Genomic DNA, 56,209 nt, shown 5'->3' with positions numbered 1-56,209 from the left:
CATCAAAAGAAATACCATCAGCTTTATATAATAAAATTCTTGCACGGTCGACAACCTGAGCTTGAATAGTTCTTGTTTTTGATAATGATTTAAGATATGTTTTGTCTTCATCAGACAAAGGTAAAAAGGTCTGCTTCATATTCACCAATCCTTTAAATTTGATGAATATATTATAACACATATCAAAACATTATTATATATGGTACTTATTTAATTTATGATATACTAGGATAAGAAGCGGATCAAGGACGGCATTAACCGCAGTGGAGAGAATGATAAAAATGAGGGGAATTGTCGTATCACCAATGCCTCGAAGAACGGATGAAATCAGTGAAGACAAATACAGGCCTGCAAAATTAAGCATCGTTAATCTCAAATAGCCTGTGGCAAGGGGCAAAATATCATTGGGGGTGCCAAGAAGCCGGAGAAGGTTTTTTGAAAAAACTATTCCGCCAACTGTGACCACAGCGATGATAAGTATACCGATTGACCAAGAGTGGTTTACAATTTTTTGAATGCGCCCATTATCTTTTGCACCATAAGCTTTTGAGATCATAATGGAAGTGGCAAGGGTAGCACCGGAACAGAGGGCAACCAGTGCCAGATAAATGGGAAAGCTGACTGCCACGGCACCAACTGCTTCTTTTCCCAACAGGTTCCCTACCCACATGGTATTAATAATGCCATAGCCAGTGGTCAGGAGATTGCCAATAAGTATAGGAAGTGCAAATTGTATTAAATGTTTTGGAATGCTTCCTGTTGTTAAATCTTTTCCATACTGCTGATTCAAAATAATACCTCTTTTCTCTTTTGAAGTCATTTACTCTGAGTTAATTCTTCCAGGACCTCAGTAATATACTGTCTGATGTCACTATCTTCAAAAGATATCTTAAGGGCTTGAAGACTGTAAATGCAGAGGGCATACCCGGAATCAGTCAGTTTAATGGCTTGATCTGATTCCAGCCAATCGCTGATTAGGTAATAAAAGGAGCCCTCATATATGAGCGCTGCGGTCTTTTCATCAGGAATATTGACAGCATGGTTCGTTTTAAAGCGCTTAAACCAATTTTCCACTGTACTGCTGGACTCTTTTATACTATCAAATCTCATTTTTTGAAATGTTGGGTTTACGCCAGCAGCCTCAATCAACATGATTTTAGCAAGCTCCTTATGCTGCTCATACATCCAGAGATTACCGATAATCACCCGTGTGAAATTCTTTGACAGGGAAAAGTGATCGACGTCCAGTACCTTATCTGTAACTTTCTGAAATTTTTTCGTGATATTTACAAATAGCTCTGTAAACAGCTCCTCTTTGCTCTTGAAATAGAAATAGAAGCTGCCTATCGAAATATTGGCTTCTTCCACGATATCTTTGACAGAGGTATAATGATAGCCTTTTTGAGAAAAGACCTTTGCAGCCGTATCCAATATAAATTGTCGTTTTACATCCTTTCGTTCCTGCGTTTCTTTTGAAGTTTTATACATGAATAGCTCTCCTTTCCAAGCATAGAATGAATATTCATTCTATGCTTGATTATACTTTCATAACTATTCTTTGTCAACAAAAAACGTCAAAGAACTACAAGGATTCTTAATCACAATTCATTAGACAATGGCGTTTTTTTATTCTTTAACAACTGAATGCTGATTATAATGATTATTGGGAAAATAATTGCCATGAATAATCCAAACTTAAGTGCAGATTGCGTAATGTCCTCTCCTGTAAAAAATCTTTGGATATTAACACTATTTGAAGTTATAATAATATTTGAAGTTAGCCCTACCAGGCTTGGTCCCACTGTACATCCTATATCTCCACCTAAAGCTAACAGGCCGAACATTGTATTCCCTCCATTAGGATACGTCTTTGCTGACAGACTTATAGTGGCCGGCCATAAGATTCCGATAGACAAACCTGTCATTGCGCAGCCAATCAGAGACATAAAAGGAATCGGCGACAAAGATACCATAAGATAACTAATAATACATAAGAAGCCGGAAAGAATAATCAAATTTCTTATATCATATTTTTTACCCCACTTACTGTATACTAATCGTGTTAGCCCCATTAAGAATGCAAATGTGCAGGGTCCTAATAAATCGCCGACAGTTTTAGATGCTCCCAGACCAATTTCAGCAAACAAAGAGGACCACTTAGACATGGCTTGTTCCGCAGCTCCTGCACATATCATTAATACAAATAGAATCCAGAAGGTTTTTAATGACAGTATCTTCTTAGTAGAAATCTGATCTTCTTTTTCTACAAGCGTATTTATAGGTACTTTTGTAAATAAGAGCATATTGAAGAAAGGTACAACACTCCATATTAATGGAAGAAGCCGCCAATGGTCTGTTCCGATTGTTGCAAAAAAAAGCGTTGAAAGCAGAACCACTCCCATATAGCCCCAACAATAAAAAGAGTGTAAAATTCCCATGTTACTGGCCTTTTCTTCTCCCGGAAGAGCTTCTACAATAGGGCTCACAACAACCTCAATGAATCCGCCGCCTATGGAATTTAAGCTTATTCCAATTAATAGTCCTAAAAAGGGACTGATGTGAAAAGGAAGATAACTTATGCTGATTAACCCTGCGGTACAGCAAAGATTTGCTACTATAACGGATACCCGGTAACCAAAGATATCCACAACTCTCGCGGCCAAAATATCTACTATAATTTGAATACAAAAACCTATTGTTATAAGAAGTGTTATACTTTCCAATGATATAGCAAATTGATTTTGAAAGATAACAAATAAAAGTGCAGGCAAATTACTGACAACAGCCTGGCAGATGTATCCAGTAAAGCAAGCGTACATGGTATGTTTGTAACTTAATTTCATTTTTTCACCCTCGACCTTTGTATTGAATTTTTTTAAGAAATATATATAATTATATCATCGAAATGATATTATAAATTAACATATTATTTTCAAATATTATAATTATATTTTCAAAAAGGAGTTTTATTATGCAATTAACAAGTATAACTGTTGATGAAAACCAAAGGGAAACCACAAGTCATGGCTCCATAAAATTTCCGATGATGGTATACCTGGATAATATGGAGAAATATGATGTGGGCTATATAAGCTGGCACTGGCATAATGAAATTGAGTTTGCAAAGGTTATACAAGGAGAGGTAGAGCTTAGTGCAAATGGACAAACAGTTATTTTACATGAAGGAGAAGGTGCTTTTATTAACTCGGGTGTACTCCATATGGAAAAACCATGGAAAGCTCAGAATGCCATTATGTTTACTGTTGTCATCAACACAATTCTACTGTCTGATGGCGAACAGAGTATTATATATGAAAAATATATTTATCCTTTATTAAATTCCCCAGAAATTCCTTTCATTACGTTTAATATGAAAACCGGCTGGGAAGCTGAATGCCTGACTTTATTAGAAAAGATATATCATACCTTTCAGGAAAAAAAGTTTGCTTTTGAATTTTGTATAAGAAACTATATTTGTGAGATTTGTTTTCTTATCATATATAACAATCAGAATATAATCAGCATGCAAAGTAACAGTCATCCTTCTAATAATCAACAACGTATAAAAAAAATGATAACCTATATTCATAATAATTATCAAGATTCTATCCAATTAAAGGACATTGCATCTGCAGCGCACATCAGTAATAGTGAATGTTACCGGTGTTTTCTGAAATCAATTGGTATGAAGCCCTTTGATTACCTTATCAAGTTTCGCATGGAGAATGCAGCACAACTTCTTTTAGAATCTAAAATGACAATTTCAGAAATTGCATCTGCCACTGGCTTTAACAGTCTTAGTTATTTTGGAAAAATGTTCAAACAATATCTTAGTGTAACACCATCGGAATACAGGTATATGCATTCCGGTAATCCATTTCAGCAATAATAAAGGAAAGTACCTGTATTGGTGAATTCAGCAGGTAATGGATACTCCAAGCATTATAATAACCATGGTTTCCGGAACAGTGGTTTGCAGCAGCAAAAACAAGGCAATGAAAATCAGGGGCCTTATCTAATAAAATATAATGTATCTTCCGGATTCCGTTACTGCTAAGATTCCGGCTGCTGGTTACTAAAAATGGCGTGATTTTGAAAACAAACAGAAAATTCCGACAGATAAATTAGAAAAATAAGTGAGAAAAAAATGAGTGAGAAAAATGAGAAACTCTGTAATAACCGGGTTTAATGAAAGGTAAAAGTCCTATTGTACTCAACAGGGACTGCATCATTTCAATTAAAATTCTTAAATCTATTATAAGCTTAGGGCTGCCGACCAGCTTCACAGGCATATCTTTACATATGCCTGGCTATATAATAGAACCAGTACTCCAAGGCTTAAGATACCGATAATTTATTCTTCAAGGGGTTCAATTGATATTATGTTCCTTAATGCTCCAAGCTGACTAGTCAAATATGAAAACCAGGTTTCCTTAAATATCTTCAGGATGTACTCTTTTCCTTCTATCAATTCTACATTGTCTAAGCTGGCTTTATCTATTAAAATTCTCTCTTTATTAGCTCCAATAAATTTACTTATTTTGTTTGGGCTGGTACGCTTATATGTAACTTTAATGGTATGTACATTGGACATAAGGTATATACCTCCTGTTCTTGGGCCGAAGTCGATAAACATCAAATATCAATTAATACCTGTCTTAACTGAAGCTTATATATATTATTTTATCCTTGATGGATGAATTTTTCAATAGAATAATGTAATAAAAGGCATTAATATGAAATAAAGCCCCCAACAATAAATCGGCCAGCAGATTATCTGCTGGCCTCTTCTCTGTAATTAAAGTTTCATTTTATAAAGACAGTGTAATATGACTAAATATCCCGTTCTTCATATTCAAAAGGTTCTTCACAGGAGTAAATTTCATGGAAAAATCCCATATACGGAATATCATCTTCCATACATTTTATGCTATACGACAGTTCCTCACCACACACCAGCTCTTCTTCATTGTTCCGCATCACCTCGAATTCATCAACAATATTTTCCATGAGGACTACTTGGATAAATAAGGGTAATTTGTCCAACATCGATTTTTCAATTCTTGTTTCAGAGCTGTATCCAGCGAGGACGGTTTTAAAATAATCCTCCATAAACTTTCTGCGTTTATCAACGTCCTGTTCAAAATGTATCCAGCCCACTCCGTGTGTCCAGAGATTTGCAAGGTCATACATATACCAGCAGAAACATGAATTATCAAAATCAAATACCGTTATTTCCCCGTTATCAAAATCTATCATATAATTTCCATCGCTGTAATCAAAATGGACCATACCGAAAGCCTCCCTGTTCTGGTCCAGTCCTTCTAAGGTTCTAAGGAGCTCTGCCAGCTTCTCTTTTAGCAAAGATAAGGAGTCGGGTATCAGTTGATTGATATATTCGGCATTGTATTTATCAAAAAAGCTATACCTGCGATGGACAGGGGTATATCCTTTCGACAATTGGTGCATTTTTCCCAAGACTTTACCACTGTTATAATAATATTCAGTAATAGGAACTCCTTCCCGATACCGATAATTATTTTCCACAAGCATTTTTCCCCTGGCCTTTTCAAACAGACAGATAAAAAAGGTATGCTTATCATGAGTTATCTCTTCCAGTAGATGTCCCTTCCGGGAGGTGATTACATTTGAGACACTACCGCCATGCTCGAATAAATACCTGATATATTCAACTTCCCCCAGCAAATCTTCTCGGCTCCTGTCGCTTAAAAAGGCGATTCTGATTATCTTTGCGCCGGCACCCTCTTTTATACAGCTATAAACAGCATTCCGTCCTCCGGCATGTGGCTTGATCAGACTGATTTCATAGCCCTCCAACCCGTACAATTCTGATACAAGTGGAAGTAAGCATGTATCTGCAATTTTTATAACCTCGTTATATGTCATATCATATCCTCCTATTTCCTATTTAAAATTCCTTCATCAATTCTGCGTGTAACACTGTTGGTATATGGTTCAAAATACTTGTTCCAAAACCCATATGCTGTTGGATTGAAGCTTTCAAAATCTACTCCAAGCCACTGATAACCTTCTGCTTTTAATTCATCTATCATAACATTTAGTAAATTTTGAACAATCTCTTCGCCACGATTCTTCGGCAAACAAAATGCACCACAAATGCTCATCATATCATGAAGCTCTGTGACAAAGTTTTCTCCGCCATGTATGGCTTCAATAAAAGCAATGGCTTTTTCACCCTCAAATGCTGCATATATCTTAGAATTTCGCTGTTCAGCCCTTGAAAGCCAGCTTTGATACCCCTGCTCTGTTGAATACATAAAGCAGGGACTTTCACTTAAGTGCGCGGATAGCTGTTCTCGTAAAGGTCTGATCAGGGGAATTTCAGCTTGCTCTAACCGCCTTATTTGTAAATTGGCCTTTTGCTTTACTTTTAATTTGTCCATAGACTTGACAGCATCTACGCATCTCAAACCAAAGCCATAGGTAAACAGAGCTTTTTTCGCCTGCTCATCATGAGCGAATAAAGCAACACTGTGATAAGTGATGTCTTGCTCAACCCATTTTTGTGCGGCCTTTTGGTAGAGCTCACGGTAAATCAGCTCTCTATTTTCGCTGATTGCTCCATGAGCATGAAGGGGTGAAAAGGTTCCCTTTGCATTTGTTCCAAAGGCATTATCCCATGGCTCATAACAGCAGAGGAATCCTAGTAAGCGCTCTCCCTCCATAACGGCTACACCAAGTTTATTGTCTGCAAAAGGCGTTAAATCAGGAATGCTGGTATCTTCTGGCAGGTTGGAAACACTTTGCTTTTCTTCATCGTAATTCTGCTTTATCAAGCTCTGCGCTTGTTCGAGATGCTTATGTGTAAAATCAGTGCTAATCATTAATAACACACTCCCCCTTTTTCTTCACTGTTGGATAATTTTGCGGCAAAAAGCCGTAGTCTGTTAGATTCATGATTCCTCCAATAATATTTTTTATTTTGTAATAATGTTTTAGGAATTAAATCAATCTCAAATCTCTCCTTTCTGCTTAAAAAGGGCGCAAAAATACCGCAGCAAGCAGCCGTCCATTGCTGTTCACTACGGTTTAACATATAATTGCATAAAAATAACACACCCTAAAGTGTGCTGATTGTTTTGCAATTATTGCAATACCTGGATTCAGTTTTCACGAAAGGTTACTTTTTTGGCACACCAATAAAAAGGGTATAGTCCCCCATACTATCAGTGTTGCGCCCATATTCAGTTTTAAATGATGGTTACCTCATAAAATACTGTCATCTAAAAAACTCCTTTCGTTTCTGCGTGATGCAGAATTATTATACTTTATATTATCATATTCAAAATAGGAAAACAATAGTTAATGCATTTTTTATAATCATACATTTGAATCTTCTTTTTTCATTAGCATCTTTTTTAAATAAGATACCAGAATATCATGTTCCATTTTCACTACGCTCTTTTTATTCACTATCATCTCCTGTTTTCACTTCAGCTTCAATGGTGCAGTATGCAGCCAGTTTTTGGAATTCCCGCGTTATTGGGTCAGGAAATGCTAAGAGCTGTCAACCTTTAGAATGACAGCTCTTGATCTGGCTTTTTGATGATATCACATAGACAAACCGCTGCCAATTTTAGAATAGGAATAGTATTGTTTATCATCCTGGATTGCTTAAAGCTGTAAAGAATATAAAGTATATTCTGTCTAACAGGTTGCTGTTACACTTTTATTTCCTTAACTTAGCTTATAGCTCCAGTTCGGTAACTTCTTTTATATACTCACGGACCTTTTCATGCTTATCATGAAGGGGATTCCAAACCTGCGCGAAAAAAGGATCAACCTTTGCTCTGGCCGCATAATTCCAGCTCTTCCGTTCACATTCCGGGCACCAGTGCCCCCCTTCCAAAATAAGACGGGGACTTGCTTCAAATTTATGTCCAAAGGCACACTTGAATTTAAGCTTTCCTTTCCAATCACCTTTTTTCATTGTATCAGAATTGCATTCGCCTCCCCGGAATTTAGCGGCACCCTTTACGTCCTCTATATCAAGTTCTTCTTCCGGCTTTGATTCATTGTAACCGTGATCAATATGCACTACCTTATCCCAGTTTATAAAGTGTTTAAAGTCATTGATGTTCTCCGGAATTTCTTCCCAGGCTTTTTGGCTTCCCCAGTAGGCATCAATGTGCTCTCCCATATTCTGCTCAATGAAGCGTACTGTCCCATGCTCCGTCCTGGCTTCCTTTAAGAACATTTTCTTCATGATGCTTCCCATGTGTTTTTGCCCTCCGGGTAATTTGCACATAATCCTTGCCACAGTTGCGGTAGCTCCTAAGGTCTCCAGATAGGCATCGTAAAAATATTTCATGGAATCATGCCTGAAATGCAGGTGTTTCTCCAGCTTGTCCGAATCCAGATAATATTGTCCATGGAAATTTCTTGTTGCATACCACTTTGGATCGATGACATATTTTAAATCCTTAAATCCAATGGCACCATACAGCTCCTTATACATGGTAAAAGTATCTACCCTGCAGCTTTCTCCTCCGCCGATATTATAAATATGCCCCCAGAAGTCCTCCGATAACTCACCTTTGTAATGAAAACGTGCAAGATTACCCAAGAGTATTCCTGAGTCCCTGTCAGATACATATTCCAAAACATTATCCAGGCAGTTATGGAACATAATAGCATCTTTTATCTTGCTCATAGCCGGCCCCATAATTCCGGTCTGCCTTAAACTGACCCAATATTTTAAGCCCGATTCGATTAAGAGACGTTCAGCGGCAATTTTAGATACGGCATAGTAATCGTAAACACTGGGCTTTAAAGGATCCCCGACTCTCCCCCAATGAATGGGCGGCATCCGGTCCCCGGTTTCTGCTATCGTACCGATGGATACTACCTTTACTTCTTCCATTCTTCCTTGCTCCCTTATAGCCTCTATAATATTTTTCATGGACCCGTAGTTTACCTTCATAGAAAGTTTGGGTTTATAATCCGCCACAGGTGATACCAGAGCCGCCACATGGAAAACGATATCCGCATTTTTAATGCACGCATATACATCCTTATAATTGGTAAGATCACCCCAATAGATGGTAAGACCTTTTCTGTTTTCGAATTCCTTCATCTTCTGCCTGTCAGCTTCTGTGTTCAGAACCAGTACAGTAATTTCCTGCTTATCCGTATCTTTTAATAATTCCTTTAATCCAAGAGATCCCATACCACCTGAAGCTCCGGTCAATAACACTCTTTGTTTTTTCATTTCTTATTCTCCCTTCATATCCAGTGCATTTACTTTTTTATCCATAATCTTAAGACATAAGTGAATGGAATCTCCGATTGCCTTATCAATATCATCCGGTTTTACACCAAGAGGTATACATCCTAAAGACTTATCTATAAATTGCTTAGAACACTGAAGTTCTGTGAATTTAACCATGTGAAGTCCACCCTCCAGATTCTTCTTGTGCTGCTCCTTCATAAGTTTTCTGCCGCCTGCAGCATACATCCAATTAGGTATGGTAACAATCTTTTTTCCAGGACATCCCAGGTGTTTATGGATGATGGATAACATTTCCTTCCATTCCATATTATAATAGCCGATGGGATAGCAATTACCGCCCTTATTCCTTTCAATTGCTCCTGCTATAGCCTGTGCTACCTGAGGTACTGTAACCATTGTAGTTCCACCTTTGGGATAAAAGGTAACCCCCTTCATGTTTCTTATGCTTTCCACCAGGAACATCCATACCGGCTTACGTCCCGGCTGGGTTCCAAAGATATAGGGGAGTTCCAGAACCGCTACATTAAAATCCATATCTGCCAAGGACATGGCTGCTTCTTCCTGGTCCCTTCTGCTTCGAATATAAGGATGCCACTTGGCAAGCTCCTTTTCCGGCCAGATTTTATTAAAATAAGCAAAATAGGAGCCGCATATAACCGAATGCTTCACTCCGCATTCCCTGGCCAGGCGAAGAAGACGTTTAACAGGATCTATATTGTATTTCCTGAACAAATCATAAATTGGGGCGGGACCTTCCACCCTTTCATCCACTCCGGCAGCAAATACAAAGCCCTCGCATTCACTAAAATATTTTTTCAGTTCAACATCAGACATCTCAAGGTAATTTCCAAACTCAATTTTCATCTGGGCTGGCAATACCGCACCGGTTGGCAGAGGCGGCAATGCAATAGATACTACCTCATGCCCTCTGTTTATTAATTCCTTTGCTGCTTCGCTGCCCAGTAATCCTGTACCGCCTATCATAAATACTTTCATATGCCACCATCCTTTAAGACCCTTTTACTTGACTAGCTATTTATATAGCTATATAATAACTGACATGGTGTCTATTTTACAACCACCAGTTATTTTTTCATTGCCGTTAGATAGACACATTCAATAAAATTGTTATTAAATCGTCATTATTCAATAAATTAGATATCATTAGCCTGACTACGAAAGGAATCATTTCATGAAAAGAAAAGAAAACCAAAGGATAAAGCTTACGAAGACCCTGCTTAAAAAAAGTTTAATTGAACTGATGCATACAAAATCCATCAATAAAATTACCGTTAAAGAGCTATGTGAAAATGCAGATATCAACCGCTCAACTTTCTACCTTTACTATACCGACCAGTTTGCCCTGTTAAAGGAGATAGAAGAAGAGCTTTTGCTTAATGCCAGGGAACATCTTAAAAACATAGATTCTGATTTAAACAATCTTCATTATTTAAAGGAATTGCTGTATTATATGAAAACAAATTCCGATATTTTTTATACTCTGCTATGCCGTCAGGAAAACTTGTCCTTCCAGACAGCTTTTATTAATACCTCCATCCTGAATTTAAAAATTAACGTGAACCTGCAATGCGAAGAAAAAATCTCCGACTATATATACCGTTATTTGACCATGGGCTGTTTCAGCTTAATAACAAAGTGGTTTGAAGCCGGCTTTGATATGAGTCCCGAGGAATTGGCTGAAATGATCTTTCGATTGTCTGATAATGCAATTTCCGTTTATGATGTCAGTAGAGGATAGTAAACGTTCCCTTCAGAAAAGTAATTTATTCTTACTTTTCAATAAGTTGCTGCCACCCCATATACTGACTATTCCTACAACTATGCTTAACACACCGAATACAATATTGGTATTGCCAATGTTCTTCATTTTCATATAAGTTTTTTCTATCATAAGTATCCTTTCTTTTATTGAGGCCTGTATTTGATTGTTCCTGAATACAAAATTACAACGTTTGTTCTAATTTTCATATTTTTAAGAAAGCTAACATATTTCCCACTAATGTGTAATTTCTATATCACAATTATAGCAATCGAATTTAAACTTTTTGTTAACTTTCCCATGCTGGATACTCCTGGCTATTCCGGTATTTTATATAAAATTACTGCTATATAAGGTATACTATGTCTATACTGTTAACAATTTGTTTACATCAGACTGATAGAATAGATTCAAATAATTTTTAAATAAGGAGGATTTATGCTTAATATACTTGTAGTTGAAGACGACTCAAAATTACAGCATTTATTTTGCACAGTTCTAAAGAAAAATAATTTTAATCCACTTCCTGCCGGGGATGGTGAAATAGCCCTTGAAATTATGGAACATGAACATGTTGACCTGGTGATAACGGATATTATGATGCCGAATTTGGATGGCTTTGCATTGACAAAGCTCCTTCGTGAATATAACCCCGCCATTCCGGTACTGATGATAACGGCTAAGGATACCTTTGAAGACAAAAAACGCGGTTTCCTTGTTGGCACTGACGATTACATGGTGAAGCCCGTTGATGTAAATGAAATGATTCTTCGAATACACGCATTGATTAGAAGAGCGAAAATCGTATCGGAGCGCAAGATCCTCTGGGGTAACACCACCCTTATCTATGACAGCTTGGCCATAATTTATGATGGAACAGAGGTTCAATTGCCTCAAAAAGAGTTTTATGTCCTGTATAAACTGATGTCCTACCCTGGAAAAACCTTTACCCGGCAGAAATTAATGGAGGAAATATGGGGGATGGATACGGATTCCGAAGAGCGTACGGTAGATGTTCATATTAATCGTATACGTGAGAGGCTTAAGGACAATAAGGATATTAAAATCATTACGGTACATGGCCTGGGCTATAAAATGGTAAAACTAGAAACTCAAACGAATGAGTAAGAGGTTTACAGGTATCAGCGCACCGGAAAGGAAAGCTAATGCATAAGCACAAAAGGAAAAGACAAGCAAGCCTTTGGCAGTATTTTGTATTGATTGTTTTCGGAATATTAGTTATGACCTCGGTCATTATGTATGTTATTATTATCTTCGCCATTAATACTGATTTGTTGGTCCGGCTGGAATTCAGCCTCCCCTTTGCTACCAGTGCCGTCCTTGCAATCAGTATACTAATCGGTACTATCATAACATCCCTTGTAGGTAAACGGATACTGGCCCCCATAACCAAGTTAAATTATGCTTCCAGGGAAATAGCCGGAGGAAATTTTGATGTCCGGCTGGACACTATCAGTCAGATTAAAGAAATAACGGAGACCTTTACGAATTTCAATCAAATGGCCCATGAGCTTTCCAGTATAGAAATGATGCGGAATGACTTTATAGCCAACATATCCCATGAATTTAAAACCCCCATTGCCGCAATTGAGGGATATGCAACATTGCTCCAGGACAGTGAGCTGACGGAGGAGGAGCGGGTACAGTATACCCAGATGATACTTGAGAGCACTAAACAGTTCAGTGCCCTTTCTTCCAATATTCTTAAGCTGTCAAAGCTGGAGAATCAGGAGAAAATCTTAGAGCCGATTACTTACCGCCTGGATGAACAGCTGCGGCAGTCCATACTGTTTCTGGAAAACTCTTGGACAGAAAAGGAACTGGAATTGGAGCTGGATTTACCAAAGACATTTCTGTACGGCAACGAGGATTTAATGATGCAGGTCTGGACGAATTTACTTTCAAATGCCATTAAATTCACCCCAAAAGGCGGACAAATCCGTATAACACTTGAAAGCAGTCCTAAGTTGGTCAGTGTCTCCGTGAAAGATACAGGTATTGGAATATCCATCCAGGAAAAAAAGCATATTTTTGAAAAATTCTACCAAGTAGATAAATCCAGAACTCACGAGGGCAATGGACTGGGATTGTCACTGGTATACCGTATTGTCAGTTTATGCGGTGGTACCATACAGGTCCAAAGTGAACCCGGACAGGGAAGTGAATTCACCGTTCAGCTTCCAAACACAATCAACAGTCCTATATGATAAGTTGATTAAGCTCCTGGAATAAAATCACTTCTTTCTTATTAGTCTTTTACAATGACAAGAACTCTTTGATACCGAGTTATCGGAGGGATTCCACTATCCGTTACTTTTAATATAATATGCAGAGTCAAACTCCTCCTATCTTCTGGTATTTGAGGTGCTTGAAATTGTGCAGTTGCAGTATTGCAATTTTCAATATTAATATTCCCTATATAATCGCCTGCTTCTTTATAATAAAACCAATGGAAAGACAGCGTATCACCATCCGGATCAACGGAAGCCTGAGCATCCAGGTTAATATGTTCACCTGCCTTAACAGTAATAGCAGAATCATGGTTTAGTTTTACAATGGGAGGGTGATTTGCTTTATTATAATTACTTTCTATAGTCCAGTCCATTCTTGCAGCAAAATCATGCTGAAACTCTTCTCTCCATCGCCAGATTGTTGCCTGTGGACTCGTATAAATACTGCCATCTATACCGTGTACGGTATCGTTTGCATTTGTCCATATTGGGTTTTTCTCTTCTACACAAAATTGTTCTTTATCTGGTTGATAAAATTCATATCTTCCTCCCCATCCACCATACTCAGGATGTTCTGGTTCATTCAATCCGTTTGGAATCAACCCCATAAAAGCCGGTGAATCCCCTTCCATAATAAAAACGGGCAGAGGATATTTTTTTCCATAGGGACCATGACTTACAATATTTTTACGAAGCCATTCTTTACTTATCATATCAGCTCTTGCACCTTTAAATCCTCCGGGTGTTTTGCCATCACAGCTGCCGTGCCGGCTATTATCTCCTGAGATTCCAGGCCATGTGGTTAATACATAATTTTCAGTTCCTTTGAAAGACCCTAAAGATGGTGAAACAATATAAAATAATTTGTTTCCAAACATTTCTCGTAACCATCCTGAGCTTGAATCTTGATCCGAGATGCCATAAATTCTTAACTTTGAAAGAAACTTATTAAAATCGACTTCATCTCTTGTTGTCCGTATTTTCCATATGGCTTGAGCAAGTGTATTGGCCCCACCCCATAAGCCAATCCAAACAGGTCTGGCGTCTTCTTTATCAACAGCCTCAATGATTCTGTTAACACCAGGATTATTATTGTAACGTTCATTTGCAAATCCCTTACCAGGTTCTTTTCCATATTCCGGGATTCCTACACAGGAAATGCTGCGTAAATAATCCGCTTCTGGATATTCTGATGCATGAATATCCAGATTGGGTTTGACTTTTTCGTATGCTTGAATGACATCTAAAATAACATTCAAGTCTTTTTGGTTTCCACCTTTTTTATAAAAACAGGAGGTGGAAGCTATCAGACCTTCAATTTCTATATCATTGCTGTAGAGCAAAAGCCGTACCAAAGATTGTATATCATCAATTTCAGCCCAAGGCTTTAACTTTTTTCTGTAAATATCTGTAATTGCAATATATCTGGTTTTCACGGTAGACCTCCAATATTTCGTTACCTCCATCTGAATAATCATGCCTATTACAGATGGCATGAATAGCTGTAACTTCCGCTGGCAAGGCAGTGCTGTTCACCATTTGGCAGCAGGAGGGTACACTGCGTTGATACGGGAACTTCCACAGTGATGGTAAAGTTATTGTCCTTGGCCCTCCAATCTGAGTAAATTCTGCCATAAGGTGTGATTATGCTGCCTTTTGCCCAGGTAATTCTCTTATCAGGCATCGGTGCGATGCGAAAGGTCTTATAGCCACCGCTGACCGCCTCAATACCTGCCATTCGCCGGTACAGCCAATCTCCTACGGCACCGTTGGCGTAGTGGTTAAAGGATACCATACCGCCTCCCGATTCTTCGTCGGATTTCCTGCCAGCCAGGTCACCGATATTAACGGTCCCGTCCGGCCGCAGGGCATCCCAGCGTTCCCAGATTGTGGTACCCCCTGTCTTTACTTCATAGAGCCAGGACGGACAGCCCTCCTGCAGGAGCACGTCATACGCAGTTTCACAGTAGCCATTATCAGACAACGCAAATAACAGATAGGGGGTGCCGGTAAAACCTGTCGTAAGATGATTGTCTGCAGCCTTCACCAGCTTTGCCAGATTCGCCGCCAGCTTTTTCCGTTCCTCTCCTTCTGCCATATCAAAATACAAGGGCAGAACGTAAGCAGTCTGGAATTCTCTCTTTAGCTTTCCTTTTCCATCGGTAAATACTTCCGAATAGGCTTTTATTATTCCTGACCGAAGCTTTCTATAATATTCCGCATCTTGCTTCTCGCCTAATAGCTCAGCTATCTCTGATACAATGCCACAGGAATTGGCGAAATATGCCGTGCCAACCCATTTTCCCTTCTTTAGCCACTGGTTAACAGTTTCATCCGGTGCGCACCAGTCACCGAAATGGAATGGAAAGCGCCAGATACAGCGGCTATTAGGAGTAAAGGATAGGAATCCCGACCACCATTTTGCTGCCTTAAGGAATTTCTTCATAGCAGGATACTGTCTTTTTAACAATCCTAAATCTCCTCTTGCAAGATATTCTGCCCAGGGTACCAAAATGCAGCTGTCTCCCCAACAGGAATTTGCCATAACAGGCCAGCTGTCTCCGGCTTTTGGAATTACCATAGGGATACCCCCGCCCTTACTTTGTTCTGCCCTCATGTCCATAAGCCATTTATCAATGAAGCGTCCCATATCGAAATTATAGCAGGCAGTGCGGGCAAATACAGCAAAATCTCCCGTCCAGCCCTGGCGTTCGTCTCTTTGGGGGCAGTCTGTGGGAATATCTACAAAGTTAGATTTTCCACCCCAGCGGATATTGCTCTGAAGCTTGTTGATTAGTTCATTGGAGCAGGCAAAACTGCCGGTTTCTTCAAAATCGGAATGCAGGACCAGCGCTGTCAGTTCCAAATCTTCCTTCCCTATACCTGTTACTCCAACATACCGAAACCCCATGTAAGTAAGTCTGGGAGAATAGCTTTGCTCCCCATCCAGGCAGTAATAGGTTGCAGTGGCTTTAGCGGTACGCAGGGATTTAACAAAAAGTTCTCCATTAACCAGTACCTCGGCGTGGCGGAAAATTACCTGCTGTCCCTTCTTTCCTTTCAGCCTTGCAGATATCATTCCTGCAAAATTCTGTCCGAAGTCATAAATCAGCTCACCGGAAGGTGTCTGGGTTATTTCCTGCGGCTTTCTTATTTGCTGAATTCTTACCGGACTGCCATACTGGGAAAGAATTTCCGGTTTCCTTCGAGGTTTGGTTGCATCAGCCTGTTTCCACCTGACTGTACCTAAATCAACGGTTGCATCATAGGTCTCTCCGTCATACCACTCTGCCATCCGGTAGTTTCCGTCCTCCGTCACCTGCCAGGTTTCATCGGTTCTGATTACCTGCTGTGTCCCATCCTCATACATAAGGTACAACTCACATAGAAAAGCCTGCCTGTCGGCACTGATTTTATTTTTTCTTTTATAGTTGAAGGAACCAGCCGCCCATCCTCCGGCCACTATTGCAATCACAGTATTATTTTCCTTTAACATATCTGTAATATCATATGTCTGGTATTGAATCTGATGGTCATAGGAAGTAAAACCCGGTGCGAAATAGTCCTCTCCCACCTTTTCACCATTCAGCATAAGCTCATATACTCCAAGTGCCGTCGCATTCACCCAAGCACGCCTGATTATCTTTTTTATATAGAAACGGCTGCGGAAAGTCATAGGTACCGGTGATACCTTCTCCGAATAATTATAACTTAAATCGGTAATCCATTTTGCCTTCCAGGACGTATGAAGTCTTCCGGTTTCAAAGGAAGTATTGGCTTTTGCAGTCTCACCGCTGCTTCCCACTGCCTCAACCTTCACTTCGTATCTGGTAAAGGGCTCTAGCTCACCTCCGTAAAGATTATTTACCTGGTCCACAGTCTCACAGCTCCAGCTGCCAGCCATAATCACAGCCTTTGACAGACTCTCTCCCTCCCTGTCGGATTCCAATGAAAAGGATATATTCGGCCTTCTGTCAGTGATACAGCAATTTGAGAGTCCTTCGATTTTCAGTGACGTTATTTTTAACATTGCTTTTCCTCCCTTCGTGCTTTGATTTCAGCCTGCTTTCCATTCTATATGATCCTGCGTATCTGCAAAAAGTGCTATAAACACATAAGTGTAGGGCAGTCCCTCGATATTTTTAATAAACTGTCCAATCAAAGCAATTGCCATGTTAGCCGGAAACAGCCAGCAAATACTCAGATTCCCATAGGGCAAATGGACACCGTTTTGTCTCTCCCGGCTGTAAAAATACCTTAGTAAATCCGCGCAGTTCTTTTTCTGCTAATATTTTTATAAATAGTTTATACTATCTCCTCAAGACAGTATTGTAATATTGTTGTATTTATTGTAATATTGTTTAATTATAGTTAAATTACTTAAAATAACAGCCTAATAGCCCTATTTTGCTCTACTATTCCTTGACTTTCTTCTTGAATGAATGTTATAATATATAGACCGATCGTTATATTAATGGAAGGAGGTTCATAATGTGAATAATAAGACAGATTCACGAGAAAAGATGGTTGAAGCTGCATCGAAGCTATTTCAATTAAAAGGCTATCACGCAACCGGACTGAATGAAATATTGAAAGAAAGCTATGCTCCCAAGGGGTCGCTATATTACTATTTTCCCAATGGAAAAGAAGAACTTGCTTTGGCAGCAATTGAATTAGCAGGTGGAATCATTCAAAATAAAATTAAGGTCAGCTTAAGTAAATACACAAATCCATCACGTGCGATACAAAATGTTATAAGTGATATGAAAACTGCTCTGGATGAAGAGGGGGAATTGCAAAATATATCCATAAGTTTACTGGCCCTGGAAACCTATTTATCAAGCGAAACACTTAGAGAAGCTTGTAACAGGTCATTTGAAGATTTAGAGAATATCTATGCGCAGAAGCTGATAGAGAATGGCGTTCCCCTGGAAATTGCACAGGATTTGGGCATGGTAATCCAAGCAATGATTGAAGGAGCTATTACGATATCTATAACCAAAAAGGACACCGCTCCACTTTCGGCTGTTGCAAAACAAATTGATGTTCTTATTCGTCAATATTATTCTGCTTAATGAAAAGTTAATAAGCAGAATAATTTATATTTAAATTATATAGACTGGTCTAATTAAAAGGAGCTTAACTTACTATGAAAAAAAATAAAATTAATGTAAAGGCAGTAATGGCTATCTTGCTTTTTGGGGGCTTCTTGTCTCTGTTTAATGAAACAATATTAAATGTCGCATTATCAAAACTGATGGCAGAAATGGGAGTTACCGCCACAACAATACAATGGTTATCTACCGGATATGTATTAATCGTAGCAATCATGGTACCGACTTCTGCTTTTCTTATAAATACCTTTACAACAAAGAACTTGTATTTAGGAGCCATGACATTCTTTTTTGCTGGAACAATCCTGGCTGTTTTTGCAATTAACTTCCCTATGTTATTAGCAGCAAGAATGGTTCAGGCAATCGGTACAGGTTTGCTCGCGCCCATCATGATTAATTCTGCATTGGCAATAAACCCGCGTGAAAAACATGGTTTTGTGATGGGATTATGTACTTGTGTCGTATTGGTGGGGCCTTCACTTGGCCCTATTGTTTCTGGAATTGTCCTGCAATTTTTCAGTTGGCGGTCACTTTTTATTATGCTGATTCCTCTGACTCTGCTTTGTATAGGGGGTGGTGCCGTTTATTTGACAGAAACGGTAGAACTCACAAAGCCTAAAATAGATTATTTATCTATTCTATTATCCTCTATCGGTTTTGCTCTTATTGTTTATGGGATGAGCATTATTGGCTCTGCTACCTCTATAATAAATATTGCGATTTTTGTTGCAGGTATTCTTTCTTTGGCCTTTTTCTGCAAACGGCAATTATCATTAAAGCAGCCTATGCTAGACATAAGAGCTTTCAGGAAGCCTTATTTTGCATTGGGAGCAATATTAGTTATTATCATGCAAATGGTGCAATTCTCTATGAACATCGTTTTGCCAATGTTATTTGAAAATGGATTAAATCTTTCCTCGCTTTCATCGGCCCTAATCTTGTTTCCGGCGGTCCTGATATGCAGCATAATGACTACTGTTTCCGGAAAAATTTATGATAAAATCGGCGGGAAGTCGATTATTCCGCTTGGCCTTTTAATAATGTTCATTTTTTTGCTGGTGCTGTCCCGTATTCAGCCCTCTACTTCCATCATAGCGATTGCCATTATAAATACACTTGTTTATCTCGGCATATCTCTTGCATGGTCACCTGACCAGTCAAATGCTTTAAAGCAGTTGGAAGCGGAAAATCAGACGCATGGAGTTGCAATTATAAATACTTTTATACAGTTAGGATCAGCTCTTGGCACGCCTTTATTTGTAGGGCTAATGACCACAGGTCAGAATAATTATCTCAAATATGCGGCTTCTCCCAATGAACCTGGAACAAAGCTTCATTCCCTTTATAACGGCTTCAGCCATTCCATAACTGTTGCTGCCATTATAATTGCAATCGCATTTATATTTTCTTTGACATTAAGAATTAAGCTTAAAAACCATAAATAGATGCGAAAATATTGTGAGGTCAGCAATTAAAATCCGTTTTCCTGTATCAATCTATATCTCATAAGAATAGACAAATTCACGAGTAAATAAAAACAGTACCCGCCCAACAAGAAAACGTAGATGTGGCGTGTTGCTGTTATTCACCAATTACTACTACCTTGCTGCCGGTTACCCTGCTCTTTCCTACAATAACCTCATGGGAATTGGTAACATGGGGCAAGTGGGTGCCGGGAATTTTTCTTCAATACTTTTTAACTCTCTCAATTTAAACAGAAGCTTATCAAATCAATCCTTCCTTTCCCCATAAAAGTAAAATACAAAGAGTGGATTCCTATAATATCAACTGTTAGAGACGATTCTATCCAATCTGAAGATGGTTTTACCGGTAATTCACCAATCCCTTCTCCGGGCATTCTTGATACCATAAGCTTTCCATATCCTTTTCCACGGGTCTTCACACTAATTTCAACGTCTCCCTTAAAATCAAAATACTTAAATCCAATAACTGTTTTATTACCCATATTCGTAATAAAACGCTCCTTCCCCTGATGCGTAATATGAGGTCTCTTTCTTTTAGAAACACCATTCCCAATATGCGGCATATGCCCGTTTGTTAAGTTACAGGCTATAACTGCCGGATACTTGCCTTTCGCATGAAGTGGCGCACCATTCAATCCGCAGGAGGTCATTTCAACCTGTGGAATCGAACCGTCCTCTTGGAACTTTATGCGTTCTGCGCAGCCTTGACGTGAATTGCTGGACATATGTGTATGCCTGTGATAAAAAACATACCATTCCCCATCTATACATTCAATACTTCCGTGATTATTCCCCGTAGCTGCAAGCCTGTCTTTCGCTCTTCTTCCATGTAAGCCAATGTCTCCGTTAGAAACGATAACTCCTCCATAGTGAAAGCCTCGGTCCGGATATTTACTGGTAGCATAACAGAGTTCATGGTTTTTTGAAGTAGAATAAATGAAGTAATAAGTATTTCCTATTTTTCTAATAGAACTAGCTTCAAAAAAAGCATGTCCTTCAAATTTCGTTCCTTTTGCTTCCATCTCACAAGGAAGAAGGCGTATTGGTTCTGTCTTTACAGTCAGCATATCTTCTTCCAATTCCACTACATTCGACCCCATTACCCCCACATGCTCTGTTCTCATTTCTTCCGGTGTTTTGTGGAACATATACTCCATAACCCTATGATAGATATACTTTAGCAGTGGATTCTTGGTTGGTCCCATAGGAAGTGCCCAGCCATAATAAAGATAAAATCTTCCATTATCGTTTATAACGCCAGGATCAAAGGGCAGGAATCTTAGCATTAAATTACCGCTTGGGTATTTAATATCCCCGTAATATTCGTATCTTCCAGCTGGAGTATCACAAACTGCTACCGAAATGGGGCCGCTAAAACCTCCTTTACCGGCAAAAGCAGATAAACAGTAATACATATAATATCTGCCATCCACTCCTTGTACCACATCCGGTGCATATAAATATTTCCTTTCTCCGGCACCTTTTACCACTTCCTTACTGTGCGGATCCTGTGATGCTCGATAAACAGTACCCTCAAGCCTCCAATCTTTCAAATTCTTAACGTGTGCTGAATATACCACATAATCAAGCTCGCAGTAGGTCTTTCCTCCCTCCCTGTCATGGGATCCAAAAACATAAACACGGTCGCCGAACACACGCGGTTCTCTGTCCGGAATATATTCATGTAATGGTAAATAAGGATTAAACACTTGCTTCATATTTTATCATTCTCCTTTAACATCATTAAACTAATAGCTCAATCCATGTCCGAAGGTATATGTTACTTGTTCATAATCAAAGGGTGTATCACTCTTCTGTTTTTTCGTCGCTTGCATACTGCCAGGCAAATGAAAGGGTAATTTTCCGGAAGGAGAAAACCGACCGAACAGCGCCTCCAGCACAATTTCCGGTTTAGCATTAAACTCTGCTATAATGCCTGCGGCACCTTCTTTTATTTCTGGTATAACGGCAGGTCTGGTCAGTTTAATAACAACAATTGTTGGACAATCGGACATTATCTTCTGAAGATGTTCTTTTTCTTTTATGGTATAATCCAAGTCCCCTGACTGGAACATCATAGCCATCAGATCCCTTGGTTCTCTTCTTTGAGGTGGCTCTAGCCAGACGATTGCTATATCAGCATCTTCTCTTCTGTCTACTGGTACAGCATATTGATTAATTAACCTTTTGTCGAATCCCTCTGTATACACTTTGGGCTTCCCTGCTATGGGTAAATAAACTTTTCCGTCCTTCTCTTTTTTCAGCAGAACCAGTGAACGGCGCATCGCTTCCTCTGCACTTTGAATATTTTCCGGCTTGCAACATATTTTTTCAGCCTGTTTGGTGTCTACATACGGATTATCAAATAAACCAAGCTTAAATTTAAGCTCTAAAATACGTCTGCAGGATTCATCAAGTCGTGCTTCGGAAAGCTTTCCTATACGGACTAGCTTGGCTAATTTTTTTGAACAGCATTCGCCGCCAATTTGGTCAACTCCTGCTTCCAGTGCCTTTATGAGACGTTCCGGGACGTCACTTTTTTCAATTCCCCACGCACGCCCGGGAATGCAGGTAATACCAAATAATTTAATTCCTTCGATTATGCTATAGTCAGTATGGACAATTCCTTTAAATCCCAATTTTTCTCTTAGTAAATCGTGTGTAATAACACGGTTGAAATTAAATCCTACCTCAGGTACACCCTTCAAGCCCACCGGTACACCATAATAGGGCATAACTGCCGCTACACCTTGATCGATTACTTTTTGAAAAGGCTTCAAATGATACTCAAATTGACCTCCTGGATAAATTTGTTCTTTCCCAAATGCAAAATGCGGATCATCACCGTTTTTTTGCGGTCCCCCTCCCGGGAAATGCTTAATGCAGCATGCCACGGATTCCTGATTGATTTCATGTCCTTGCATTCCTTGTATATATGCTGCCGCCAGCCTCCCGTTAAGCTCTGCATCCTCACCAAAGGTTTCATAGATTCTCGGCCATCTGGGCTCAGTGGCAGTGTCTGCTGTAGGATGCAATGCAAACCGAATTCCCATAGCCCGAAGTTCTTCTGCTGCTATCCTGCCAAAGTTCTCTATTAGTTCCTCATCCCGTGAAGCGGCAAATCCAAGCGAAGACGGCCAAGAGGTAATACCATCATCTTTTTGTGTTGTCAGGGGATTACTTTGCTTTACATATACGTGCCTGGGATCGGAGCATAATGTCACCGGAATCCCCAATCTGGAGCACTCGGCAGCTTTTTGAATTGCATTGTGCCACTCTGCAAAATCTTTTATTGGTAAAGACCCCATACAGGCAAAGGTATTAATCTTATTAATCCAGATCTGCTTGATAACATCTCCTCCAAAATTTTTACCCCCCTTTTTGGCTACATCTTTTGCATTGACCACATCCATCTGCGGGCTGAACATAAGTCCTGCCTTCTCTTCTATCGTCATCTGACTAAGCAGATCCTCCACCCGTTCTGTTATCGTGCGTCTGGTATCTTCATAAATATCCAGTTTCCCATTTTTATTCAAATCCCGATATGCAAACCCATCACTAGCTTTAGATAATGGAGACACATATTTATCACTGTTTTTCCATTTCCGGTTGCGAGCTGCCTGTCGAAGCTTATATACACCTTGATATATAAGAATCAATAGCACAGCTGTAGTAATTCCTCCCCATATGCTTCTTGTAACCCAATATCCGAGCATAGCGGCACTTAGCAGAATTCCGAATAACTTACCCATAAACAGTAAATAATTTTTCATAATCTCAGACCTCCTGTTTTGATAGCTTTACTATTCATTCCTCTCTATATTTTTCTTTAAAATGATATACTCCAGATGATATATTATAGCTGCTTTTACCTAATATAAGTTCTGCCGACATATTTCCTGGTATCTCAATGTCATATAAGATATTGTCTCGTACAATTCTCCATTTGCTAACTATTTTTCCATAAGGAGAAAGATACGAAGCTCGGGCTTCTTTTAATAAAATATGTGGATACGGGCGAATAGTAATCTTTCCGTCCCTTACCACAATCCCACATACACGGTCGAATAGCCAGCCTACAATGGCACCATAAGAGTAATGATTAAAGGACGCATGTAGTTTTCCCTGCTCATCAATTCCATCCCATTGCTCCCATATTGTTGTGGCACCTTTTCTGAGAGGATAAATCCATCCGGGACAGCTTTCATGCAACAGTAAACGGTAAGCCGTTTCTGTATATCCGTAATCAGTCAACACTCTTGGTAATTCATGGGTGGACAGGAATCCGGTATTCTGACAATAATTATTTTTTATGACCAATTTATTTAATTCTGCCGCGGCACTTTTGGCTTCTTCGCTTGTCAATAGGTTATAAACCAGAGGACGAACATAACGGCACATCCTCTTAGAGTTAATCTTACCCTTCTTTAAAGAATAATGGTGATATGCCAACTTTGTATTTTGAGCACCTTCACTATAAAAGATTTCATCTTTTTTCTTTCCTAAACGCCCAGCTATTTCACTTAAAATACAACAGGATACACTAAGATATGCTGTTGCAACCTCCGGCTCACCCTGTAAAGCAATTTTTGACATATCCCTTATGGTATTTGTACCTGGTTCCAGCCATTCCCCCCAATGCATACCCGTATCCAGAAGGTAATGTTTATAAGGATTTTTTCTGTTTAAAAGACGTGTCTTTTTCTTAGCCCGAGCCATATCATAATCCACCCAGCGTTTCATGCTATCATAAACTTCCTCTGCAGCTGAATAATCATTATAACGTTCTCCTATTTTTTTAGCTACAATCGTAATAGCATCACACCAGCCGCCGGCTCCATCAAACTGCATCCGTTTCTGACCATTCGGCGCTATCATAGGCAGGCAGCCATCTTCATACTGGGCAGCTACGAGTTCTTTTAACCATCTTCTTGCCATACCATAACAGTTTGTTAAATACATGGCTGTATGAATATATGCTTGAAAGTCACCCGTAAAACCACTTTTTTCCCTGGTTGGACAATCCGTGGGGATGTCAGTGAAATTTCCCTTAAGGCTCCATAAAGCATTGGAAAACAGCTGATTTATTTCCGCATTTCCACAAGAAAAATCACCCGTAAATTCCAGGTCTGTATATATTGCTATCGCTGTAAAATCCTTTTCTGAGACTTTAACATTCCCACTCACTTTCATATAGCGGAACCCCATATAAGTTCCAAAAGGCTTGTATGAATTTTTCCCATTCTTACAGATATAGATTATTTTCTGATAGATCGTTTTTTTAGGATTTTGAAAATTCTTATTAGTAAAACTACCATCCTTATCCAATGTTTCACCAAACTCCAGTTCCAGCAGCTCGCCCTCATGTGCCAAAAAAGAGAACTCAACATAGCCTGCAATATTTTGACCAAAATCTATTACAGTACTGCCGGATGGTGTTGTTACCAGTGTTCCGTGAAACCTCTCATGTTCTGTTACCTGGGGCATATTGGAACTTACCAGGTTTTGATAACCAATATCTATTTCCGTTACCTTATGCCAATTCTTAATTTCCTCAAGTCTTGCATCATATGTCTCACCCTGCATCAAATCAGAGAATTGAATCGGTCCATTCTGGCTGGCCTCCCATGTTTTATCCGACGCAGCAACTATAACCCCATCTAATTCCACCTGGGTCAACAGAGCTATGTCCGTTCCAAAACGGTTTGTCTCTCCCCTATTTTCCATAGATCCCCTGTGCCAGCCATCTGTCAGATAGAATAAGATTTCATTTTTTCCTTCCTTTAAATAGCCGCCAATGTCACTAGTCTGGTAAATCTGTCGCTGTGGTTCTTGAAAAGTCCCTGGTTCCAGTACAAAAGGAAGTCGTTTCCCATTAAGAAATACAGAGTAATTCCCCCTTGCAGTTGTATAAAGACGCGCTTTCCGGTAGTTTTCAACCTCAAAGTATGTTCTTATACAACTGCCAGGATAACGTTTCTCTTTTTCGATGTCATAGTTTTCAGGATTAATCCACTTGGCCTGGAAATTCTCTTTTCCAAGACCCATTTCAAAACTGCCTTTTGCACTATTTCCTTCCCCGGATTCTCCATATACTTTGAGGGTATAGAGCACTTTTTCCCGCATCGCAAAGGGGAAGGGCACTCTGTACCACATTACATTGCTTTCAATTACTCCGGTATCGAAACTGCTGCCGGCATCTCCTTGTAACACCAGTTGGAAAGCTTTTTGATTTTCCCCCTCTATATTCCAACTAATTAATGGCGATATAACATCTATGCCAATCGGATTTTTCATATATTCTGTTTCTAAACGAACTGGTACAATCATATATCAAGCTCCTCGTTCATTATTTTTCGCATATGGCTTAAATTTGTGTATTCTGAACATATTCATACTCTCCGCTCTTAACGGTTTGTTTCGTCCCATTTGGCAGCAATATATCTGCTATGGTATTACTGGGTATCCGTATGCTGTAAACTATTTGATCCTCTTTCTTCTGCCAGCCGCTTATAACCGCACCATAAATGCTTTGATATTCTGCTTTTGCAAATGTAATGGTTCCTCCGGGCTTAGGTTCAATAATAAATTCATTTTCTCCTTTGACATGAATACCGCACATTTCTTCTATTACCCACTCTATGCATGCTCCCTTTGAATAGTGGTTTAAAGAAGCAGCATTTTTCTGGTCTCCTAAATCACCCTCCCAGTTTTCCCATATGGTAGTCGCTCCATTCTTGGGCATGGACAGCCAGCCGGGTATTTCTTCATTTTCCAACAGCCGATATGCATAATCAATATTTATTTCTGCTAGTACATAGAGAATAAACGGTGTGGAGAGGAAACCTGTTCCCAACCTCCAGCTATAACTTTCCATAGCCTGTATTAATCTCTTTTTTGCATACTTTTCTTGCTCTGTATTTAACAGATTCATATATAGTGGACGTACTAGCTTTGCCTGGCGGTCTGTGTCCAAAGAGAATCCTTTTTTACTAACCAGCTTTTGATAAGCCAGTTTTGTTCCATCTGCATATCTCTGATATATTTTACAATCCTCACCCTTCCCTAATACCCGCGCTATTTCCACCATATGTTTCATTACAAAATGTGTATATGCAGTTGATTCTTCGGGATGGGGACTGGCCATATCCTTCCAGCTCAATTTCCATACATCTGACGGCTCTGCCCATTCACCATAGGACTGGCCGCAGTTGACAACATATTTTTTTTCTCTTCCCTTCAAATATAATGGCTTTGCCAGAAATCCTAATTTCCCACACCTCTTCATCATAAATCTAGCGTAGTTCTTCATAGCATCATAGTTTTCACGCAGTATTTCTTCATCTCCGAATAATTTCCAAAAGCGATAAGGAATCAATACTCCGGCATCTGCCCATCCTACAGAACCATTCATGGTTCTCATAAGTGGATCTTCTCCGCCTTCTGGTACAATTTGATGAAACTTACCATTTTTACTTTGCCTGTCTGTCATATCGCGTATAAACTTTTTAGCAAAGGGAGCATAGTCCATCAGATAGCCGGCTGTCTTAAAAAAAATCTGAGCATCTCCCGTCCATCCATGCCGTTCCCTCGTAGGACAATCAGTCGGTACATCCTCTGAATTGCCTTTCATTGACCACATCGTACTCTCAAAGAATTGATTAAGTAAAGCATTTGAGCATTTAAATTTCGCTGTTTCCTTCATATCGGAATATACGGCTATCGCTGTAAAATCTTCTGCTTTTATTTCAACTTCGGATTTAACAAGTACATATCGGAATCCAAAGGATGCATATTTTGTTTTATAAGTATTTTCTCCTTCTTTACTGATGTACATTACCTGTTGAAGAGGTGTTCTCTTATCTTTCTTTACACATTGTATATTTTTCTGAGTAAACTCACCTTCCACATCCAGCATTTCACCAAATTGCAGAAATAACTTCTGCCCCTTTTTCGCATGAAAGTTAAACTTGAGGTATCCGGCAAGGTTCTGTTTAAAGTCCAGCAGTATCATTCCGGAAGGTGTCTTTCTAACAGACGGTTTAAAATGTTCCTTTTCAACTATCGAAAAATTATTAGATGCACAGGGAACAATATCGCAAACCATTTCAATAGCATTTCCACTATAGGAAGGAACCATATTGGCATCTACCTTCTCGCCGTCTTTTGTGTCTGCAAAACGTATTGGTCCATCATTACTCCATGCGAAAGAGCGGTTGGAGCAAATCGATGTGGTTTTGCCGTCTGCATAAGTTAATTCTAACTGTGCTAACAGCTTAGTTTGATTTCCGTAAAAATTAACAAACCCCCATGCACCTACACTTCCACGATACCAGCCGTCAGCCAGTTCAAAGGTAAGTTGATTTTCCCCCTCTTTCAACAGCGCTAATACGTCATAGACCTGATACTGTATTCTTTTTCTGTAATCGGTATGGCCCGGTGCATGGACATAATTTCCAATATGCTTTCCATTTAACCGTCCTTCATATATCCCACAGGCAGTAACATAGAGCCTTGCTTTTATTACTTTATCAACCGTAAACTTCTTGCTAAAGCAATCTACCGGATACCGTACATTTTTTTGGGGAGTATAATTACCTGATATCCACTTTGCCTGCCAATCATCCTGTGGTAAGATGCCTAATTCAAAAGAAACCTCCTCGCTCCACTCACCCTCTCTTCCATTTTGATCCCATAGTTTAACTTTCCAAAAAACTGTATCCCGGCTCTTTAATGGTGAACCATCATATGTAATATGGGTCATCTGTGAAGAGGCTGTTTTACCACTGTTCCATGCTTGTGTATTATCTTCAAAACGTGCATAAACCTGGTATGCTGTTTGTGTTGTTCCTTTTTCACAATTCCAATAAAATCTGGGTTTGACTTTGTCAATGCCTATCGGATTTTCCAAATACTCTGTTCTCAAATATACACCTTTCATCTTATTGCCCTCCATTCGGTTACTAGCTATTATATTTAATTATATTTATTCGTCTTATATTCTTATATTAATTTTGTTGACTTTGTGTTAATTTTGAAAGATAATTATATATAAATGTAATTATAAGATGATGATAGGAGGATAAGTAAGAATTACTATGAAAGAAGATATTTTATGGAAGTTAAACATTCTTTATTCTGTTACAGGACTTCCACTGACATTAGTTGAGGAGGCCGGTAATATTCAGGCATCTTTTCCCAGTGGAAATCAAAAATATTTTATGCCCTCAAATTTTAAAGAGCTCCTACAGGTCATTCATACAGAAAACCCCAAGTCAGAGATTAGTATTGCTAATCTCTGTGCAGGCTTTTCTTGCGCGATTATCAAACTCAAGAAATATCTTTATTTAATAATAGGACCAGCCAGCGCAATCTCCTTAAAGACACAAAATATTATTGAGCTTATCAATCATTATATCCCCACAGGAATGGCCGCTGAATTTCTTAGCATGATTATGTCATCCCCTCGTACCTCTTATATCAAATTACAAAACATTGCTGCAATGGCTAAATATATTTTTACCCAGAGAATTACGCTTATTGACACACTTTCATCAGAATCAATCGGCAGCTATTTCATAGGACAGGAAAATCTATATTCATTGCAGCAAATGGAACAGGTTTCACTAAGTGTTCCTATAGATGATATTTCCAGAAATTATTCTAACCAGACACAATTTTGTTGTAATTACATAAATCAGCACTTCCATGAAAAAATTAATTTAAATATACTCGCTGAACTTACTTTTTTAAATCGCGGTAGCCTGTCATATAGATTTAGATCAGAAACAGGAATGTCTATTCAGGAATATACCAGCAGGAAACGACTGGAAGAAGCAAAATATCTCTTGGCGAATACTCCCATGGCATTATCTGATATTAGTGCCTACTTACAATACTCTACACAAAGTTATTTTACAGTTAAATTCAAACAGTATTGCAATGTAACTCCTCAACAATGGCGAGATGGTATTCGGTGAGCATATTGCTTCTGAGAATATTTTTAACATGAGGTTTCTTTTCTTCTGGCTTTGATTTCAGCCTGCTTCTTACTAATATCTTTTTCAACATCTAAGAATATTAAAAGAATAATAAGCACAATACTGGTCAATGTCTCCAATCCCACAAAAGAAAAGGTTATAGCATTTTTAACTCCCTGGGACTGTACCGCTATTAGTTTACCCGTTACATCGTGATAAGGTACTATGTAACCAGATGCGGATAGCAACCCATTAAAAATACCGGTGCAGATTCCGCTCATAGCAACGGCTATTGTATTGTAGATGGACATGGCAATTCCGTCACAACGAAAACCAGCTTTCCACTCTATATGATCTAACGTATCTGCAAAAAGTGCCATAAATACATAAGCGCAAGGCAATCCTCCGATATTCTTGATAAACTGTCCAATTAACACAATTGTCATATTAGCTGGAAACAACCAACAGATACCGCTTCCTATGCCATAGAGCACAAAACCTGCAAGAATTAAGTTTCGCTTACCGAACTTTTTAGCCAAGGGCCAGACGGCAAACACTCCTATTCCCATAGGTATTCCGCCTATTACAGACAGCATCATCTGCGTGATACCATCATTATAGGTGCCAAGAACATAATTACTGTAGTATACCAGACCAAGGTTCTTAATGCTGGAACCTGTTATCTGAAGCAGAAAATACCCAAAGACAATCAGCATAAAACGATCAGTAAAGATAGTCTTTAACTGTGTAAAAAATGCCAGCTTTTCCTGTTCTTGTCCTTCACTCTCCTCGGTTACCCGCTCCTTCGTAAAATAATATTCCATCAAGGTTAAAGGGAGTGCAAGTGAGGATATCAATCCCATAACCGTAATCCAAAGATTTTTGTTCAGTCCTACTGCAGGCATGATTACCATGGGAAACACCAGAGCAACCAGTATACCGCTTATCATAACGGCAGCAATTTGGTTAAATACTGACAATTTCCCTCTCTTAGAAGAATCTCTGGTAGATAGGGGCACCATAAGATTATGACTCATATTATATATGGTAAAGGAAAAGGAATAATAGAGATTATAGGAAAGCATCACCCATATTACCTGTACCGCACTACTGGCACTGGGTACGGCAAACAAAAGGATACCCGAAAGTGTCAAAAAAGGTGCGGACAACAAAAGCCACGGTCTTGCCTTCCCTTGTTTTGTCTTTGTCCTGTCAATTATGTAGCCCATTAATACATTAATAAATGCGTCAATTATCTTTGAAACAATGGGGAACACCACCAAAAATGCCCCTCCCCAAAAATGAGTCAGACCCAACACATCGGTGTAATATACATTTAAATAGGTTGCCAGTACTGCATTTAAGAGCAGGGCACCACTAGGACCAATCAGATATCCAAGCCATCTTTCCTTTCCCGTGGTGTCTCGGGATTTAATACGTGAATCGAAAACTTTCCTTTGTAAGAGTACTCTCAAGTTGTTCATCTTTTTCCTTCTCCTTTAAATCTTTAATCAGTCAAATTACTATTGGAAGTCTTGTAAACAGTTTATATTATCTCTATAGCAGAGTATTGCATTATTGTCTATTTTATTGCAATATTGTTTTGTTTTCTATAATTTAATCACAGAGCGTATAAAAATGTTTGATTTAGCTGTTAATATTTGTTTGATTTACACAAAACACAAAGAAAGGGCTATGAAAAACAGAATGCAAATGTTTACCATAGCCCGAATCTGTAGTTTTTTCTCAATCCAATAACTCTTAATCAGCTCTTAACGCTTCCACTGGATTCATTTTCGATGCCATCTTAGCCGGGATAAACCCTCCCAGAACTGTAAGTGAAAGACTGATGGTTAGTAATAGGACTGCATGAAGAGGATTTAATTCCGCCACACCAGTAAGTCCGGTTAGATGCTCCAAAACTATATTTATTGGGATAGTAAGTATAAAAGCCAACAGGATACCAAGTAACCCTGAGCAAGTTCCAATAATTACTGTTTCAGCGTTAAAAACTCTGGTCACATCCTTTTTTCTTGCTCCCAAAGCTCGTAATACACCAATCTCTTTGGTTCTTTCCATTACTGAGATATAAGTAATAATTCCAATCATAATAAGCGATACTACCAGGGATATTGCCGCGAATGCAATCAATACAAGGGTTATACCATCCATAATGCCTCCTGATAAGCCCGTAATCAAAGAGGACATGTCCGTATAAATTATTTTTTCGTCATCGTTTAAATTTTTATTCCATCCATCCAAATATTTGGTAATTATATCCTTGCCAGTAAAATCGGAAGGATATAGAGATATGGTATTTGGTAACACCGAAGCTCCCAAAGACATCAGAACTTTTTCTCTGGTAACAGCATAAGGATTATCTGAAACTTCAGAAAAAACCTCCCCGGTAAGAACATTATAATCAGCCTTTTCCTGTGCCTTTACAATATTGGAATCTTTGGCATTATCAATAAAGAATTCCGCAAGAGTGTCTGAATAAGCAAGCCCTGCAGGCAGTGCTGCTGAACCGACATCCTCATTAGCACGGATGATACCACTGATTTTTAGATTAATTGTATCTTTTTCGTTATACAAATCAATCAAGTTTGCAGAATCCGAATTAATGCTGAAGGTTTCGCCTTTCTGTTTGTAATAATTATCATTTAAAATTAATTTATACTCTTTTCCTATAATATCCTCGAAATTAATTTCTTTCGCTTTGTAATCAAGCCCCAGCGCTTCCATGGCTGATACATCGAGTTGGTTAAATTTATCCACTACAAGAAGTAGTTCATTTTCTGACTTGGGATAATCACCTGCCAGCAATTCATAATAATTACTTAAATAACTCTCAGAATCCCCATCTATCTTGGTAGGAAAAGAAGTAATATTAACTGATCCGGTATTGACTGCAGAAGCTGTTTTCCCGTCTGATTTCAGAATATTCATATTAACGTTTCTGGAATAGGAAATACCATCAAGTACTTTGGAATCTAGCTTTTTGATATAATTCATAAATTCATCTGTAAATATATTGTTATGAACGACTACCTCTTTGGCAGCATCATGAGAAAAAACTTTTGATTCCTCCGGGTAGGCTCCTTCTGCTTCCTTGAAGAAATCTGTTCCTGTCATATTCGACATAGAAGTTGATATTCCTTGGGTAACCGTTAGTGGAAAATTTAATAATGAGCCCGATTCGTAACTACTAATTTTTTTATCAAAACCATTTGATAAAGAAAGAATTAAGGCAATCCCCACAATTCCGATACTGGAGGCAACGGCCGTAAGGGCTGTCCTCCATTTCTTGGTGGCGATATTTTTACCGGATAACTTCAGGGCTGTGGCAAAGCTCATGCTTGTTTTCTTAATCTCATAATTTTCATTTACTCTTTGATTTGCCAGAGGCATACTATCCTCTACCACCCTGCCATCTTTAAAATGTATAACTCTGTCTGCATAAACCTCAGCCAGTTCCGGATTATGTGTTACCATAATGACCAGTTTTTCAGCTGCAATTTCCTTTATCAGTTCCATAATCTGTTCACTTGTCTGGGAATCCAGAGCACCGGTAGGCTCATCGGCCAGGATGATATCCGGGTCATTTGCCAGTGCTCTTGCTATGGCAACCCTCTGCATCTGACCTCCTGACAACTGGCTAGGTTTCTTGTGGATATGCTGTTCTAATCCCACTCGTTCCAATGCATTGATTGCTTTGGAATGTTTTTCGGCAGAAGAAACTCCACTTAGCGTCATACCCATTTCCACATTATCTACCAAACTTAAATGTGATATGAGGTTATAACTTTGAAATATAAACACAACGCTATTATTACGGTACGCATCCCAGTCAGAATCTTCAAAATCTTTTGTGGATTTTCCATTTATTATTAAATCTCCACTATCATACTGGTCTAGTCCCCCAATGACATTTAAGCAGGTCGTCTTACCGGAACCGCTCTGTCCTAAAATCGCAACAAATTCACTTTCCCTAAAGTTGATATTAATGCCATCCAAGGCTACCTGTGTAAATTCACCTGTTGTATAGCTTTTTTTAATATTCTTTAACTGTAGCATATACTGATTCTCTCCTTTTGTTATTTAGAACTGAAATCAGTATATCAGTAAGTTTTAAACTTTTTTTTAACTAGACTAATAAAATATAAGCTAACACTAGCAACAGTCAATAATTTTTCCTATGCGCATAATTAAGCAACGTTATAACTCCATATAGAACAGTCTTATGCTAAATCTTTATCCCGTATCCGTAGAACCTGAACCTGCATCCGTGTTTTTACATAGCAATACAAACATTTCTATCGAAATGTGAATTCTGAGTTAAAACCTTTTTATACTTGAAAAAGAGGTTTCAGATAACTGCTATTTCTTTATGCAGTACATCTTAAACCTCTTTTCCCACCTTTTACTGGATTATTTCCATTTGTGCATACTTAGATAGTATCATATCATGTAATAACTCTATCGTATTATTATGCTGATTTTCTACAATTTCCCCTTATTTTTTGCTATGAAATAGCCCTTACAGCCTCATTAGCCTCGGCCACCGCATTCAAGGCTCGTCTTGCCTTTAGGGCATCACCGATAACATGTACCAATATTCCCTGTTCCTCACAATAAATTCTAACACTATCAAAACTTCTTGATTTGGATCCAATAGCTACCACAACACTATCACATGAAATTTCCTCGACGTTTCCAAGTCTTTCCACCACAATAGCATCTTTTTTAATTTCAATACATCTAGCATTGGTTACCGTCTGTACTCCTCCAGCATAAAGGCTCTCCATAACACATATATTTCGCAACTCTCCCAAATCTTTTGCCACTTTATCAAGCATTTCAATTACTGTTATACTGTCAACATTATCATGGATGTATTCGGCAACCTCAAGTCCAACCAGCCCTCCGCCAATAACTACAGCTTTTCCGGATACTCTGCTTTTGCCAGCAAGAACATCATGGGAATTAGTAACATGGGGCAGATCTGCTCCTGGAATCTTCAGTTCAATTGGTGTAGAACCAATGGCTATAAAAACTTCATCAGGTTTAAGTTCACCAATCAGTTTTTCGGTAATTGGTGTATTTAATTTTATTTCAACACCTTCTTTTATAACCTGCTCTGCTATTGCAAGGGCAGCCTCTTTCATTTCGCCCTTCCTTGGTGCTTCTCCTGCAAGTGCAAACTGCCCCCCAAGAGAAGAAGAAGCTTCACAAAGCACCGGGTAATGTCCCCTTTTCTTTAACTGGAGGGCCGCTTCCAATCCTGCAATTCCTCCTCCTGCAATTAAGACCTTCTTAGGATTAAGTGTCATACTGACCTGATATTCCTCTTCACGGCCGAGAGCAGGATTTCGAAGACATGTAATAAAAGGCATTTCCGTTGATACGAAACCATCATAACACCCCTGATTGCAGCCTACACAGCGAACAATGTCTTCTGTCCTTTCCTCAAATGCTTTATTGCAGAAGTCCGGATCAGCAAGCTGAGCTCGTCCCATTACAACCATATCCGCCTTATTAGTATTCAGAATCTCATCAGCCTGGGAAGGATCGTTTATTCTTCCCACCGCTACAGTTAACATACCGGTTTCTCTTCTGATTCTAGCGGCATTCTCCACATTAAAACCTCTTGGCAGGTCAATTGGAGGAACCTCATATTTTATTGCCGCACTGGAGAAATTGCCTCTGGAAACGTCCAGAACATCCACTCCGACTTCTTTTGCCATCTTGCAAAATTCAATTACTTCCTCTATTGTAAGTCCACCTTCCAGATAATCATCATGAGCATCCACTCGCATAAATAGAGGCATATTTATTGGTATATGTTCCCTTATAGACTCAATACACTCTAACAGGAATCTGGCCCGGTTTTTAAGTTCACCGCCATATTCATCTGTACGTCTGTTAAAATAGGGGCTTAAAAAAGAATGGGGAGTATAATTATGACCTGCATGGAATTCGATTACATCAAAGCCTGCTTCTACCGCTCTCTTTGCCGCAGCACCGAAAGCTTCTACTGCTTCGTGTATGGTCTCAAGGCTTGCTCCCGGCAATGTATATTCCGTCCCAGGCACAGGTATGGGACTTGGAATAACTATCATCTGACTCTGGTCACTGCCTACTGCAAGACCTCCCAGCCATAATTGAATTCCTGCTTTACCTCCTGCTTCGTGGATGGCTTCTGTTAACTCCTTCAACCCCGGTATATATTTATCTTCACTAATGGAAAGAAATTTTTTGGGTGCAGCCTTGCCATATACAGAACAGACTTCTGTAAAATTCAATCCACAGCCCCCCTTAGCTCTGGTTACTTGATAATTTATTAACTGTTTCGTAACGAATTTATCCTCCGTTGCCATCTTCGTCCCCATAGCAGGGAATATAATTCTGTTCTTTAGCTCCAATCCTCTTACCTGAATGGAACTAAATAAATATTTATAGTTCATGACCATCCTCCTTTTTGTGTTATGCCTAAGTTTAATCAAATTCAAAAGGAATATATGATCTTTCTATTCCTTCTTATCTAACCATATCAATACTATTAGAATTATAATATAACAAATTGATTTAATCAATATGTTTCAAACATTTTGTTTTATTTTTAACAAAATTATAGCCCCATGTCCTAAAGATGATCATGGAGCAACTTAAAATTTAAATATTTTATCTAATCATAGTATTTACTACTATTTAACATTATCAATAAACCTGTTTTTTTAAGATGACTTTCAACAGGCTTAATTTTCTAACATCTTAAGTAGTTGTCTAATATATGTGATTCTATTTTCACGATCTTTTAAAAAAACAGAATCATAATTATCAAAGCCATTATCATCCAAAGGATAATTAACAGCTGACCAAAAAATAACACGTTTGTACGAAATATTTTCTGTACCAGTTAATAAATTATCAAAAAGCCCGTTTATTTTTTCAGTCATTTCATCTGATGCTTTAAGTAATCTGACAGAAGTTTTATCTGTTCTTTCCTTGGCATCTTTTAATAATACAGTTATACCTGGATATCTAATGATATATTCCATTATTTCATTAACAGAATATATTAACTTCTCCTCTTGCACCATTGACGTATCCGTAAGAATGGATGTAATAGAAAGGGTGTTTATAATAAATAACTCTTTCATCTGCAACATCATTTCTTCCTTGGTTCGGAAGTAATAGTTTATTGCACTTATATTCACTTCCGCTTCCTTAGCTATGGCTCGGACGGATATATTCAATGAACGATTTTTACCGATAAGATAAAGCGCTCTATCTAATATTTTTTCTTCAATACTTTTTAATTCTCGCAATTTTAACCTCTTTATTAACTTTTCACTCCGTATATAAAAACGAAATCTGAAAGATTTTTTTTATTATATCATATAAACTGCATACAATAAAGACTTTTGTTTAATCCATCTCTTTTATATATCTTATAAACCAGATTATATTGCGGCAATATTAAAATTAATAAAATTATATCCTGTTAGTCATAAAGAATTTTTTGTAAATCTACGTCCTGTATTTCAAATGGCTGATAACTGGACTGTAATCTGAATAATTCAAATAAATCATTAACCAGTGGTTTAATCTTCTATTTCTATTTCAAAGAAAATAATCTCGTAAAAATGGTTTTTTCTCTTTATTCTTGACCATCCCCTCTTTCAAAGGAATAACAAGTCCTTAAATATATTATAAGAAATAAAAGAGATGATATCTATAATCTTAATAATTGTATATAATTGTCTACAATGTGTAATTGCAGCTTTTCTAAAAGGAATCCTTTAATTTACTGCCTAAATAAAAAAACGTTTATAGAGAAATACACGTAAAGGTTGGCAAATTGCTATTACGATTAAAAATGTTCCAATCATACAACAGGTTATAAAAGGATATAGTGCCCATATAAAGGTATTGCTTTCTTTAAAATTACGGTTTATAAGGGCTTCTAACATCAGAATAAATGTCCCTGCTATAAACCAGATTCCGCTTGCGATGTACAAATATCCCTTACGCAGATATTGTATCAGTGCTGCTAGTACTGTCAATGAAACGGTTAATACGGCAATAACAGGCAATGCGAAGCCCCAAAACCAATGTCCTTCTGTTGTAAAATCTATATATGCCAGATAAATACCTGCAGCTATAAAATTAATTGGTATTAAAATAACCGGATTAGGCCGTTTTGACCAAAAGGGCAATACACCCCAGACATAAAGTAAAAATATTGCATTGGCTCCATAACCTGACCAAGTAATCATTGTATTTATTTTGATATCTACAAACAGGGTTAGTAGATAAGCCAGTGCAAATACAAAAGATATAATCATTAGTACACCACCTGGCTTAATCTTTCCCGTCTCCTTCTTCAGAACGGGATAGGTACTATGGCCCTCCGGCAAATGAATATCCGGATGATATACGACAGTATCACAAAGCGGACACTTTTTCTGATTCTCAGACAGTTCAACACCACATTTAACACAATACATTGCAGCTACCTCCTGTTTCCTTCTGCTTTTACATTTACTCCCTGCATTTTCAATATGCTATATACTTTTTGCTCCAGAATAGGTTCTTTAATACTCCTGACAAAATTAAGACACAATAAATTCCCCAATGAGATCACTCCGCAATTGTATACATCTTGGGGACTTGCGCCAAGCATAAAGTCAAATCGTTCAATATAGTTCTGCATCTCATCCGGTAAACACACCACTCCGAGGTTAGATAAAGCCAGACAGTTCTTTCCCTCGTTAACTAAATTGTAAGCTATTTTCATGACTAAGTTTTTTAGAAACAAAGGGATAATACGAAGAACTATCAATTGTTCTACTCTTACATTAGCTGTTATCATTGCAGCCATTTCTTTTTTATTTACAAGCAGTCCCATTTGATGATGAATTGATTTACATATTTCCTCCAAACTCCATTTCCCCATTTGCGGATTAATTCCTGGTGTAACATATAGCACGAAATTACGTAAGCTCTTGCTATAAAATAGTTTTCTTAAATTAACTGGTATTAATAGTTTTAACGGTTTTTGTTTTTTTAAAGGTACTGTTTCATTTTGTATCTCATAACAAGCTTTTATAAGTACAGCAGCTACAAATACCGTAAGCGTAACTCCCTGCCTTTTCGCAGCATTTAGTAATTCTTTCGTATCCAATAAAAAAGTTGTTGCATTGAGATAACCTTCATTTTCGTTAGTTCCAGATAATCTGTAAGAATTATCTGCAGCGCGGCTTTTTGTAACTGTACCGGCATATTTTTGAAAACTGTCCTGTTTTTCCTGCTCAGTGGCTGCCTCTGAACAATTTAAAACTCCATTAACAGCTGGTATCTCTATTGTATATCTTTGCTTTAGATACTCGGCAACAAGCGTTTTTAAGAAAATTAATCCTCCGTTTCCGTCCGTAAGGGCATGAAAAAACTCTACAGCAATCCGATTCTGATAAACCAGAACACGAAAGGCACATTTGCGGATATTCTCAAAAGGCATCTTTGCCAAGGGATACGCTCTTTCTTCCTGTATTTCCGGGGCCATTACTATTTCCTCCAAGTAATACCAGAATAGTCCCCTTCTCAGCCTGACTGCTATAGTTGGAAAGCGCTTCACCGTGGCATCTAGCGCTGACTGTAAAAAGGTATTATCAACTTCTTCAGTAAGGGTGGCTGAAAGCCGAAAAACATGATTGTTATTACGTCGATAGGTTGCAGGAAATATCTTTGCCGCATTGTCAAGACGCATCCACAAAAGGCTTCTTTCCCCAGGCAATCTGTCCGTTAAAAAGCTATTTATTTCTTTGAAGTCACAGCGATTTTCTTTTAAACAGTACAAAATATAACCATGCCACATCCCCTGTGCCACAATTAACCGGCTTTCGCATTTGTCGGACAATAACTTTTCATGCAGTCTATTGGCATCATCAAGCATGATTTCATTTTCTCCGACAAATATAAGTGACGGAGGGAAGTTCTGAAACTCTCCAAATAAAGGCGACACATAGGGATTATCTCTGTCTATGGCATAGCAATCTGCGTAAAATTCCAACTGTTCTTTTGTCATAATGGGATATGCATCTTTATTAAACTTATAAGAAGCACCTGACAAAGTGAGATCACTCCAAGGTGATATGCTTATTATTCCTCCTGGCAGGGGTAGCTTTTCCTTTTTTATTCGCAAACCAAGGGAGTAAACCAGTCCTCCACCTGTACTTTCACCGCATAATATGATTTGTTCCGGCTTATAACCGCTGGAAATCAGATATTGGTATGCAGTCAGCCCATCCTCAAGAGCCGCCGGAAATTTATGCTCAGGAGCAAGCCGATATGCTGCACAAAATACCCTAATACTGCATTTTACGGAAAGTATGGTTCCAACGGATGTTGCATAATCCATACCGCCGCAAATATAACCACCACCATGAAGATATAAAAGCACTCCTTTTTTTGCTTCATTTTTAGGAATTACCATTGCTCCTTTAAACAACGAAAAACTTCTATAGCATATTGTTACTTTATTTCTTCGGGGTATTTTCAACAATCTCCCCAGAAGATCTTGTTTCGAACGACAGGATTCCAGAGAACGGTTTGCCATGACATATTTATATTTTGTTAATTGTTTTCTTATTATAACTGATGTTATACTCACAAATATCTCCTTTATCGTTACTTCATCTTTTGTTAAGTATAGAGAAGATGATATAAAATCTACATATTTTACAATTGTTCATTTTTATCTACGATTAACATGATTTAAACATCGTACACCTTTAGTATTCCTTATCCCCTCACTTTTATAAGTGGAGTTCTCATACCTCATCAGCATTATAATATTCCACTCCGTTTTTTGTATCGAGAGAATTAACAAGTATCGAAATTAGTGCCTTTACGTTTTATATGTAGTAAATTATTTTTCGAGATTATAGCAAATTACGCAAAATTTGAATAGTATTGCGCAATAATTGCTTAGATTCTCTATACTATTTAACCTATAATAAAGACTGTTTAGTGATTTGAAAATTAAAATCAGGTAAAACATACCACTTTTTATCAAATGAGGAGAAACAAAAATGAGTACATTTACTGTTCCAAAGCAGAAACAGATCCGAGTAATTGTTGATACAGATGCAAAATGTGAAGCGGATGACCAATATGCGATTGTCCATGCCTTGCTAACACCAAAATTTCAAATCAGGGGTTTGATTGCAGCCCATTATGGAAACCTTTACAGTGATGATACCATGTCACAAAGTTATCAGGAATGCCAGAAAATACTTTCGTTTATGAATATGACAGACCAAATCAAGGTATTTCATGGAGCTAAAAAGGCAATTGAAGCTGATAATACGTTTGAATATTCAGAGGGAGCAGATTTGATTGTCAGAGAGGCACTGTCAGAAAATCAGCTTCCGCTGTTCGTGATTTTTCAAGGTGCAATCACTGATTTGGCCTGTGCGTATTTAGCACATCCGGAAATCGCCGGAAAACTGACTGCTATCTGGATCGGAGGAGGACGTTATCCTGAAGGAGGCGATGAATTCAACCTTAAAAATGACATCCATGCAGCAAACATCATCTTTCAGTCTTCAATCGAATTATGGCAAGTTCCTATGAATACATATTGTAAAATGCAGGTTAGCTTAACGGAATTAGAAGCAAAGGTGGCACCTTATGGCGATATTGGTGCTTACCTGTTCCAGCAGATGCTCGAGGTCAATGAATATCATTCCAATAATCCTGCCTGGCCCAGGGGAGAAAGCTGGAGCTTGGGAGATTCTCCCGCAATAGGTCTCATGATAGACCCCATGGAAGTGTATTCCGAGATGCGAGAGGCCCCCTTAGTGGATGAGGATTTGCATTACAGTTTTACCGGATCAGGCAGAAAAATCAGGGTCTATCAGGATATTAATTCCCGATTCATTCTTGAAGATTTCTTCGCTAAAATAGAAAAATTTTCAAAAGAGAACAAGTAAGCACCTGTAATGTTGCCGAATTGTTCCACTTCAAGAAAGGGTTGCTGTATTGATATAAAGTCCCTAAAAATAGCATAGGTAAGGATATTGAGAGGTAGACAACAGATTAAGTTGTCTGCCTTTATTAAATATTTTCTAGGCTTTTAAGCGAATAGATCGTTAATAATTATTTTTTAAGCATATATTTAATACCAAGTAGATAATGTCCATTGACCATTTCAAGTAGTCCCTCAAATATATAGTTTCTCATACCTCCATTTATTTTCATAGAGGAGAGAGAGCTGTCAGTAGACGAAGACATCATCATCCTAAAAGTTGAATTATTGTAATCTATTTTTCCATCAAAGCCTTTTGCTACAGTTCTTTCAACTGCCTTATACATTATTTTCATTAATATAGAGTACTTCTTCATCTCAACAATAGAATTCTCCATAGTAAATTCACCTTTCTTTAAAGGTTTCTCAACTACTTTACGTCCAAGCAGTTTCTCCCATTCAAGCTTTTGTATAGCCCCAATCGGTTTTTCATACCAACTGCTTTTCTGCCATTCAGGTGTCTTTATCACTTCTCCGGTAATCATAACAGTTTTCTCCAGTGTAATATTTCTGCTGTTACTACCCACTTGAATATTGTAATTTCCATTTAAGACTCTCCAGCCATCCTGCCAAATTGCAAAACTTCTTTCATCAAGCATAAAATCCGCTTTTTTTGTTTCTCCCGGTTTTAAAAATAGCTTTTTAAAACCTTTTAATTCCCTAACCGGTCGATAAATTCCATCCTGAGGTGCAGCTACATATAGCTGTACAATCTCTGCCGCCTCCAAAGTCCCTGTATTAGTAACATCCAGAGTTATTTTAAACTGATAATCATCCTGTCCACGCACAGGTTCCACACTAAGATTGGTATAATGAAATTTGGTATAAGACAATCCATAACCGAATGGGAATCTTACTTCCAATTCACTTTTATCATAATATCGGTATCCTACATAGATACCTTCCCTGTACTGTGCATCCTTATTACCATAGTAAGAAGCATTTACACAGTCCTCATACTTTACTGGCCACGTTTCAGCAAGTTTACCGCATGGAACCATCTTACCATATAGAAGATTTACGATTGCTTCCCCACCTGCCTGTCCCGGTAATGCCATGTAAAGCACTGCCTTTACCTTATCTATCCACGGTACCTCAACCACACTGCCACACATTAAGACAATAACTGTATTAGGATTTGCTTTAGCAACTGCTGAAATCATACGGTTATGCCCTTCCGGCATCTTCATATCTTTACGATCGAAGCCTTCTGACTCATATTGTTCTGTAAGTCCTGCAAATATTACCGGTATTTCTACCCTTTCTGCTAAGGCTACTGCTCTGTCCAACAACTCCTGTGTTGTATTACCTGCACTGTCGCAGCCTTCCTCATATGGCACATTGCAAATAACATCCGTTACATTGACAAGCTTTGTCGGATTGATGTGGCTGCTCCCAGCACCCTGATAGCGGATTTCTTTTGCCATATATCCTATTAATCCGATTTCACATCCACTTTTTAAAGGTAATATGTCATTGTCATTTTTTAGAAGCACCGCACTCTGTTCAGCTGCTATTCTTGCCAACTCATGATGACCCTCAATGTCATATGAAATATTCTTTCCCAAAGCTTTCAATGCATTTGTAATCATGGAAATCACTCTTGATGCACATAAGTCAATCAGCTCTTCCTTGAGTCTTCCGTTCTTAACAGCTTCCAGTGTTTCCTTTTCCATATAAGAAGATCCTCCTGGCATGGAAAGATCACACCCCGCTTGAAAGCCTTCAATCCTATTATGCATGGCTCCCCAATCAGTAACTACCAAGCCTTTATAACTCCAATCTTTTCTCAATATATCGTTTAATAATTCTTTACTATCACTGCAATAGGTTCCGTTAATTTTATTATAAGCGCACATAACTGTTGCCGGATTTCCTTCTTTCACAGCAATTTCAAAGCCCGTAAGATAAATTTCACGTAAAGTCCGTTCATCTAAAATGCTGTCTGAGGAAAACCTCTTATACTCTTGATTATTACAGGCAAAATGTTTTAAACTGGTACCAACTCCTTTTTTCTGTGCCTCTCTTATAAATCCTGCCCCTAATTTCCCTGCGAGATAGGGGTCTTCTGAAAAATATTCAAAATTCCTTCCGCAGACAGGGTTCCTCTTAATACATACTCCAGGTCCTAAAACAACTCCAACTTTGTTTGCCGCTGCTTCTTTTGCAATTGCTGCTCCAATTTTACCAAGCAATTCAGTATCCCAACTGCATGCAGTAGCAGCCGCAGTCGGAAAGCTCGTCGCAGGAACCGATTGATTTACTCCTAGATTATCTGCTTTATCTTCCTGCTTCCGAAGACCATGTGGACCATCACACATCATCATCTCAGGTATTCCATAGTGTTTCATCTCTTTTGTATGAAAGAAATCTGCTCCGCTGCAGAGAGCGATCTTATCCTCCAAACTCATCTGTTGAATTATATCTTTATATTCCATTTAATGCTCCTCCATTATTAATCTATCTTAATTATATTGCGAATTGCTTATAAATTATTATATATTTGTTATATTATATTGCATATTTGGTTGAAGTTAAGTATACTAGTTTTAATAATTAAGGAGGTATACTGACATGACCCTTTCTGATTTTCAATATATCTGCGATTCTATTGCTAATGTTTCTGATATACCGATACGTTTGTTCGTATCCAGTCAATTCGATTCTGCCTTTCGGATGCACCATCTTCATCCGGATCCACTCTTCATATATAAAAATGAACTTCTCAATCGAAAAGAAAACATTAGTTATTTCATCTCACCTTATCTGCAATATTACGGTATAATCAACCACAAAGAATTTACAATTATTTTAGGCCCTGTAGGGCATTGCAATCTGAACCGACAGGAGGAACATGATTACGCATTTTTATTGGGTATAACTCACCAGCAATTCCGGTTACTTTTAAATGATATGAATACAATAGCTCATATTCCCTTAGAAAATTTTCTTCATATACTACTACTGATTAATTTCTATCTAAATGATGAAAAGTTGGATCTATCTGATCTTCCCATTTTTGATTTATTTCAGAAATTTAATACTAAATCCAGCATGGCAGCAGTGAATCCAGCTAATACTGATGAAGAAATAGCACCATTTCATAATACGCTTGAATATGAGAATCAGATGTTAGAATATATAACGGCAGGTGATTCAGACTCCCTTACGCTATTTTTTAAAAAAAGTGCCCATGGAGGTATTGGTAAGTTAGCAAGACATTACTTACGCCAATACAAAAATATTTTTATTACTTCTGTCACGCTTGTATCCCGCGCTGCAATCAAAGGTGGTCTTATGGAAGATGATGCAATGTCTTTAAGCGACTTTTATATCCAATATTGCGAAGAATTGTTTGATACAGATTCTATAGGTGCATTACAATATCAAATGATAATGGATTTTACTGAGCGTGTAAAAAAAACAAGAGATACTGCATCTGCCAGCCCCCTTATTCAATATGTAATTCGATATATTAAATTAAATCTTTCAAACAAGCTGGATGGTACGGTTATTGCAAAAGAAGTCCATATGAGCAGAAGTGCGTTATGTATACGGTTTAAAAAAGAAGTGACAGTGACTTTAGCAGAATTTATTTTAAATCAAAGGATTGAAAAGGCAAAGTCATTTCTTCGCTTTACAGACAAGCCATTATCTGAAATCAGCTCTTTTTTATGTTTCTCTTCCCAAAGTCACTTTCAGAATGTGTTTAAAAAATTTGTTGGAATAACACCTTCTGAATATCGAAAGACGCGGAAATAATAAAAGGTTATGAGATGAGAAACTCATAACCCCCAGTTTAAGATACCATAACCCTTGTTATCGGACCTACCTCTTAAATTTATCCAGTAAGAACGAAACATCAAATAATTAACCGATATTGGTTTAACAATTCAATCCTTTCTCTTCCAGCTCTTTTATGCATTTTAGTACCACCTTCTTTGCATAACTTTTCTGAAAACAGGCATAAAGGAAATTGTAGCGGTAAGTTTCTACTGTCATAATCAAATGTAAGTATGTTTTATAGAGAGTAAGCCGTACTAAATCCTCTTTCGATAGTTTTTCTTCTCTTCCAGTCTCTTTTGCGTAAACTTTGAAAAATGCTTTCTCTTTTTTTAGCTCCTGAAGAATCATCATCGCAGAAGGGAAATCCGCCAGGGGATCTCCCCAAAATGCCCTTTCAAAATCAAGAATACCTTCCACTTTGTATTCCTCACCCTCCTGTATCAAAAAGACATTACCTGCCCATAAATCATAATCCACCAGTGCCGGTTCCATGATTCCATCCAAATAATGTGCCGTCTCTTTTAAAACCTTCTCAATCCTTTCATAGGGAAGTGCAATTTGCAGCTTTTTTCCATCATTAAGAATCATATCAGTCATATGCAAAAACCCTTCCCGCCAAGTGCTAAAGCGGTATTTGCTGTCCTCCGTAAAATACCCGAAGTATACCCCTTTTACCTGGTGCAGCTGAGCAAAATATCTTGCCAATTCCTCCTTAAGCTTATCCTTATTCTCTACTTTAAGCTTTTTTGTTAGAGTATTCATAGCATTTCCTTGCAATGCCGTCATAAAAAAATAATTGCTGCTGATAAGTCTTTTACTAAAATCTACTGCAAGAACCTTAGGTACTGGTATCTCTGTTTTATCGGTTATGATTTGATATACTTCTATCTCTCTGGCCATGATATCCTTTTCATAGCTTAATAAGGGTGTATCAGGTCCTACTGACACCTTTAACACCAGATTATTTCCCTCCGCTTCAATCAGATAGGCAGAATTAAACATACCCCCCTTTAATTCCTTAATATTTTTGATAATACAATTATTTCCGAAATTTTTGTTGACAAGCATTTTTATCTGCTCCTCTGTCAGTAGATTCTTTGTTTTGCACTTCATCCCAATACCTCCGTCCATTAATACATAATCGCCATCCCAATCTTATCTGTTCCAGCTCTTATGTACAATCCTTTCCTATAACTGATGGTATCTTCTAATTTGACTTTTATACGCTCTTCCTAGTACACCATCATATATTAATAATACTCAGATTGATTAACAAAGTATTATATTTTCGTTTATATTATTATATTTTTGTTATCTTCTGGGTCATCACGGTCTGCAAAAATGAAGTATTCGCAAAGCATATTTAGAACTATTAAAGCATAAAAATATTAACGGGATTAGTGTTGTTGAATTACTTTTCTTGTACGTGTTAATTTATATTTTTAAAAAAACTACTTTCAGATGATAGAGATGTTGATACAGAAACAGACTTGGTTGAAGATATCTTTATAGTTTCAGGTGTCCTTGGTGTCTTGGAGGCCTGGTTGAGAGATGGCATAGCAACGCCGCGTAAATCGATATCCGAATTGCTTCATCATGTGCTGATAAAGTTTGAAGCATGAAATATAATTAGTATGAACGATATCTAACCTACAGAAAACAACCTGTTTCGTTATTTTATCCGGCCAGGCAAGCCGGTTTATCCTTGCCTGGCTGGAAATCACTAAGTTTACTGTGGCCAATCTATAATCCTTACTGCACTGTGATATCTACATAACTGCCTAATTGTGTATACCCGTCATCCTGGAAAAATCCAATCTTATATGTTCCCGCATTTGCCAGTCCTCCGTTAAAAGTAACACTTCCGTTGGATATCCCGGTTGTTGCAGTAGTTGTATCATTTACGTATAGCCATACTGTAGAGCCTTGGGACCCAGGGGTATCGGTGCTTTTGTATATGCCAATCCAATCCTTGGCATTTCCCGGTCCGTTATTGAATGTAACTGTTATGTTTTCATCACGGGCATACGTGCTTTTATTGCTTGTAATGAAAGGTGTAGAGTTATACAGGAAAGTCCCTTGTCCTATCCACTCCTGCCGGGTGAAGTCCCTCCCTTTTATTACTACTTTATTGGAGTAGACATCGACACACAGTCCCTGACTGCCGCTCCCAGGCTGAGTATAGGTTGGGTCATACCAAAGGTAGGCTGTCGAAGGTATATTTGCCATGTTGCAATACTGTTGATTATAAAATTCAGTGGATTCCGTAAAAACGCTGTGAGTATGTCCTGTAAATAAGACTGCCTGAGGAAATTGAGTCAATATACTTTTCAGCTGCTGATCCTGCTGTTGATCCTGCATAGCGTTTGAACCGGATACGGTATTACTTAGCGGCTGGTGTACAAATACGAAAATTGGCTTATTGGGACTTGCATTTTCATTTAGTTTTTGTTGAAACCAATTCAACTGGGTAGTGGAAAGAACTGCCTTATCCCCTGCAATTGCATCAGAACCAAGAACTATGAAATGATAATCATTTAGCCAGTAATCATAATAATTCCCCGGCATCCCGGTTTTTGTTAAAAACATATTTTTAGCCGTATTATAATCCGTATAATTGAAGATATCATGGTTTCCCATTACAAAGTATGTTTTTGCATGATTAACCGATTGAAGTATTGAATTGAGTTGGTCATATTGTGTACTGCTTCCACTGTCTGTGATATCCCCATCAATTATTAACGCGCTGCTGTTCGGACTTATTTGTTTCAAATCTTTTAATGCAGCTGTAAGATGTTGATTATAGATATCAGAACTTGAGGTATTTCTGATATGCGTATCAGATATAACCTGAAAAGACATTACAGGTCCTGACCCTTCATTGACTGTAACACTTGCCTTTGGAGCTGCTCCCGTGGATGCAGCAATGCCTTTTACAGTGAAACTTCCGGCTTGTGAATACAGCGCCGGGTCAATGCGGTTCCATGTTACATTGACTGTCCCATTGGTTCCGTTGCTGTAATTTGCCGTTACTGTTGCGGGCAGAGAAGGTGCTGTTCCTGCACTGGTATTAACGTTTACCGGGTTAATTGATATGATTGTAGGATTTTGACTTGCAGTAGCATTAAAACTCATACTTGCAGAAACTGTATAAGAATCATTGTATGCAAGTATAAATTTGTATTTTTTCCCGGCTGTATACCTGCTCTTTTGAGCGGATGGTATATTTGCAGGATCAAATGTGAAAGTGCCGTTACCGTCTGTAACTCCTTGATTTAGTACATAGTCCCACCAAATTGCTGGCTGACTTCCAGGGGTTACACTATCTTCATACAGTCCGACCCAATCTTTCAGGTTGGTAGGACTTTGCGCATTGGTAACAGTAATATCCAAAATTCCGTTCACAGGTACGGAAGAATTAGAGACGGCAAGCGCCGGAGTTCCTTCCGCCTTAACAGCACTTATGCTGCCGCTAAGCAAAATTGGACAAATAAATAATGCAGCTACCTTTACCATAAATCTCAATTTAGACATAATCGTTCCTCCTCACAAAATTAATCTTATGAACAAAGAAATAATAACTTTTGAGCAATATCCACCAGTAGTCATTAAATACAATAATAATTTGATGAAGTATAGACGCCTATTCCTATAAATTGCAGAGAATTATTACTTTTCATATCGTATTCTGTTGGTACCAGTAATATTTTATCATGTAATATATTCCCAAATCAACTATTTTTTTACAAATTATGATTTTTTCATCCTGTAGAGGAACATTCTTTTAGATAACTGCCTTCAATGACATCTCTATTCATCTTCTGTAAAGTAGTATCCAATGAATGACATAATTAATCCAAACATTGAAACTATCCAACCTATAAAGAGAAACGAATCATGCCCGAAACTGATAGCTATTCCGAACAAAATAATTGCTATCCCCATCAAAATTTTCTTCACAGATTTCATAAATATCCCCCCTAACATAATAAGGTAATGTGTAAAATAGTTTTCACTAGTCTTATAACGATATGCCATTATAAGCAAAGAGTCCCTAAATTATGCCGTCTTTACTTTTTTGAGTGCATCCAAGAATAGCTTTGCACCTTCAGAAGGATTTAGGGGATACATTATTCCATACGGAAGTGTACAATCACATTCTGTTGGAATCGTGACTAATGCAGGGTGAATATCCTTCCAACTATCGAGCGTCAAAAGTACAGCCCCACTCTGTTCACAGCGATTAAATACATCAATATCATAAGAATACGGTGTATCCTCAATCTTAATTGCCGGATGCTCATTTACGATATAGTCACGAATTCCATCGATTACCGGACTGTTTCCGCGTTTTATCATCATGAGCCGTTCTCCATACAAATCAGAAAGAGACAGTTCTTTTTTAGAGGCTAGCCGATGATTTCTGGACACGGCAAAAAAGAAGTGGTACCTTCCGAGTTCATATACGTTAGAATAATCCTTCCAAGTCACTGTATCATATAGTCCTATAATGAAATCAAAATCTTTACCAATTGTATGACTGGTAATTGGAGGTGTTGCAAAATCATCGTTGAATGGGACAATTTTTAATTTAAACTGTGGGTTGATATCATTAACCTGATTCCATAAATCCATCAGTATTTTAGATGGATTTAGCATAGATGTTCCCACACGGATGACATACTGATTTGCCTGCATGGTCTGACGTGCCCGTTGTACTGCTTCCTCCGAATACTGCATTAAAAACCGTGCATCTTTGTAAAGAGATTTCCCCGCATCCGTGAGTTGGACACCATGATTAGTTCGAATCAGAAGTGGAATACCAATATAAGTTTCCAATAAATTCATCTGCTTCATGATCGCGGTAGAGGAAATGTATAATTTTTCTGCTGCTTTTGAGAAACTGCCACAATCTGCTACTTGAATCAATATATTCAATTGAGTACTATTCATATGGAAAAGCTCCTTTTTGTATCAACTTATGGTTGATACAATTATAACTTTTATGAACTTCCGTGTCAAACATTCCAATAGTAAAATAGAACCAATAGGAATGATAGTAAATCTTGCTCATCTATTCCTAATGCAAAAATGGTATGAAAGGACTTAACTAAAATGAGCTTAATAACAGTAAACAAAGATAAATGTGTGAAATGTGAAATATGTATTAAAGAATGTCCTGTATCTTATTTGAAACTTGGGAAGAATGGGCCGGAAGAAAGACCAGGAGCCACATGTACCGCTTGTGGACATTGTGTTGGTATATGTCCAAATTCTGCTATAGACAATAAAAGGACACCTCTGGCGGGACAAATTGAAATAAAAAACAATTTAAAGTTAAATACACAACAGGCAGGTCAGTTTTTAAGATCGCGCCGTTCAATAAGAAATTACAAGGATCAATCGGTATCAAAAGAAAAATTAACGGAATTAATTGACCTTGCACGCTTTGCACCAACCTCTAGAAATAGTCAGGGGATATCTTTCGTCGTTGTTCAAAATAGAAAACTGCTGGAAAGAGCGACTGAAATCTCTATTCAAATGCTGGAAGTTTCACCATTAAGATATCTAGTTGAGGAAGCTGTTAAAGATTACAGGGAAGATGGTGTTGATTCCGTATTTCGCGGGGCTCCTAGCTTGATTATTGCAGTATCTGACAACAATCTTCTTGAAGCCAGAGATAATGCTACTTCTTGTTTAACCTACCTAGAGTTATATGCCCCCTCCTTAGGTCTTGGCTCATTCCGTGTTGGTATTTTTGAACATTGCGCAGCAATCGAGAATTCACCCCTTTTAGATTTATTTAATATCCCGAAAGAAAAAAGAATTGTTGCAGCGGTGGTTGTTGGTTATCCGAAGTACAATTATAAAAGATTAGTCGACAGGAATCCGTTAGATGCTACATTCATTGAATAACAACACTTTTCGAAACATAGGGTTTTGTGAAAATTTATGCTTTTGCTAAAAGGTACGATACTTTTAAGCAAAAGCATTTTTGATGTTTGGAGGTATCGTAACAAGATACAAAACGACTCAAAGTATCATACTAACCCTTTGTATTATCTTGTTGCAAGCTGGTATGATAGTAGCAGGAATAGATAATTGAATGGTACGAAGCAGTCTGCATTTGCTATTTCTGAATGAAGGCATGAAAAATTAGGAGTGTACAAAGATGGATAAAATCAACATTTCAGAAAATATAGTCAGGTTGAGACAGAAAAAAGGATAACGCAGGAGCAGCTGGAAAAGGATATTGTACAGATGCTGCATAATCCTATTTTTACAGAAGTGCTGGATGCAGAGCGGCAGAAAGTTTATGAAGGAATGATTATGGAATATGGGAAGCCTGACAACAGGCCGCCGCCGAAGCGTTGACCTAACGAGAGCCCACTCACCTCCCCGTGATTTGTGGTATACTGCACGTCCTATGGGATTGATTATAAAATAAATAACGCTCGAAAGCACTTTTTTACCTTACATTTTGTGCTATGAGCGAAGCGAAAGGAATGGATATAAAAATGGACGAACAAAAGAAACACATACGCCGCCGTGGAGAAATTCCGGAAGAAGCCCGGCCCGGCTGGCCAGAGATTCTAACTGCACTGGGCCTCTATCTGACCGGTATTATTATGCTCGGTATTTGGATGATGCAAATCCCTGACGAGAAAGCCATCTTGCGAATTAACATCGGGGGTATAGGCAATGGTCTCGTTAGCCTAGCCGTCTTGTTCACAGCCTGCGCCCTGCGGGTCCGCAATCTGCGCGCTTTCGGTTTCCGGATGACCGAACGGAAATGGCTGCTTGTGGGAGCCGCCCTCGGGATTGCCGCGTTCATTGGATGCTTTGTTATAGAGGGGGTGTATTTTCACTTCATCACCGAGCCGAACAACCAAGCGGACTTCCAGACAGCGGCGAAGGGCGGCGCTCTCTCACTCTTCGTTCTAATTATCACTGGCGCCATCCTCACGCCGCTCGGCGAGGAGTTTGTATTCCGCGGTGTTATTGCCAATGCGCTGAACCGTTACGGAGCATGGGCTGGCGTGGTCGGCAGCGCTGCGATCTTCGGCATCGTTCATGGATTCAATGTCATCCTGTTCGACGCATTCATGGTCGGTATCCTGAACGGCATACTGTTCCGTAAGACGAAATCTGTCTGGCCCGGGGTTGTGGTGCATATCGTGTATAACAGCCTCAATCTTCTCTACTATTCTACACTATAGATCTAATTTAAGGGGTTGCTCTTTTGTGGGCTGCTCCTTCTTTTTTTAAGATACTGCAGGGATATCAGGTGTTTGTGATGTAAATGCTAAAAAGGATGTTAAAAGTCTGATTTCAGCACCGCAGCCAATATCTATGCCCATCTGGACTACACTTCCAAGCTCTCCTCAGCGGAAGCTCTTCTCAATGTGTTATTTGCTCAACTTTTGGCAGCCAGGCTATCATAACGCTTCAAAAGCAACTTCTCATGAATACTATATTTTGGGTTACAGGAAATCTTATTTTTAATATGGCCATTTACAATAAGGAACGCACATAGGCAAAATATGGCAGTCTTCTGTAAGAAACAGGGCAGCAGCAAGTCCGGCAATACCGCCGCCGATAATGTGTGCCTTCTTCTCAATATCCTTTGGGGGGATTGCGTTGTAATGCAGATCGTAAATCTTCATTTTGGGAACGCCTTTTTATTCAACGAACTTAAAAGATATTCCAGATATTCATGTGCTTGAACTTTAGTGCAAATATTTTCTTTTAAAAAGTGCCATTCCAAAATAAGCAAGATTGTATTACAGTAGTGCTCTGCAACAATTTCACACGGAATTGCATAGTTATCTTTACAATCATCCAAATTAAAAACCTCTCGCATTTTGGCTCCCAGCTGAATCCGAAAATGACTCACCAAGAAACTTTCATAAGAATTGAATTTCAAAATACGCTTAAAAATATCCTGATGAACAGTAAGAAATTCATACGCACGGTCAAAAAAGATATACAAACGTTTTTCCGGATCAAGATCAATATATTCTTCAAGATGAATCTGATTATAAAGACATTGCCAACAATAATTCAGCAAGTCGTATTTGTCATCAAAATAATTATAGAACGTCGCCCGTGGATAGCTGCTATGCTCGCATATTTCATTTACCGTAATCTCCTCAAAGGATTTTACTGATAGCAATCTAAACATCGCACTCGAAAAAGCGTTTAATGTTCGTTCCGCTCCCTTGGTTGCTTTTTTGGTTATATCATATTTCATAAATATACCTCTTTTGCAATTTTAGATTTTCGTCCAAGTTCGGACAGAAGCTATTTTTTGTTCCTTGATATTTTCTGTACTTTAATTTATCATAAATCTTAGTTATTTGCAAGTGTCAAAATTTTTGCATTAGAAATATCAATTGCAGATGATAATAATTTCATGGTTTGTATAGTTGAAAAATGATTGAATTATATAGAAAGGGTGAAGAGCATATGATTTTATATTTTTCGGCAACGGGTAATTGTAAGTATGTTGCGACCCGGATATCCGAGGAAACCGGCAACTTGATTTTTGCCATTGATGATTGCATAAAAGCAGATAATTATGCTTTTGAACTGAGAGAGAACGAATCAATCGGTATTGTCTCTCCCACTTATGATTGGGGCCTCCCCTCAATTGTTCGTGAATATCTGGATAAAGTAACGTTTCATACAAATGGTTCCCATTACACTTTTTTTGCGGCCACCTATGGAACAACTTGTGGGCAGACAGCACGCATGACAAACGAATTTATGGAAAAGAAAGAACTACCTATCACGGCTCGATTCAGCGTAAAAATGCCGGATACATGGACACCTATATTTGATCTTTCAAATGAAGAAAAAGTGAAAAAGATAAACGCAGCGGCGGAAACAGAGATCAATTTCATAGTTGATAAAATCAAAAGTCGTGCTACAGGCGATTTTATGAAAAATAAAATGCCGTATTTGGCTATGAAAATAATGTATCGCAACTATGAAAATGTAAGAAAGACAAAGAATCTGCATGTTGAAGACACTTGCATCGGTTGTAGCTTGTGTGCAAAAAAATGTCCGGTGCAAGCTATTGAAATAGTAAATCATAAACCAGAATGGATAAAAGAAGAATGCGTGATGTGCCTTGGCTGTCTTCACAGATGCCCTAAGTTTTCAATTCAATATGGAAACTCAACCAAAAATCACGGACAGTATGTCAATCCGAATGTAAAAATATAGGAGAATTTAATTATGAAAATAGCGATTATAACCGGGGCGTCCTCAGGCCTTGGAACGGAATTTGCAAATGAGATTATCGAAAATCATCTGGAGTTGGAGGAAATATGGCTGATCGCACGAAGAAAAGAGCGATTAGAAGAAATTATTCAAAAGTACCCTAAAAAAAGAATACGGTCAATCTCTATGGATTTGGGAAAAGAGGAATCCTATTCGGAACTTGAAAAAATTCTGAATGAAACCAAGCCAGATATTAGAATCCTTGTCAGCAATGCCGGAGTTCTCACGCGCGGAAGTCTGGTGGACAAAGATTTGAAAAGCCAGCTTAACATGACAAACCTGAATATTAATGGATACCTGGCCATAGCGAAGCTTTGTCTTCCCTATATGAAGAAGGGAAGTATGATTGTCGAAACCTGTTCCGTGAGTGCTTTTGTACCGAATCCGAATATGGCGGTATATAGTGGAACAAAAGCGTTTGTGCTGTATTTCAGCAGGGCGATGCATGAAGAGTTGAAACCTCGCGGCATCAATGTATGCGCTATATGCCCCGGAAATATGGCTTCAGAAATATCTTCCCTGTCTGAGCAACTTGGAAATGGTTCTATTATTAATAAGCTGCCATTTCTTGATATGAGAAAGGTTGCAAGGTATTCCCTGAAAGCCGCCCAAAGTGGAAAGTCCGTCTATACGCCAGGACTGTTTTATAAATTATATCGTGTTGTAAGTAAAATTCTTCCCCATGATTTGATGATTCCGTTAGCAAAAGGATAATCACCTACACGTAAGCAATGATCATTATGGTGACGGGGACGCAAAGCCAAGGGTCTAAGGTACTTAATGTACTATGATAGTCTGGCTGCTAAAACGGTGCGAAGGGGCTGTAAAAAAACTCCCCTAAAAGAAAAATCGCTGAGGTCATGAGACTTCAGCGATTTTTTGGTATAATTAATTATGCGAATAAATAAAAACACCAATGATAATTATACAGTACGACAGCTGAAATTACCATTGGAAATTGAAAAACTAATTAATATATCTGATCCAGTATACACTTTCTGTGAGGTAATGGATCACATCGATCTATCAAAATATTTTGTAGAGAAAGGCTACAGAACAGGTCGTCCAAGATGTGATGAACAGAAACTCCTCAAAGTGATACTCTTTGCTTTCATGGAACACGGAATCTGCTCTCTGCGGGAAATCGAAAAACTTTG

41 protein-coding genes, 2 pseudogenes and 1 riboswitch are annotated in these 56,209 nt (G+C 38.3%); of the genes and pseudogenes, 14 read left to right on the top strand and 29 right to left on the bottom strand.

The window, feature by feature from the left end; genetic code table 11:
- From BUB77_RS30930 to BUB77_RS26415, 4 genes and pseudogenes are all read right to left on the bottom strand, one after another.
- Window positions 1-139: pseudogene (locus BUB77_RS30930) on the bottom strand (IS630 family transposase); the annotation flags it as partial.
- A gap of 54 nt (window positions 140-193) precedes the next feature.
- Entirely contained in the window at window positions 194-790 is a 597-nt protein-coding gene (locus BUB77_RS26425) for an MATE family efflux transporter (protein WP_084124767.1), read from the bottom strand.
- A 26-nt stretch (window positions 791-816) separates the two neighbouring features.
- Complete coding sequence (locus BUB77_RS26420; protein ID WP_073280173.1) at window positions 817-1,488, bottom strand: TetR/AcrR family transcriptional regulator; 672 nt, start codon at window positions 1,486-1,488, stop codon at window positions 817-819.
- A 110-nt stretch (window positions 1,489-1,598) separates the two neighbouring features.
- Complete coding sequence (locus BUB77_RS26415; protein ID WP_073280172.1) at window positions 1,599-2,843, bottom strand: MFS transporter; 1,245 nt, start codon at window positions 2,841-2,843, stop codon at window positions 1,599-1,601.
- A 236-nt stretch (window positions 2,844-3,079) separates the two neighbouring features.
- On the opposite strand from BUB77_RS26415, the gene BUB77_RS26410 reads away from it, so the two are divergent.
- Window positions 3,080-3,889: an AraC family transcriptional regulator gene (locus tag BUB77_RS26410; protein WP_170866762.1), complete on the top strand. Its 810-nt coding sequence runs from the start codon at window positions 3,080-3,082 to the stop codon at window positions 3,887-3,889.
- A gap of 465 nt (window positions 3,890-4,354) precedes the next feature.
- Here BUB77_RS26410 and BUB77_RS26405 read toward each other — a convergent pair whose 3' ends face one another.
- From BUB77_RS26405 to BUB77_RS26385, 5 genes are all read right to left on the bottom strand, one after another.
- Window positions 4,355-4,594, bottom strand: a complete 240-nt coding sequence (locus BUB77_RS26405; RefSeq protein WP_073280170.1) for a hypothetical protein — start codon at window positions 4,592-4,594, stop codon at window positions 4,355-4,357.
- A gap of 239 nt (window positions 4,595-4,833) precedes the next feature.
- Window positions 4,834-5,907 carry a phosphotransferase enzyme family protein gene (locus BUB77_RS26400; protein ID WP_170866761.1) on the bottom strand — a complete coding sequence of 358 codons (1,074 nt, stop codon included), beginning with the start codon at window positions 5,905-5,907 and terminating at the stop codon, window positions 4,834-4,836.
- A gap of 11 nt (window positions 5,908-5,918) precedes the next feature.
- On the bottom strand, window positions 5,919-6,866 hold the full coding sequence (locus BUB77_RS26395) for a GNAT family protein (RefSeq protein ID WP_073280169.1): 948 nt from the start codon (window positions 6,864-6,866) through the stop codon (window positions 5,919-5,921).
- Window positions 6,867-7,729: 863 nt separating this feature from the next.
- Complete coding sequence (locus BUB77_RS26390) at window positions 7,730-9,253, bottom strand: NAD-dependent epimerase/dehydratase family protein (protein ID WP_073280168.1); 1,524 nt, start codon at window positions 9,251-9,253, stop codon at window positions 7,730-7,732.
- 3 nt (window positions 9,254-9,256) lie between these two features.
- Complete coding sequence (locus BUB77_RS26385) at window positions 9,257-10,270, bottom strand: NAD-dependent epimerase/dehydratase family protein (protein WP_073280167.1); 1,014 nt, start codon at window positions 10,268-10,270, stop codon at window positions 9,257-9,259.
- Between the two features lie 196 nt (window positions 10,271-10,466).
- Between BUB77_RS26385 and BUB77_RS26380 the strand changes: the two genes are divergently transcribed.
- From BUB77_RS26380 to BUB77_RS26370, 3 genes are all read left to right on the top strand, one after another.
- Entirely contained in the window at window positions 10,467-11,033 is a 567-nt protein-coding gene (locus tag BUB77_RS26380; RefSeq protein WP_073280166.1) for a TetR/AcrR family transcriptional regulator, read from the top strand.
- Window positions 11,034-11,492: 459 nt separating this feature from the next.
- Window positions 11,493-12,182, top strand: a complete 690-nt coding sequence (locus BUB77_RS26375; protein WP_073280165.1) for a response regulator transcription factor — start codon at window positions 11,493-11,495, stop codon at window positions 12,180-12,182.
- 38 nt (window positions 12,183-12,220) lie between these two features.
- Window positions 12,221-13,282, top strand: coding sequence for a sensor histidine kinase (locus tag BUB77_RS26370; protein ID WP_073280164.1), 1,062 nt, complete (start codon window positions 12,221-12,223; stop codon window positions 13,280-13,282).
- Window positions 13,283-13,323: 41 nt separating this feature from the next.
- Here the strand turns inward: BUB77_RS26370 and BUB77_RS26365 are convergent, their stop codons facing one another.
- The 3 genes from BUB77_RS26365 to BUB77_RS31090 form a co-directional block, all read right to left on the bottom strand.
- Window positions 13,324-14,742 carry a nucleoside hydrolase-like domain-containing protein gene (locus BUB77_RS26365; RefSeq protein WP_170866760.1) on the bottom strand — a complete coding sequence of 473 codons (1,419 nt, stop codon included), beginning with the start codon at window positions 14,740-14,742 and terminating at the stop codon, window positions 13,324-13,326.
- A 47-nt stretch (window positions 14,743-14,789) separates the two neighbouring features.
- Entirely contained in the window at window positions 14,790-17,336 is a 2,547-nt protein-coding gene (locus BUB77_RS26360; protein WP_073280162.1) for an alpha-L-rhamnosidase, read from the bottom strand.
- 145 nt (window positions 17,337-17,481) lie between these two features.
- Window positions 17,482-17,580, bottom strand: coding sequence for a hypothetical protein (locus tag BUB77_RS31090; RefSeq protein ID WP_408606442.1), 99 nt, complete (start codon window positions 17,578-17,580; stop codon window positions 17,482-17,484).
- 219 nt (window positions 17,581-17,799) lie between these two features.
- Here BUB77_RS31090 and BUB77_RS26350 point away from each other — a divergent pair, with 219 nt between their 5' ends.
- A complete protein-coding gene (locus tag BUB77_RS26350; protein WP_073280161.1) occupies window positions 17,800-18,381 on the top strand; it encodes a TetR/AcrR family transcriptional regulator in 582 nt (193 codons plus the stop codon).
- A gap of 74 nt (window positions 18,382-18,455) precedes the next feature.
- Window positions 18,456-19,865 carry an MFS transporter gene (locus tag BUB77_RS26345; RefSeq protein ID WP_073280160.1) on the top strand — a complete coding sequence of 470 codons (1,410 nt, stop codon included), beginning with the start codon at window positions 18,456-18,458 and terminating at the stop codon, window positions 19,863-19,865.
- A 260-nt stretch (window positions 19,866-20,125) separates the two neighbouring features.
- On the opposite strand, the gene BUB77_RS26340 is transcribed toward BUB77_RS26345, so the two are convergent.
- From BUB77_RS26340 to BUB77_RS26325, 4 genes are read right to left on the bottom strand one after another with little or no spacing between them, the layout of a single operon-like run.
- Window positions 20,126-21,622 carry a family 43 glycosylhydrolase gene (locus BUB77_RS26340; protein WP_073280159.1) on the bottom strand — a complete coding sequence of 499 codons (1,497 nt, stop codon included), beginning with the start codon at window positions 21,620-21,622 and terminating at the stop codon, window positions 20,126-20,128.
- A gap of 30 nt (window positions 21,623-21,652) precedes the next feature.
- Window positions 21,653-23,677 carry a glycoside hydrolase family 3 protein gene (locus BUB77_RS26335; RefSeq protein WP_084124765.1) on the bottom strand — a complete coding sequence of 675 codons (2,025 nt, stop codon included), beginning with the start codon at window positions 23,675-23,677 and terminating at the stop codon, window positions 21,653-21,655.
- 34 nt (window positions 23,678-23,711) lie between these two features.
- Window positions 23,712-26,234 (bottom strand): family 78 glycoside hydrolase catalytic domain, encoded by a 2,523-nt coding sequence (locus tag BUB77_RS26330; protein WP_073280158.1) that lies wholly within the window; start codon window positions 26,232-26,234, stop codon window positions 23,712-23,714.
- 37 nt (window positions 26,235-26,271) lie between these two features.
- A complete protein-coding gene (locus BUB77_RS26325; RefSeq protein ID WP_073280157.1) occupies window positions 26,272-28,845 on the bottom strand; it encodes a family 78 glycoside hydrolase catalytic domain in 2,574 nt (857 codons plus the stop codon).
- 157 nt (window positions 28,846-29,002) lie between these two features.
- Here BUB77_RS26325 and BUB77_RS26320 point away from each other — a divergent pair, with 157 nt between their 5' ends.
- Complete coding sequence (locus BUB77_RS26320) at window positions 29,003-29,884, top strand: helix-turn-helix transcriptional regulator (protein WP_073280156.1); 882 nt, start codon at window positions 29,003-29,005, stop codon at window positions 29,882-29,884.
- A 23-nt stretch (window positions 29,885-29,907) separates the two neighbouring features.
- Here the strand turns inward: BUB77_RS26320 and BUB77_RS26315 are convergent, their stop codons facing one another.
- The 6 genes from BUB77_RS26315 to BUB77_RS26290 all read right to left on the bottom strand — a co-directional run bounded on the left by BUB77_RS26315 (window position 29,908) and on the right by BUB77_RS26290 (window position 40,613).
- Window positions 29,908-31,368: an MFS transporter gene (locus BUB77_RS26315; protein ID WP_073280155.1), complete on the bottom strand. Its 1,461-nt coding sequence runs from the start codon at window positions 31,366-31,368 to the stop codon at window positions 29,908-29,910.
- A 277-nt stretch (window positions 31,369-31,645) separates the two neighbouring features.
- Window positions 31,646-33,961, bottom strand: a complete 2,316-nt coding sequence (locus tag BUB77_RS26310) for an ABC transporter ATP-binding protein/permease (protein ID WP_073280154.1) — start codon at window positions 33,959-33,961, stop codon at window positions 31,646-31,648.
- A gap of 449 nt (window positions 33,962-34,410) precedes the next feature.
- Window positions 34,411-36,351, bottom strand: coding sequence for a bile acid Fe-S flavoenzyme BaiCD (gene baiCD, locus BUB77_RS26305; RefSeq protein WP_073280153.1), 1,941 nt, complete (start codon window positions 36,349-36,351; stop codon window positions 34,411-34,413).
- Window positions 36,352-36,642: 291 nt separating this feature from the next.
- Window positions 36,643-37,215 carry a TetR/AcrR family transcriptional regulator gene (locus BUB77_RS26300; RefSeq protein WP_073280152.1) on the bottom strand — a complete coding sequence of 191 codons (573 nt, stop codon included), beginning with the start codon at window positions 37,213-37,215 and terminating at the stop codon, window positions 36,643-36,645.
- A gap of 486 nt (window positions 37,216-37,701) precedes the next feature.
- A complete protein-coding gene (locus BUB77_RS26295; RefSeq protein ID WP_073280151.1) occupies window positions 37,702-38,397 on the bottom strand; it encodes a hypothetical protein in 696 nt (231 codons plus the stop codon).
- Between the two features lie 5 nt (window positions 38,398-38,402).
- Window positions 38,403-40,613, bottom strand: a complete 2,211-nt coding sequence (locus tag BUB77_RS26290) for an alpha/beta hydrolase (protein WP_278277758.1) — start codon at window positions 40,611-40,613, stop codon at window positions 38,403-38,405.
- A gap of 367 nt (window positions 40,614-40,980) precedes the next feature.
- On the opposite strand from BUB77_RS26290, the gene BUB77_RS26285 reads away from it, so the two are divergent.
- Window positions 40,981-41,883: a nucleoside hydrolase gene (locus BUB77_RS26285; RefSeq protein ID WP_073280149.1), complete on the top strand. Its 903-nt coding sequence runs from the start codon at window positions 40,981-40,983 to the stop codon at window positions 41,881-41,883.
- Window positions 41,884-42,049: 166 nt separating this feature from the next.
- On the opposite strand, the gene BUB77_RS26280 is transcribed toward BUB77_RS26285, so the two are convergent.
- On the bottom strand, window positions 42,050-44,416 hold the full coding sequence (locus BUB77_RS26280; protein WP_242962595.1) for a beta-glucosidase: 2,367 nt from the start codon (window positions 44,414-44,416) through the stop codon (window positions 42,050-42,052).
- Between the two features lie 136 nt (window positions 44,417-44,552).
- Here BUB77_RS26280 and BUB77_RS26275 point away from each other — a divergent pair, with 136 nt between their 5' ends.
- The gene (locus BUB77_RS26275; RefSeq protein ID WP_073280148.1) at window positions 44,553-45,740 is read left to right on the top strand and encodes a helix-turn-helix domain-containing protein; all 1,188 of its coding nucleotides are present in this window, start codon (window positions 44,553-44,555) and stop codon (window positions 45,738-45,740) included.
- Window positions 45,741-45,863: 123 nt separating this feature from the next.
- Here the strand turns inward: BUB77_RS26275 and BUB77_RS26270 are convergent, their stop codons facing one another.
- The 4 genes from BUB77_RS26270 to BUB77_RS26260 all read right to left on the bottom strand — a co-directional run bounded on the left by BUB77_RS26270 (window position 45,864) and on the right by BUB77_RS26260 (window position 50,717).
- Entirely contained in the window at window positions 45,864-46,877 is a 1,014-nt protein-coding gene (locus tag BUB77_RS26270) for a phosphotransferase family protein (protein WP_073280147.1), read from the bottom strand.
- A gap of 639 nt (window positions 46,878-47,516) precedes the next feature.
- Complete coding sequence (locus BUB77_RS26265; protein ID WP_073280146.1) at window positions 47,517-49,298, bottom strand: Ig-like domain-containing protein; 1,782 nt, start codon at window positions 49,296-49,298, stop codon at window positions 47,517-47,519.
- Window positions 49,299-49,574: 276 nt separating this feature from the next.
- A complete protein-coding gene (locus BUB77_RS30175; RefSeq protein WP_170866759.1) occupies window positions 49,575-49,733 on the bottom strand; it encodes a hypothetical protein in 159 nt (52 codons plus the stop codon).
- Between the two features lie 90 nt (window positions 49,734-49,823).
- Window positions 49,824-50,717: a LysR family transcriptional regulator gene (locus BUB77_RS26260; RefSeq protein WP_073280145.1), complete on the bottom strand. Its 894-nt coding sequence runs from the start codon at window positions 50,715-50,717 to the stop codon at window positions 49,824-49,826.
- A gap of 162 nt (window positions 50,718-50,879) precedes the next feature.
- On the opposite strand from BUB77_RS26260, the gene BUB77_RS26255 reads away from it, so the two are divergent.
- Both BUB77_RS26255 and BUB77_RS26250 read left to right on the top strand, forming a co-directional pair.
- Window positions 50,880-51,680 carry a nitroreductase family protein gene (locus BUB77_RS26255; RefSeq protein WP_073280144.1) on the top strand — a complete coding sequence of 267 codons (801 nt, stop codon included), beginning with the start codon at window positions 50,880-50,882 and terminating at the stop codon, window positions 51,678-51,680.
- A 602-nt stretch (window positions 51,681-52,282) separates the two neighbouring features.
- On the top strand, window positions 52,283-52,984 hold the full coding sequence (locus tag BUB77_RS26250; RefSeq protein ID WP_073280176.1) for a CPBP family intramembrane glutamic endopeptidase: 702 nt from the start codon (window positions 52,283-52,285) through the stop codon (window positions 52,982-52,984).
- A gap of 282 nt (window positions 52,985-53,266) precedes the next feature.
- Here BUB77_RS26250 and BUB77_RS29640 read toward each other — a convergent pair whose 3' ends face one another.
- Window positions 53,267-53,431: an oleate hydratase gene (locus BUB77_RS29640; RefSeq protein ID WP_139241334.1), complete on the bottom strand. Its 165-nt coding sequence runs from the start codon at window positions 53,429-53,431 to the stop codon at window positions 53,267-53,269.
- Window positions 53,428-54,018 carry a TetR/AcrR family transcriptional regulator gene (locus BUB77_RS26240; RefSeq protein WP_073280143.1) on the bottom strand — a complete coding sequence of 197 codons (591 nt, stop codon included), beginning with the start codon at window positions 54,016-54,018 and terminating at the stop codon, window positions 53,428-53,430. The genes BUB77_RS29640 and BUB77_RS26240 overlap by 4 nt, the downstream gene beginning before the upstream one ends.
- Before the next feature lie 215 nt (window positions 54,019-54,233).
- Here BUB77_RS26240 and BUB77_RS26235 point away from each other — a divergent pair, with 215 nt between their 5' ends.
- The 3 genes and pseudogenes from BUB77_RS26235 to BUB77_RS30310 all read left to right on the top strand — a co-directional run.
- Window positions 54,234-54,995, top strand: a complete 762-nt coding sequence (locus tag BUB77_RS26235; RefSeq protein WP_073280175.1) for an EFR1 family ferrodoxin — start codon at window positions 54,234-54,236, stop codon at window positions 54,993-54,995.
- A gap of 12 nt (window positions 54,996-55,007) precedes the next feature.
- Entirely contained in the window at window positions 55,008-55,766 is a 759-nt protein-coding gene (locus BUB77_RS26230; RefSeq protein WP_073280142.1) for an SDR family NAD(P)-dependent oxidoreductase, read from the top strand.
- A riboswitch (cyclic di-GMP riboswitch) is annotated at window positions 55,751-55,859 on the top strand. It overlaps the preceding gene by 16 nt.
- Window positions 55,860-55,946: 87 nt before the next feature.
- Window positions 55,947-56,209 (top strand): annotated as a pseudogene (locus BUB77_RS30310) (transposase); the annotation flags it as partial.

This window comes from Anaerocolumna jejuensis DSM 15929 (assembly GCF_900142215.1).
Taxonomy (GTDB): domain Bacteria; phylum Bacillota; class Clostridia; order Lachnospirales; family Lachnospiraceae; genus Anaerocolumna; species Anaerocolumna jejuensis.
This window is presented reverse-complemented; position numbering and strand designations above follow the sequence as displayed.

Coding starts and splice junctions, on each gene's coding strand:
- BUB77_RS26395 (WP_073280169.1), bottom strand. CDS start 6,866: ATGATTAGCACTGATTTTACACATAAGCATCTCGAACAAGCGCAGAGC.
- BUB77_RS26335 (WP_084124765.1), bottom strand. CDS start 23,677: ATGAAAAATTATTTACTGTTTATGGGTAAGTTATTCGGAATTCTGCTA.
- BUB77_RS26280 (WP_242962595.1), bottom strand. CDS start 44,416: ATGGAATATAAAGATATAATTCAACAGATGAGTTTGGAGGATAAGATC.
- BUB77_RS26360 (WP_073280162.1), bottom strand. CDS start 17,336: ATGTTAAAAATAACGTCACTGAAAATCGAAGGACTCTCAAATTGCTGT.
- BUB77_RS26320 (WP_073280156.1), top strand. CDS start 29,003: ATGAAAGAAGATATTTTATGGAAGTTAAACATTCTTTATTCTGTTACA.
- BUB77_RS26400 (WP_170866761.1), bottom strand. CDS start 5,907: ATGACATATAACGAGGTTATAAAAATTGCAGATACATGCTTACTTCCA.
- BUB77_RS30175 (WP_170866759.1), bottom strand. CDS start 49,733: ATGAAATCTGTGAAGAAAATTTTGATGGGGATAGCAATTATTTTGTTC.
- BUB77_RS26270 (WP_073280147.1), bottom strand. CDS start 46,877: ATGAAGTGCAAAACAAAGAATCTACTGACAGAGGAGCAGATAAAAATG.
- BUB77_RS26310 (WP_073280154.1), bottom strand. CDS start 33,961: ATGCTACAGTTAAAGAATATTAAAAAAAGCTATACAACAGGTGAATTT.
- BUB77_RS26390 (WP_073280168.1), bottom strand. CDS start 9,253: ATGAAAAAACAAAGAGTGTTATTGACCGGAGCTTCAGGTGGTATGGGA.
- BUB77_RS26385 (WP_073280167.1), bottom strand. CDS start 10,270: ATGAAAGTATTTATGATAGGCGGTACAGGATTACTGGGCAGCGAAGCA.
- BUB77_RS26375 (WP_073280165.1), top strand. CDS start 11,493: ATGCTTAATATACTTGTAGTTGAAGACGACTCAAAATTACAGCATTTA.
- BUB77_RS26235 (WP_073280175.1), top strand. CDS start 54,234: ATGATTTTATATTTTTCGGCAACGGGTAATTGTAAGTATGTTGCGACC.
- BUB77_RS26285 (WP_073280149.1), top strand. CDS start 40,981: ATGAGTACATTTACTGTTCCAAAGCAGAAACAGATCCGAGTAATTGTT.
- BUB77_RS26265 (WP_073280146.1), bottom strand. CDS start 49,298: ATGTCTAAATTGAGATTTATGGTAAAGGTAGCTGCATTATTTATTTGT.
- BUB77_RS29640 (WP_139241334.1), bottom strand. CDS start 53,431: ATGAAGATTTACGATCTGCATTACAACGCAATCCCCCCAAAGGATATT.
- BUB77_RS26260 (WP_073280145.1), bottom strand. CDS start 50,717: ATGAATAGTACTCAATTGAATATATTGATTCAAGTAGCAGATTGTGGC.
- BUB77_RS26315 (WP_073280155.1), bottom strand. CDS start 31,368: ATGAACAACTTGAGAGTACTCTTACAAAGGAAAGTTTTCGATTCACGT.
- BUB77_RS26380 (WP_073280166.1), top strand. CDS start 10,467: ATGAAAAGAAAAGAAAACCAAAGGATAAAGCTTACGAAGACCCTGCTT.
- BUB77_RS26230 (WP_073280142.1), top strand. CDS start 55,008: ATGAAAATAGCGATTATAACCGGGGCGTCCTCAGGCCTTGGAACGGAA.
- BUB77_RS26275 (WP_073280148.1), top strand. CDS start 44,553: ATGACCCTTTCTGATTTTCAATATATCTGCGATTCTATTGCTAATGTT.
- BUB77_RS26370 (WP_073280164.1), top strand. CDS start 12,221: ATGCATAAGCACAAAAGGAAAAGACAAGCAAGCCTTTGGCAGTATTTT.
- BUB77_RS26405 (WP_073280170.1), bottom strand. CDS start 4,594: ATGTCCAATGTACATACCATTAAAGTTACATATAAGCGTACCAGCCCA.
- BUB77_RS26295 (WP_073280151.1), bottom strand. CDS start 38,397: ATGTATTGTGTTAAATGTGGTGTTGAACTGTCTGAGAATCAGAAAAAG.
- BUB77_RS26325 (WP_073280157.1), bottom strand. CDS start 28,845: ATGAAAGGTGTATATTTGAGAACAGAGTATTTGGAAAATCCGATAGGC.
- baiCD (WP_073280153.1), bottom strand. CDS start 36,351: ATGAACTATAAATATTTATTTAGTTCCATTCAGGTAAGAGGATTGGAG.
- BUB77_RS26345 (WP_073280160.1), top strand. CDS start 18,456: ATGAAAAAAAATAAAATTAATGTAAAGGCAGTAATGGCTATCTTGCTT.
- BUB77_RS26250 (WP_073280176.1), top strand. CDS start 52,283: ATGGACGAACAAAAGAAACACATACGCCGCCGTGGAGAAATTCCGGAA.
- BUB77_RS26255 (WP_073280144.1), top strand. CDS start 50,880: ATGAGCTTAATAACAGTAAACAAAGATAAATGTGTGAAATGTGAAATA.
- BUB77_RS26420 (WP_073280173.1), bottom strand. CDS start 1,488: ATGTATAAAACTTCAAAAGAAACGCAGGAACGAAAGGATGTAAAACGA.
- BUB77_RS26340 (WP_073280159.1), bottom strand. CDS start 21,622: ATGAAGCAAGTGTTTAATCCTTATTTACCATTACATGAATATATTCCG.
- BUB77_RS26415 (WP_073280172.1), bottom strand. CDS start 2,843: ATGAAATTAAGTTACAAACATACCATGTACGCTTGCTTTACTGGATAC.
- BUB77_RS26330 (WP_073280158.1), bottom strand. CDS start 26,234: ATGATTGTACCAGTTCGTTTAGAAACAGAATATATGAAAAATCCGATT.
- BUB77_RS26240 (WP_073280143.1), bottom strand. CDS start 54,018: ATGAAATATGATATAACCAAAAAAGCAACCAAGGGAGCGGAACGAACA.